Source organism: Streptomyces sp. NPDC043176 (assembly GCF_056436715.1).
This window is the reverse complement of sequence record NZ_JBWKCA010000004.1, coordinates 107,796-164,810: the sequence shown is the minus strand read 5'-3', so window position 1 is coordinate 164,810 and position 57,015 is coordinate 107,796. Positions and strand designations below refer to the sequence as shown.

The 57,015-nt window shown below is 73.6% G+C and carries 48 protein-coding genes and 4 pseudogenes (2 of these 52 running past the window's edge); 19 read left to right on the top strand and 33 right to left on the bottom strand.

The features are described from left to right. The 10 genes from AC067A_RS08005 to AC067A_RS07960 all read right to left on the bottom strand — a co-directional run. Positions 1–1,456, bottom strand: partial view of a putative baseplate assembly protein gene (locus AC067A_RS08005; protein WP_478616068.1) — the 5' portion only. Its footprint begins 530 nt before the window's first position; only the first 1,456 of its 1,986 coding nucleotides appear in the window; it begins with the start codon at positions 1,454–1,456; its stop codon lies off the left edge, out of view. A gap of 11 nt (positions 1,457–1,467) precedes the next feature. Next, on the bottom strand, positions 1,468–1,866 hold the full coding sequence (locus AC067A_RS08000) for a GPW/gp25 family protein (RefSeq protein ID WP_017242139.1): 399 nt from the start codon (positions 1,864–1,866) through the stop codon (positions 1,468–1,470). Positions 1,867–1,893: 27 nt separating this feature from the next. Further along, on the bottom strand, positions 1,894–3,708 hold the full coding sequence (locus AC067A_RS07995; protein WP_478616065.1) for a VgrG-related protein: 1,815 nt from the start codon (positions 3,706–3,708) through the stop codon (positions 1,894–1,896). After that, a complete protein-coding gene (locus tag AC067A_RS07990) occupies positions 3,705–4,445 on the bottom strand; it encodes a CIS tube protein (RefSeq protein ID WP_478616062.1) in 741 nt (246 codons plus the stop codon). The genes AC067A_RS07995 and AC067A_RS07990 overlap by 4 nt, the downstream gene beginning before the upstream one ends. 1 nt (position 4,446) lies before the next feature. Next, positions 4,447–4,884: a phage tail protein gene (locus AC067A_RS07985; protein ID WP_367826902.1), complete on the bottom strand. Its 438-nt coding sequence runs from the start codon at positions 4,882–4,884 to the stop codon at positions 4,447–4,449. Between the two features lie 67 nt (positions 4,885–4,951). Then, positions 4,952–5,632 (bottom strand): hypothetical protein, encoded by a 681-nt coding sequence (locus AC067A_RS07980; protein ID WP_478616059.1) that lies wholly within the window; start codon positions 5,630–5,632, stop codon positions 4,952–4,954. A 2,457-nt stretch (positions 5,633–8,089) separates the two neighbouring features. After that, on the bottom strand, positions 8,090–8,242 hold the full coding sequence (locus AC067A_RS07975) for a DUF6760 family protein (protein ID WP_017242135.1): 153 nt from the start codon (positions 8,240–8,242) through the stop codon (positions 8,090–8,092). Then, a complete protein-coding gene (locus AC067A_RS07970) occupies positions 8,239–8,658 on the bottom strand; it encodes a hypothetical protein (protein WP_478616056.1) in 420 nt (139 codons plus the stop codon). Before AC067A_RS07970 ends, AC067A_RS07975 begins: the two co-directional genes overlap by 4 nt. Further along, positions 8,658–9,101: a phage tail protein gene (locus tag AC067A_RS07965; RefSeq protein WP_017242133.1), complete on the bottom strand. Its 444-nt coding sequence runs from the start codon at positions 9,099–9,101 to the stop codon at positions 8,658–8,660. The genes AC067A_RS07970 and AC067A_RS07965 overlap by 1 nt, the downstream gene beginning before the upstream one ends. A gap of 61 nt (positions 9,102–9,162) precedes the next feature. Then, complete coding sequence (locus tag AC067A_RS07960; protein ID WP_478616052.1) at positions 9,163–10,740, bottom strand: phage tail sheath family protein; 1,578 nt, start codon at positions 10,738–10,740, stop codon at positions 9,163–9,165. 680 nt (positions 10,741–11,420) lie between these two features. Between AC067A_RS07960 and AC067A_RS07955 the strand changes: the two genes are divergently transcribed. Then, complete coding sequence (locus AC067A_RS07955; protein ID WP_478616049.1) at positions 11,421–13,028, top strand: peptidoglycan-binding protein; 1,608 nt, start codon at positions 11,421–11,423, stop codon at positions 13,026–13,028. An 85-nt stretch (positions 13,029–13,113) separates the two neighbouring features. Here AC067A_RS07955 and AC067A_RS07950 read toward each other — a convergent pair whose 3' ends face one another. The 7 genes from AC067A_RS07950 to AC067A_RS07920 all read right to left on the bottom strand — a co-directional run bounded on the left by AC067A_RS07950 (position 13,114) and on the right by AC067A_RS07920 (position 22,153). Beyond that, the gene (locus AC067A_RS07950; protein WP_478616047.1) at positions 13,114–15,159 is read right to left on the bottom strand and encodes an AAA family ATPase; all 2,046 of its coding nucleotides are present in this window, start codon (positions 15,157–15,159) and stop codon (positions 13,114–13,116) included. Beyond that, entirely contained in the window at positions 15,156–15,791 is a 636-nt protein-coding gene (locus tag AC067A_RS07945) for a Pvc16 family protein (protein WP_478616045.1), read from the bottom strand. Before AC067A_RS07945 ends, AC067A_RS07950 begins: the two co-directional genes overlap by 4 nt. After that, on the bottom strand, positions 15,791–16,441 hold the full coding sequence (locus tag AC067A_RS07940; RefSeq protein WP_478616042.1) for a helix-turn-helix transcriptional regulator: 651 nt from the start codon (positions 16,439–16,441) through the stop codon (positions 15,791–15,793). Before AC067A_RS07940 ends, AC067A_RS07945 begins: the two co-directional genes overlap by 1 nt. 274 nt (positions 16,442–16,715) lie before the next feature. Then, positions 16,716–17,093 (bottom strand): hypothetical protein, encoded by a 378-nt coding sequence (locus AC067A_RS07935; RefSeq protein ID WP_478616039.1) that lies wholly within the window; start codon positions 17,091–17,093, stop codon positions 16,716–16,718. A 205-nt stretch (positions 17,094–17,298) separates the two neighbouring features. Next, entirely contained in the window at positions 17,299–19,566 is a 2,268-nt protein-coding gene (locus AC067A_RS07930; protein ID WP_478616037.1) for an alpha-N-acetylglucosaminidase, read from the bottom strand. A gap of 151 nt (positions 19,567–19,717) precedes the next feature. Next, on the bottom strand, positions 19,718–20,938 hold the full coding sequence (locus AC067A_RS07925) for a GNAT family N-acetyltransferase (protein ID WP_478616034.1): 1,221 nt from the start codon (positions 20,936–20,938) through the stop codon (positions 19,718–19,720). A 189-nt stretch (positions 20,939–21,127) separates the two neighbouring features. Continuing rightward, complete coding sequence (locus tag AC067A_RS07920; RefSeq protein ID WP_478616031.1) at positions 21,128–22,153, bottom strand: ArsR/SmtB family transcription factor; 1,026 nt, start codon at positions 22,151–22,153, stop codon at positions 21,128–21,130. A gap of 121 nt (positions 22,154–22,274) precedes the next feature. Here AC067A_RS07920 and AC067A_RS07915 point away from each other — a divergent pair, with 121 nt between their 5' ends. Next, positions 22,275–23,237 carry an SMP-30/gluconolactonase/LRE family protein gene (locus AC067A_RS07915; protein ID WP_478616028.1) on the top strand — a complete coding sequence of 321 codons (963 nt, stop codon included), beginning with the start codon at positions 22,275–22,277 and terminating at the stop codon, positions 23,235–23,237. Positions 23,238–23,290: 53 nt separating this feature from the next. Here the strand turns inward: AC067A_RS07915 and AC067A_RS07910 are convergent, their stop codons facing one another. Then, positions 23,291–25,141 carry an ABC transporter ATP-binding protein gene (locus AC067A_RS07910; RefSeq protein WP_478616025.1) on the bottom strand — a complete coding sequence of 617 codons (1,851 nt, stop codon included), beginning with the start codon at positions 25,139–25,141 and terminating at the stop codon, positions 23,291–23,293. Between the two features lie 203 nt (positions 25,142–25,344). Here AC067A_RS07910 and AC067A_RS07905 point away from each other — a divergent pair, with 203 nt between their 5' ends. Then, positions 25,345–26,559 carry a glycosyltransferase gene (locus AC067A_RS07905; protein ID WP_478616022.1) on the top strand — a complete coding sequence of 405 codons (1,215 nt, stop codon included), beginning with the start codon at positions 25,345–25,347 and terminating at the stop codon, positions 26,557–26,559. Positions 26,560–26,576: 17 nt separating this feature from the next. On the opposite strand, the gene AC067A_RS07900 is transcribed toward AC067A_RS07905, so the two are convergent. Then, complete coding sequence (locus tag AC067A_RS07900; RefSeq protein WP_478616019.1) at positions 26,577–27,422, bottom strand: alpha/beta fold hydrolase; 846 nt, start codon at positions 27,420–27,422, stop codon at positions 26,577–26,579. 111 nt (positions 27,423–27,533) lie between these two features. Here AC067A_RS07900 and AC067A_RS07895 point away from each other — a divergent pair, with 111 nt between their 5' ends. Together AC067A_RS07895 and AC067A_RS07890 are read left to right on the top strand one after the other, a co-directional pair. Then, positions 27,534–28,022 (top strand): MarR family transcriptional regulator, encoded by a 489-nt coding sequence (locus tag AC067A_RS07895; RefSeq protein ID WP_478616016.1) that lies wholly within the window; start codon positions 27,534–27,536, stop codon positions 28,020–28,022. Positions 28,023–28,168: 146 nt separating this feature from the next. Continuing rightward, positions 28,169–28,372, top strand: a complete 204-nt coding sequence (locus AC067A_RS07890; RefSeq protein ID WP_030213732.1) for a cold-shock protein — start codon at positions 28,169–28,171, stop codon at positions 28,370–28,372. 74 nt (positions 28,373–28,446) lie between these two features. On the opposite strand, the gene AC067A_RS07885 is transcribed toward AC067A_RS07890, so the two are convergent. Further along, positions 28,447–29,700 (bottom strand): PP2C family protein-serine/threonine phosphatase, encoded by a 1,254-nt coding sequence (locus tag AC067A_RS07885; RefSeq protein WP_478616012.1) that lies wholly within the window; start codon positions 29,698–29,700, stop codon positions 28,447–28,449. Positions 29,701–30,101: 401 nt separating this feature from the next. On the opposite strand from AC067A_RS07885, the gene AC067A_RS07880 reads away from it, so the two are divergent. Beyond that, on the top strand, positions 30,102–32,345 hold the full coding sequence (locus AC067A_RS07880) for an ATP-binding protein (RefSeq protein WP_478616009.1): 2,244 nt from the start codon (positions 30,102–30,104) through the stop codon (positions 32,343–32,345). A 13-nt stretch (positions 32,346–32,358) separates the two neighbouring features. On the opposite strand, the gene AC067A_RS07875 is transcribed toward AC067A_RS07880, so the two are convergent. Next, positions 32,359–32,823 (bottom strand): hypothetical protein, encoded by a 465-nt coding sequence (locus tag AC067A_RS07875; protein WP_478616006.1) that lies wholly within the window; start codon positions 32,821–32,823, stop codon positions 32,359–32,361. 69 nt (positions 32,824–32,892) lie between these two features. Beyond that, entirely contained in the window at positions 32,893–33,210 is a 318-nt protein-coding gene (locus AC067A_RS07870) for a hypothetical protein (protein ID WP_478616003.1), read from the bottom strand. Between the two features lie 233 nt (positions 33,211–33,443). On the opposite strand from AC067A_RS07870, the gene AC067A_RS07865 reads away from it, so the two are divergent. Then, the gene (locus tag AC067A_RS07865; protein ID WP_478616000.1) at positions 33,444–35,330 is read left to right on the top strand and encodes an AMP-dependent synthetase/ligase; all 1,887 of its coding nucleotides are present in this window, start codon (positions 33,444–33,446) and stop codon (positions 35,328–35,330) included. Positions 35,331–35,436: 106 nt separating this feature from the next. On the opposite strand, the pseudogene AC067A_RS07860 reads toward AC067A_RS07865, so the two are convergent. After that, positions 35,437–35,622: pseudogene (locus AC067A_RS07860) on the bottom strand (response regulator transcription factor); the annotation flags it as partial. 431 nt (positions 35,623–36,053) lie between these two features. Here AC067A_RS07860 and AC067A_RS07855 point away from each other — a divergent pair. The 6 genes and pseudogenes from AC067A_RS07855 to AC067A_RS07830 all read left to right on the top strand — a co-directional run bounded on the left by AC067A_RS07855 (position 36,054) and on the right by AC067A_RS07830 (position 40,234). Further along, positions 36,054–36,503: a DUF6223 family protein gene (locus AC067A_RS07855; RefSeq protein WP_478615997.1), complete on the top strand. Its 450-nt coding sequence runs from the start codon at positions 36,054–36,056 to the stop codon at positions 36,501–36,503. A 92-nt stretch (positions 36,504–36,595) separates the two neighbouring features. After that, positions 36,596–37,303 carry a VanZ family protein gene (locus AC067A_RS07850; protein ID WP_478615994.1) on the top strand — a complete coding sequence of 236 codons (708 nt, stop codon included), beginning with the start codon at positions 36,596–36,598 and terminating at the stop codon, positions 37,301–37,303. 154 nt (positions 37,304–37,457) lie between these two features. Next, positions 37,458–38,111: pseudogene (locus AC067A_RS07845) on the top strand (response regulator transcription factor); the annotation flags it as partial. A 190-nt stretch (positions 38,112–38,301) separates the two neighbouring features. Further along, entirely contained in the window at positions 38,302–39,387 is a 1,086-nt protein-coding gene (locus AC067A_RS07840) for a sensor histidine kinase (protein WP_478615991.1), read from the top strand. Positions 39,388–39,470: 83 nt separating this feature from the next. Continuing rightward, entirely contained in the window at positions 39,471–39,680 is a 210-nt protein-coding gene (locus AC067A_RS07835; RefSeq protein WP_026058749.1) for a helix-turn-helix domain-containing protein, read from the top strand. Further along, positions 39,680–40,234: a Clp protease N-terminal domain-containing protein gene (locus tag AC067A_RS07830; RefSeq protein WP_478615988.1), complete on the top strand. Its 555-nt coding sequence runs from the start codon at positions 39,680–39,682 to the stop codon at positions 40,232–40,234. The genes AC067A_RS07835 and AC067A_RS07830 overlap by 1 nt, the downstream gene beginning before the upstream one ends. A 29-nt stretch (positions 40,235–40,263) precedes the next feature. Here the strand turns inward: AC067A_RS07830 and AC067A_RS07825 are convergent, their stop codons facing one another. From AC067A_RS07825 to AC067A_RS07800, 6 genes and pseudogenes are all read right to left on the bottom strand, one after another. After that, positions 40,264–41,181, bottom strand: coding sequence for an ABC transporter permease (locus AC067A_RS07825; protein ID WP_478615985.1), 918 nt, complete (start codon positions 41,179–41,181; stop codon positions 40,264–40,266). After that, entirely contained in the window at positions 41,178–42,293 is a 1,116-nt protein-coding gene (locus AC067A_RS07820; protein WP_478615982.1) for an ATP-binding cassette domain-containing protein, read from the bottom strand. Before AC067A_RS07820 ends, AC067A_RS07825 begins: the two co-directional genes overlap by 4 nt. Before the next feature lie 241 nt (positions 42,294–42,534). Then, a complete protein-coding gene (locus tag AC067A_RS07815; protein ID WP_167348131.1) occupies positions 42,535–42,690 on the bottom strand; it encodes a VenA family class IV lanthipeptide in 156 nt (51 codons plus the stop codon). A 229-nt stretch (positions 42,691–42,919) separates the two neighbouring features. Beyond that, on the bottom strand, positions 42,920–45,796 hold the full coding sequence (gene lanL / locus AC067A_RS07810) for a class IV lanthionine synthetase LanL (RefSeq protein WP_478615979.1): 2,877 nt from the start codon (positions 45,794–45,796) through the stop codon (positions 42,920–42,922). Positions 45,797–46,454: 658 nt separating this feature from the next. Further along, a pseudogene (locus AC067A_RS07805) lies at positions 46,455–46,542 on the bottom strand. Positions 46,543–46,579: 37 nt separating this feature from the next. After that, positions 46,580–47,314 (bottom strand): DUF7873 family protein, encoded by a 735-nt coding sequence (locus AC067A_RS07800; protein ID WP_478615976.1) that lies wholly within the window; start codon positions 47,312–47,314, stop codon positions 46,580–46,582. Positions 47,315–47,490: 176 nt separating this feature from the next. Here AC067A_RS07800 and AC067A_RS07795 point away from each other — a divergent pair, with 176 nt between their 5' ends. Next, a complete protein-coding gene (locus AC067A_RS07795) occupies positions 47,491–47,787 on the top strand; it encodes a hypothetical protein (RefSeq protein ID WP_478615973.1) in 297 nt (98 codons plus the stop codon). A gap of 144 nt (positions 47,788–47,931) precedes the next feature. Here AC067A_RS07795 and AC067A_RS07790 read toward each other — a convergent pair whose 3' ends face one another. After that, positions 47,932–49,683: a CAP domain-containing protein gene (locus tag AC067A_RS07790; RefSeq protein ID WP_478615970.1), complete on the bottom strand. Its 1,752-nt coding sequence runs from the start codon at positions 49,681–49,683 to the stop codon at positions 47,932–47,934. A 399-nt stretch (positions 49,684–50,082) separates the two neighbouring features. On the opposite strand from AC067A_RS07790, the gene fabV reads away from it, so the two are divergent. Beyond that, positions 50,083–51,291 carry an enoyl-[acyl-carrier-protein] reductase FabV gene (gene fabV, locus AC067A_RS07785; protein ID WP_478615967.1) on the top strand — a complete coding sequence of 403 codons (1,209 nt, stop codon included), beginning with the start codon at positions 50,083–50,085 and terminating at the stop codon, positions 51,289–51,291. A gap of 107 nt (positions 51,292–51,398) precedes the next feature. On the opposite strand, the gene AC067A_RS07780 is transcribed toward fabV, so the two are convergent. After that, the gene (locus AC067A_RS07780) at positions 51,399–52,079 is read right to left on the bottom strand and encodes a phosphoribosylanthranilate isomerase (protein ID WP_478615964.1); all 681 of its coding nucleotides are present in this window, start codon (positions 52,077–52,079) and stop codon (positions 51,399–51,401) included. Positions 52,080–52,199: 120 nt separating this feature from the next. On the opposite strand from AC067A_RS07780, the gene AC067A_RS07775 reads away from it, so the two are divergent. The 3 genes from AC067A_RS07775 (at position 52,200) to AC067A_RS07765 (ending at position 55,143) form a co-directional block, all read left to right on the top strand. Next, a complete protein-coding gene (locus AC067A_RS07775; RefSeq protein ID WP_478615961.1) occupies positions 52,200–53,978 on the top strand; it encodes a helix-turn-helix domain-containing protein in 1,779 nt (592 codons plus the stop codon). Next, entirely contained in the window at positions 53,978–54,577 is a 600-nt protein-coding gene (locus AC067A_RS07770; protein ID WP_478615959.1) for a hypothetical protein, read from the top strand. Before AC067A_RS07775 ends, AC067A_RS07770 begins: the two co-directional genes overlap by 1 nt. Positions 54,578–54,681: 104 nt before the next feature. Beyond that, positions 54,682–55,143 (top strand): hypothetical protein, encoded by a 462-nt coding sequence (locus AC067A_RS07765; RefSeq protein ID WP_478615956.1) that lies wholly within the window; start codon positions 54,682–54,684, stop codon positions 55,141–55,143. Positions 55,144–55,228: 85 nt separating this feature from the next. On the opposite strand, the pseudogene AC067A_RS07760 reads toward AC067A_RS07765, so the two are convergent. Then, positions 55,229–55,816, bottom strand: a pseudogene (locus AC067A_RS07760) (MmyB family transcriptional regulator); the annotation flags it as partial. Positions 55,817–56,031: 215 nt separating this feature from the next. Here AC067A_RS07760 and AC067A_RS07755 point away from each other — a divergent pair. Beyond that, entirely contained in the window at positions 56,032–56,811 is a 780-nt protein-coding gene (locus AC067A_RS07755; protein WP_478615953.1) for an NAD(P)H-dependent oxidoreductase, read from the top strand. 43 nt (positions 56,812–56,854) lie between these two features. Here the strand turns inward: AC067A_RS07755 and AC067A_RS07750 are convergent, their stop codons facing one another. Beyond that, positions 56,855–57,015 carry the 3' portion of a YdcF family protein gene (locus AC067A_RS07750; RefSeq protein WP_478615950.1) on the bottom strand. It continues 439 nt past the right edge of the window, so only the last 161 of its 600 coding nucleotides appear in the window; its start codon lies beyond the right edge, outside the window; the stop codon is at positions 56,855–56,857.

The following is a 57,015-nucleotide window of genomic DNA, read 5'->3' as shown; positions in this document are numbered from 1 at the left end:
GGCAGGAGATCCGCGCGGCCTCGGGCGCGGCCCGCCGCGCCAGCTCCTCGTAGTCGCGGGCGGTGACGGCCCGCTCCTGCGCCCGCAGGGTGATGGGTGCCCGCGCCTTGGCCTCCTCGACGGTCTCCCCGTCGACGCCGCCCCGCGCCGCCTCCCGGTTCTCCACCCGCGCGATGTACGGGATGGAGCTGCGCAGCACCGAGATCGTGGAGCGGGCCACGTTGCCCGCCCGGCCGCCTCCGGTGCCGTACCGGAGCGCGCGGATCGCCGCCCCCTTGGGCGGCACGGCCCCGAACTGCCTCAAGGTGCCGTCCGGTTGGCGTACCGACGGGCCGAAGGCGATCTCGCCGGTCGTCGCGTCCAGGGTGTAGTGCCGGTCGCCGGGGCGCGAGGACGCGAAGTCGCGGACGACCGTCCACTCCTGCCAGCCGGTCTCCGGGTCGTCCTCGTCCGCGCCGTCCGCCCGCTCGGCGACCTGGAGCAGCAGCGGCGGCCGGTCCACGACCGGGGCGTGCGCGAGGCGTACCCGCTGGCCCGGGACGCCCTCCGACTCGCCCAGCTGCTCGTTGCGCACCGCCTCCGCGTGCGCCGCCCGCACCGTACCGCCGATGGTGAAGGCGGTGGCCGCCCGCACGGTCGGCGACTCGCTGTACGACGGCAGCCCCTCGGCCGGCGCCACGACCCGGCAGCGCACCCAGCCGGCCTCGTGCCCGCCGAGCCGCGAGGCGATGTGCCCCGACGGCATGTGCAGGACCACCTCGCCCGGGCGGTTCAGCCCGCCGGTCGTGTCCTCGTCGACCTCGCACCCGACCCATCCCTCGGCCGCCGTCCAGGCCTCCCACACCAGCGGAGGCCGGCGCGGGTCCACGCCGACACCGTCCACGCGACTGTCCAGGTCCAGGACCAGCACGCAGTCCGGCACCGCCGCCGACAGGCCGAGGAGCAGCACGTCGCCGACCTGCGGCAGCGGGGAGAAGACGGAGACGTCCTCACCGGCCAGCACGTCCTGCGAGCGGTCCTCCGGCGCGCCCCCGGCCTCCTGGCGCAGCAGACGGGTCAACTCGCAGGGCACCACGGTCAGGTCGGCGGTGGTCGCGAAGACGACCGCCTCCTCCGTCTCCGTCCGCCCCGTGGAGACCTCCGTGCCCGTGGGCAGCACCACGGGCTCGGGCTGCGGCGCGGAGAGCCGGAACGTGATGTCCGCGCGGGCCGCGGCGGGCGGGAACAGCGTCACGCCCAGCAGGTCGAGAAAGGCCAGGTGGTTCTTCTCGGGGACCCGGTTGAGGCGGTAGACGAGCTGGTCCGCCATGTGCGCGACGGCCTCGACGAGGGTGACGCCCGGGTCCGAGACGTTGTGGTCGCTCCACTCGGGGCACGCCTGCTGGATGTAGCGCTTGGCGTCGTCGACGAACTGCTGGAAGCGGCGGTCGTCGAGATGGGGTGCGGGCAGGGCCATGGGTGGCTCTTTCAGTCCTCGGAGGGGATGACGTAGAAGGGGAAGACGAGGTTGCGCGGGTTGTTGGCACCGCGCACCCGGTAACGGACGTCGATGTAGAGCGTGGTCGGCTCCATGGGCGCCGGGGCGACCGTGACGTCCTCCACCTCGATGCGCGGCTCCCAGCGGTCGAGCGAGGCCATCACCTCGTGCCGCACCCGCCCCATCGTCGAGTCGTTGACCGGAGCGAACACCAACTCGTGCACGGCACAACCGAACTCGGGCCTCATCGGCCGCTCTCCCGGCGCCGTGGCGAGGACCAGCCGCATCGACTCCTCGATCTCGCGGTCGCGCCGCACGAGGGCGATGGCCCCGCCGGGCCCGGTGCGCAGGGGAAAAGCCCAGCCCGCGCCGACGAAGTGCTCACTCAACGGAAGGTCCTCCTCAGGGCAGACGTCTCAGAACGGCAGGTTCGCCACGACGGGGTTGGGCATCGGGATGGTCGCCGTGACGAACGACGGCGCGTTGACGACGGCCTGGGTCAGCGCCGTCACCTTGAACTTCGTCCCCGCCTTGATGTCCACGCCGAGCCCCGCGTTCATCCGGATCTTCCCCGCGGCGGACAGCGTCAGGTCCATCTCCGACTCCACCGTCACCCCCCGCGCGCCCGAGATGGTGACCGTGCCGTCGCTCTGCACCGTCAGGGTGGTCCGGGCCTCGTTCAGCTCGATGCTCAGCGCCCCCTGCGCGGTCCGCAGCCGGATGCCGTGCGACGCGCGCGTCCGGCCGCCCTCCTCGCGCAGCTCCACCGTGTGCCCGGTGCGGGACGTCAGCGCACGCCACTGCACGCGCCCACTCGTCGGATCGACCGGCGGCACCCGGTCGGTGGCCGGGGTGTGCCGGTCGACGCCGTTGTAGAGCCCCGCGAGCACGTACGGGTGCTCGAGCGAGCCCCGGTCGAAGGCGCACAGCACCTCGTCGTCCACTTCGGGGAGGACGAGACCGCCGCCCCCGCGCCCGCCGAACTGCGCGACCCGGCACCACCCGCTCTCGTACGTCGCCGACAGCCAGGGGAAACGCAGCCTGACCCGGCCGAGCGAGAGCGGGTCCTTCGTGTTGGTGACGAGCGCGACCGCGACACCCGGCATCGGCGGCGCCGGTTCACCGCCGCCCGACGCCGTCCCGTACAGCGAACGGAACTGACGGCCCGACACCGTCAGCCAACTGGTGAACTGCCGTCCCGACGCGAAGACGTGACGCACCCCGGTCGCCGTGTAGCGCCCTTCGAACGGGAAGCCCGCGCCCTTCACGGCGACCGGCTGGCCCGGCTTCAGCGCCGGATTGCCGGTGACGGCGACCTCCACCTCCGCGAACGATCCCGTGACGTCGTCGGCGAGCGAGGCCGCCGCCTGCGTCACCTCCGACTGGGTGGTGAACGGCGTTCCCGTCGCCGCCAGTTCGGCCGGACCGAACGGGGCCGAGAGCTGCGCCGGAGTGATGTCGGAGACGATGTCCCGGCTCGCGACGGCGGGCGTGGGCGCGGACAGCGCCTGCTTCGTCCGCGGGTCCCAGCCCCGCACGTCGATCTTCGAGACCTGCCCGGCCGCGGTGACGGACACCCGGCTGTGCAGGGTGTTGGACCCGAAGTCCAGGACGTACGGGCTCTGCGCCGCGGGCGTCGTGTCGGCGGGCGCGGACGAGGCCGGGGGCAGCGCCGCGAAGACCAGCCGGCCCGCCCCGTCCAGGGAGAGCCGGACGTCGTTCTCCCGCGCGAGCCGGGACAGGAAGTCCCAGTCGGTGATGTTGGGCTGGGTCGCCAGCTCGTACACGGTCGGCGTCGCGTCGACCTTGCCGAGCGGGATCCGGTTCAGACCGGCCAGCTTCCGCACGATGTCGGACGCCGTCATGTTGGGGTAGCCCTCGACGCGCCGGTTGCGCAGCAGGCGGTGGCCGGGGTCGTAGCCGCGCAGGATCAGGTACCGGCCGTGACCGGGCGTCGCGTCCACCTCGACGGCCGTGACCTCGCCGGTGAGCATGGGCTCGCCCAGCCGGCCGTCGGTGAACGGGGACAGCACCGCCATCGCGCCGACCTTCAGGTACGGGAACTTCTCGGTGAGGGTGCCGTCCTTGTCGCTGAACGTCAGCTGGAAGGCGGACGGGACGTTGACACTGGCGTCCACCCACCCCTCGGTGAGCCGGACCGCCAGGGGGTCCGGGAGAGGCGTGCCGTCGAGCTGCACGTGGAGGACGGTGGTGAAGGTCTTCTCGCTCATGAGGCGCCCCGGGTCTCCGGCGTATCGGTGGTGGACGGGAGCAGCAGTTCCGTGCCGGGACGGAGCCGCATCGGATCGTCGATGCCGTTCGCCTCGGCGATCACCCGCCAGCGGGTCGCGTCGCCGTACTCCCGCCACGCGAGGGAGGCGAGGGAGTCGCCGGCGACCGTGCGGTGCGCCCGGCGGGCCGACAGCGCGCCGGAGGTCGGGTTCTGCTTCTTGGTCGCGGTGGCGACCTCGGTCAGCGACAGCGAGCACGTGGCACGGATCGGAATGCCGCTGGGGCTGAAGAGGGTGTACGTCGCCGACACGGACGTCACGTACGCGACGAACTGCACGGTCGAGAACGAACCCCAGGAGAACTCCACCCACGGCGGCGACGGCGCCTTCGCGCCGATGCTCTGCTGGGTCACCTCGCAGCACGACAGCAGCAGCTCGACCTGCTGCTGCACGTCGTTGGACGACGGGTCGTCGGAGCGGTCGAGGAACACCTCCAGCTGCAGCTGGGCGGGCTCGCTGCCGGTGAACTTCGGCGGAGCGCCCCGGGTGTACGCCACGGCCGGCTCGGTGTGCCAGTTCGCGGACCGGCTGAGGTGCAACTGGTCCGGGTTGAACTGGAACTTCACCTCCCCGATCCGGCCGCCCTTCGAGCCGCCCAGATCCGTCGGCGGCTGATGGATGGCGAGCGACGCGCGCGACAGACCGCGGGCCGCCAACGCGCCCATGAGCGAAGCCATCTCACGCGCCTCCCGCGTCGGTGAACCCGTGGTGCGCGATCTCCAGCGACTCCGTCGCCACCGCCGGACTCGCCGGATCGAGCGTCGGCCCGGTCCACCGCACGGGCAGCACCTCCACCAGCCCCCACTGCGCCACCACCGACCCGTCGGCGCGCAGCGCCGCGATCTGCGCGGTGGGCCTCGTGATCCCCGTCGCGAGCGACGAGATCCACGCGGCGACCTTCGCGGTGTCGGGCGTCAGGGGCCGTGTCAGGCGGATCGTGGAGAACGTGACCCGCGTCGGCAGCTGCCAGACGAAGCCGTTGTTCCCGCCCTCCTGACGCTGCTCCACCTCCACCTCGGAGGACAGCCCGTCGCAGCCGTTGAACAGGCCGAGGTCCTGGCCGTCGATCGTCAGCTTGAAGAAGACGGTGGATGCGGGGTCCAGCTGCGTGGGCATGATGCGGGTCTCTCGGGTAGTCGGTGTCGGTCGGTTGCGGCCCCGTGCGGTCCGGGGCGGGTCGCACTCAGTGGCCGTGGTCTCTCAGGCGCCCCACCCGCTCGCGGTCCGCCCGGAGCTCCGCGCGCAGCAGGCGCGACAGCGGGGTGACGAGGCGACGGGCCAACTCGTCGAGCTGCGTGGGCGACTCCGCCTCGGGGGCGCTCGCCCCGGCGGCGGCGCGCTGCACGGGCGCCGCACCCGTCGCGGTGCGCGTCACCGCGGCCGTTCGCGGCGGCCTCGCGGCCGGCACCGGCGCAGCCGAGGTCCGTTGCAGGGGAGCGGGCGTCACCACGGGCACGGCGGTGCCGGAGGCCGGGGCCGTCACGGGCGCCGGGGCGGCTTCCGGAGCGCTCGGCCGCTGCACGACGACCGGACGGGCCACGGGTCGTACGGCGGAGGGCGCGGCGATCGGGACGACGGGACGCGCCTCGGCGGCGGTCCGCGCGGACGCGGGTGCGGCGGTGCTCCGCTGCACGGCCGGAGCGGACGCGGGACGGACGAGGGGCGCGGCGGAGGCGCTCGCGGTACGGGGGGCCACGGCGGCGCTCACCGTGTCCGGCAGGCTCGGCGCGAGCGGACGGGTGGTGGCGAGCGGCAGCGAGGCACGGCGCTGTACGAGCGGAGTGGCGGCCCGCGGAACGTCGATGACGGTGACGAGGGGCGTGGGTGCCCCGACGGCCGCCGGCGCCGGCGCGGAAGACCTCACGGGGGTGCTCGCGGCGGGCGTCGTCGAGGGCCGGGTGCTCGTCGGACCCGTCGGACCCGTCGGAGTCGTGGGCAGGGCGGGGGAGCCGGGCGACGGGGCGGAGCCGAGCGGGTCGGCAGCCCCCCGAGGCGCCGGCCCGGCCGAACCGCGCTGCACGACGGGCAGGGTCTCGACGGGGGCCGCGCCGGACGGAGACGCCACGGCGGCCCCGGGCGCGACCGATGCCTTCGCACGCGGGACGGCGGAACGCGACGGCGCCGACGGGCCGGCCGAGACCGGGGTCGTGCCGGTCGGCCGGGCGGCAGCGGTCGGCGAGGCGACCGGTCCGCTCGCGGTGGGTGCCGCCGCCCGTTGGACGGCGGGCGCCTGGGAGGGCGCGGTCGTCGGGACCGTCGAGGCGGTGGGGCCGGCAGGCGGAGCCGGAGGCGCGGTGGGGGTCGCGGGCCACGAGGCCGGCGTCGTGGGCGCGACGGCACCGCCGGGCTTGGCCGAGGGCGCCACGGGAAGCGCCCTCGGGGTCTGGGGCGCCGGCGTCCGGGTGGCGCGTGCGGTGTCCTGGGGCACCGACGGCGTGTCCGGACGGCCGGCTACGGCGCGCTGCACGGCGGAGTCTCGAGCAGCCGGGGTCCCCGTCGGGGTCGCCGCCGCACCGGGCTGCGGCGAGGGGACGACCGGAGACGCGGAGGCGGCACGCTGGACGGCCGGTGCCTCCGCCGCCGGAGTTCGCGGGGCCGCCGGGGTGCCGGGCCGGGCCGCGCGCGCGACGGGAAGCACGGCAGGGGCGGGATCCCGGGGCGTCGGTGTCGGTGTCGTATTCCGGGTCGCGGCCGCGGGGCCGGGCTCGCCCCCCGGAGTGAGCGGAGCCGAAGCGGCCGCGCGCTGCACGGCCGGTGCGTCGGGGCCGGCGGAGCGCTGCCCGGCCGGCGCGGCCGTCGGTCGCGTCGCGGCTGCCGGAGCGCCGTGCTCCGCCGAACGGGTCGAGAGGGGCGCCTGAGGAGCGTGCGGCGGGGACGCGGTGTGGCCCGAGGCGCGTGCGGCGGGTGTTCCGGGTGAGGCTTCCGCGGTCGACTTCGCCGCGCGCCGGACGGACGCGGGCTCCGCGCCACCGCCGTCGACGGGCACGGCCGTTCGCGCCTGCGGGGTCGCGGGGCGCGCGGGAACGGAGGCGTCCGTGGCCGACCGCGCGATCGGCGCACCGATCGGGGAGCGTCGCGGTGCCGGGTTCGTCCGAGCCGCAGGTGCCCGACCGGCGGCGGTGCCGTCGGCGGCGGCGCGCTGCACCGGGGCGCCGAGGCCGGGCCTGGCCGGCGGGTTCGCCCGGGTCGCCCGGGCGTTCGGGGACGTCGTCGGGGCGGACGGGAGTGCGGAACCGGGCGGAGTCGTCGCCTGCCGCGGCGGTCCGGCGGGCGCCGGACTCGCCTGTTCCCCAGGGGGAGAGGCGGGGGCGGCGGCCGGCGCGGGAGCCGTCGGAGGAGTGGACGCGGTCGCCGTCCAGTCGGCGCCCGGGGCGCGCCGGGACCGGCGTACGGGAGGACGGCGCTGCACCGGCGCGTCGAGCGTGCCGGTGGGAGTCCCGGGCCCGGCGGGGGAACCAGGGCCCGGGACGTTCTGGGGCCGCACGGAGCCGGAGGGCTCCGGTACGGCGGTGTCGGGCGAACCGGTGGGCACCGCCCCGGTCGCGGCGGCGTCGGACGTACCCGTCGCGGTGGCCGAGCGCTGGACCGTCCCCGCATCGGGGGCGGACGGGGAGGCGGGCCGTGCGGCACCGGCCGGCGCCAGGCGGCGCGACGGCTCGACCGGCCGCGCGGTGACGAGCGGAGAACGGCGTGCGGGCGCGGGCCGCACGGGGCCCGGGGACACGGCTCCCGCCGCCGGCGCCGCCGCGTCGCGGCTGCCGCCGGCCTCGGCCGCCGCCCCGGAGGGCCGTACCCCGGCCGCGCGCTGCACCGGCCGAGGCGCGGAGCCGGACGCGCCGGGCCCGCTGTCGGCCCGTACGGGACCAGCGGCGCTCGCGCGCCGCACGGCGGCGGGGGCGGCGGCGCCGGGAAGCGGAACCGAGTCGGCGGCCGCGCCGCCGGCGGGCCCCGCGCTCTTGGCCACCGGCAGCCGGAGCGCCGGCAGTTCGGCGCCGGAGGAGCCCGAACCGGCCCGTTGTACGGGGCGCACCGCGTCGAGCAGTACGCCGGCGGGCGCGTCCGGCAGCGCGCCATGGCCGAGGTCGCTCTGGAAGGACGGGTTCCAGTGGGTGGCGAGGGAGGTGGAGAAGCCGTGCTCCGCGATGGTGCGGGGAGCGTCGAGCACGCGCTGCACGGGGGGCAGCGCCGACCACGCGTCCCCGGGAGCCGCCGCGGGGGCCGCGCTCTCCACGGGGGCGCCGGCCTCCGCGCCCCGCTCCCTGCGACCCCGCAACCTCTCGAACATGCCCATCTTCTCCGACCTCCCTTCCCCGTACTGCCCTTATGCCTGCGACCGCTCCACCAGCGACGCCACCTGCGCCACGTACCTCCGCCGGTCCGCGTGTTCCAGATCGAGGATGTCGTCCATGCCCCAGTGGAAGTGGAAGGCGAGGTACGCGGTCTCCTCCTCGATCCGGTCGACCGCGTACGTCACGATTCCCCCAGGCGGCTCCCGGCCAGCTCGACCTCGAAGGACTGCTCGCAGTGCGGGCAGGCGACGGCGGCCCGCGTGTGGCCCTCCGCGTTGATCTGCCGGTAGAAGTCCTGGAGGAACGCCAGGTCGGAGGCGAACATGTTCTCCACCGTCCCGTCGTGGACCGACGGGAGCGTCCCGAGCCGGGTGATCACCCGGCCCAGGAGCACCACGGACAGGTACGCCGGGTTCTCGCGGACCCGGATGTCCCGGAGCGGGAGCAGCTCGTCCCTGGCCGTGGCCAGCCGCATCGCCCCGGTGCGGTGCACGGTGCCCGCCTCGTCGACGAAGCCCCGCGGCAGCTCGAACTCGAACTCCGTGCGCAGCGGCTCCTGTGGGCGGTCGTGCCGCGTTCCCGCCGATCCCTCGCGTCGCATCAGCCGAGCGTCAGCTCTTCGAAGGTGATGGTGACCTGCTCGGTCAGAGCGGCGGCGTCGCCGGCCTTCGTCGCGCTCAGCTCGACCTTGGTGCACCAGGCGTTGCGCAGGTTGTACCGCTTGACCTCGCTGAGCTGGTAGTCCAGGAAGATGATGGACGCGTCCTTGCGGGCCGAGCCCATGTCGCCGGCGATGGAGGACGAGATCCACTCGGTGAACGCGGCGGACTGCGTGGCGCCGCGGGTCACCGTGCACTCGCCGGCCTTCTTCACGCCGGGGAGCTTCTTGATGATCGGCTTGCCGTCCGCCGAGACCTGCTGGAACTCGATGACGTCCTGCTCCATCGAGAGGCCGCTGATCTCCTGCAGGGTCTCGACCATGACGCCGTCGATCTGGAGGCCGAAGTTGTGGGTAGTGAGGGCGTCACCGGTGTCGAGGGACATGCGGGTCACTCCTGTTCATGAGAGGGGTTCGGCTGGGGGAGGGCGGGGCGGGTGGGGAGGACTACTCCTCCAGTTCGCCGCCGCCGCCCTGGAACTGCGCGAGCCGGAAGACCACGAACTCGGCCGGCTTCACCGGAGCGATGCCGATCTCGCAGACCACGCGACCGAGGTCGACCGACTCCGGCGGGTTGGTCTCCGCGTCGCACTTCACGTAGAAGGCGTCCTCGGCGCGCTGTCCGAACAGGGCGCCCTGGCGCCACTCGTTGACGAGGAACGCCGAGATGTTGCGGCGGATACGGGCCCACAGCGACGGGTCGTTGGGCTCGAACACGACCCACTGCGTCCCGACGAGGATCGACTCCTCGAGGTAGTTGAAGTAGCGGCGCACGTTCAGGTAGCGCCAGGCCGGGTCGGAGGCCAGCGTCCGCGCGCCCCACACGCGGATGCCGCGGCCGGGGAACGCCCGGATGCAGTTCACGCCGATCGGGTTGAGCAGGTCCTGCTCACCGCGCGTGATCTGGAGCTCCAGGTCGATCGCGCCGCGCACGATCTCGTTCGCGGGGGCCTTGTGGACACCGCGCTCCGAGTCGTTGCGGGCCCAGACGCCGGCCATGTGACCGGACGGCGGAACCGTCCGCGTCTGGCCACTGGCCGGGTCGAACGCCTTGATCCACGGGTAGTACAGCGCCGCGTAACGCGAGTCGTAACCGGCGATCTCCTGGCGCCACTTGCGGATGTCCCGCGCGTTGAGCGCGGGCGGCGGGTCCAGGATCGCCATCCGGTCGCCCATCATCTCGCAGTGCGCGATCAGACCCAGCTGGACGGCCTTGACCTGCTCCAGGTCGATCAGCCCCTGCTGGTACGCGGCCATCAGGTCGGGCACGGCCACCATGTTGATCTCGTCGAACGCCTCCAGACCGCCGAAGCCGGTGCGGTCCGCCGAGTCGCCGATGAACTGGCCGGACTCCGGCGCGGCGGACCCGGCGACCTGCGCCGCCGCCGCGGGCACCTGGGCGGGCGGGGCGAGCGTCACGGACTGGGCGTCGGGTTTGGCGAGCTGGGCGCCGGCCGCGGCCTCCTCCAGCACGATGGTCCTGGAGCGCTGCTTGACCTGCGCGACCACGTAGTTGCGGGCGCTCTTCTTGGCGGAGGCGTCGAAGCTCTCGACGACCTTCTCGCCGTCCTTGACGACCAGCTTGAACCGCTCGGCCTCGCCCTCCACGTCCTGCACCTCGACGGTGAGCGCACCGCCGGCCTCGGACCCCGCCGCGATCGCCGCGACCCGGAACGTGCCCAGCGCGACGGCCTCGCCGGCCACGAGCTGCGGCACGGCCGCCTCGGCGGCCCCGACGGCGCGCGTGGCGCCCGCCGCGTCCCCGCCGCCGACCCGCACGACGTACGCCGCCGTGCCGCCGTTGTTGAAGAACCCGTACACGGAGTGGGCGAGGTAGTACCCGTCCGTGAAGTCCCCGAACGACGCGACGTACTGCGACCAGTTGGTGACCAGCACCGGCTCGTTCAGCGGCCCGGTCGGCGACAGCCCGACGAACGCCGCCACGGACGTCCCGACGCCCTCGATGGGACGCGAGCCGCTGGCGACTTCCTCGACGTAGACACCGGGGGACAGATAGGTGGGCACGGTCGGTTGCTCCTCGCTGGTGGGGTCGGTCGGCCGGTGCCCGCCGCGACGGAACGGTTCACGGCCGGTGCACGGGCGTCGGCGTCGTCGCGGCGCAGCGCTCCGACCCGGTCGACTCTCCCCCGGCGGCGGGTGCGGCAGGAGGAGTGAAGGGGCGGGGGCGGGGGCAGCGCGACCTGCCCGAAAGTCCCGCCCGAGACGACCGGCGCACCGCCCGGACGACGACGTCACCCGGCCCGCGACGGTCCGGCCGCACGGGACGTCGCAGCCCGGACTCGCCGCTCCGGCGGCCCGGGGAGTCCGCGCGGGACCCGCGGACCGAGGAGCCCGGAAGTCGAACCGGACCCGGGCGCGGTCTTGCGGGCCGGGCCGCACCCGTGCTGTGCTCGTGGCGACGCGGCGCTCCCGTGCTCCCGTGCCCGTCCTGTCCGCGACGGGAACGGGCCCTCCCTTGCGTACCGGCCCCGCAGACGAGGGGCGAGGTACCCGAGGGCAACGAGCGGGGGACGAACGGGCAGGGTCCGGTGCGTGCGCCGCCGCGCACCGCGGACCGCGGACACCCCGGCGGGCGTGCCTGCCCGTCCCGGAGGGCGGGCGCGGGCGCGGGGGCAGGCTGCACTGCCCCCGAGCGGGGACTTTCGGGCAGCCGTACGCCACCCCCGCCCCCCTAACCTGCGCTCATGACCATGTGGACCTCTCTGGACCCGGCCGATGTGACCGTCGAGCCAGGGGCCCGGACCTCCGCCCGCCTGCGGGTGCGCAATACCGGGGACACCGTCGAGGAGTACCGGCTCTCGCTCGTCGGGAAACCCTCGGGCTGGTCCCGGGTGGAGCCGGACGTCCTCCGCCTCTACCCGGGAAGCGAGGGGACCGCCGAGATCTCGTTCGCACCGCCGCGCTCCTCGGACGTGGAGGCCGGACCGCTCGCGTACGGGGTGCGCGTCGACCCGCGGGAGAACGCCGGCGCCCGTGACGTGCTGGAGGGCCGGCTGACCGTCACGCCCTTCACCGAGACACGCGCCGAGGTGCTGCCGCCCGCGTTGTTCGGACGCTTCCGCGGACGCGCCCGCATCGCGGTGGACAACCTGGGCAACACGCCGCTGACCGCCTCCCTCGTCGTGCGCGACGAGGCGAACCGGCTCACCTTCGACGTCCGGCCGAACGCCGTGCAGATCGCCCCCGGCCGCGCCGCCTTCGGCGAGCTCGTGGTGCGGCCGCAGGCCGTGCGGTGGACCGGGAGCGAGGAGTCGCACCGGTTCACCGTGGCCGTGCGGCGGGCGGGAGACGACACCGCGCTCGACCTCGACGCCACCTTCGACCAGCGCCCCGTCTTCGGGAACTGGCTGATGGTGGTCGGCGGACTCCTGCTGACGGCCGTGATCGCCTTCGTCGTGCTCTGGTTCAACTTCTCGCCGAAGATCGTCAGCGCGGCCAAGGAGATCCAGGCGAGCGGCGCACCCAGGCCCGCGCCGCAGGGCGACGGGGACGAACTGCCCCAGGCACCGCCGCCGCCCGGCGGGACCGGCCCCACCCCCGGCGGGCGGACGCCGGGCGGCCCCCCGCCCCTCGCGGACGGCGATCCGCCGCCGGCCGGCGGGGACGGCGGCCAGGGCGGCGGCTCGGCCGACGGCGGCCAGGGCGGTGGAGGCCAGGACCCGGGCACGCCGACCGAGGGGACGGACCCCGGCGACGCGAACCAGCCCGCGGTGCCGCCCGCCTCCACGAGGACCCTTCCTCCGTGGCGCCAGGGTGACGCGAGGGACCTCGTCGTCGAGTACGCCCAGGAGCGGCTCGCGTCCCTGAACAACAGCTGCGAACTCAGGCCGGGATGGACCCGCGGCGTGATCGACGCGCCGACCCGCGCCTCGCTCGCCTGCTACCAGAACGCCGTCGTGGACGACGGCAACGCCAACGGCCGGAACTCCGCCGCGATCTTCGACACGGACGAGGTGGGCACCCTCGGCCGGGCCACCCTCACCTCGCTCTGGGCCCAGGGCATCAGGACCGACCAGGTGAAGTACGGCACCAGCACCTGGCAGACCACCCAGCTGATGGCGGCCTTCTGGTGGGCGTACAACCGCGAGTTCGACGACCATGACTTCGACGTGGCCCGCGTCAACGCCCAGTACGGCATCGACCACTTCCGCAACAACACCTCGAAGACCAGCAAGTACGGCGACAACGTCGTCTCCCACATCAAGGAGTACCAGGCGGCCGTCGGACTGCCCGCGACCGGAACCGTCGACGGGGAGACCCTCAAGAAGATGGTCGGCGGCAGCGTGATGTGACCGGACGTCCACCGGTCCGTACGGCAGAGGGGGCCACCCGCACGGGTGGCCCCCTCCTCGGCTTCACACGCCGTCCCTCACCGGCTCACGGCGCCCACGGCGCCCCCGTGTCCGGCACCAGCCGCCCCGCCTTGCGGTACTCGCGCCGCGCGCCGGCCCGCACGTCCTCGCCGGTCACCGCCGAACCACGGGCCGCGGCCAGATAGCCGGCCGTCACCGCGGCGGACCGGATCGCGCCGCCCGCGAGCTCGAACTCCTCGGCGCAGCGCACGATCTCCTCCGCCACGCCTTCCGCCTTCGGCGTGCCGGCCAGGCAGGAGTTCCACAGGGAGACCCGCTGTCCGGGGTCCGGGAACGGGAAGTCCACGACCAGGTCGAGACGGCGGGTGAACGCCTCGTCGATGTTGGCCCGCAGGTTCGTGGTGAGCACCGCGATGCCGGCGAACGCCTCCAGGCGCTGGAGCAGGTACGCGCTCTCCAGGTTGGCGTACCGGTCGTGCGAGCTCTTCACCTCCGAGCGCTTCCCGAACACCGCGTCGGCCTCGTCGAAGAGCAGCACGCAGTCCGTGCGGTCGACCTCGGCGAAGATCCGCTCCAGGTTCTTCTCGGTCTCGCCGACGTACTTGTCGACCACCGACGACAGGTCCACCACGTACAGGTCCAGGCCCAGCTCTCCCGCGACCACCTCGGCCCCCAGCGTCTTGCCGGTGCCCGACTCCCCGGCGAACAGCGCGACGACCCCGCGTCCGCGTCCGCCACCGGTGCGCAGCCGCCACTCGCCGAGCACCCGGTCCCGGTGGCGGGCCCTGGCCGTCAGCTCGTGCAGCATGTCCAGAGGCTCCTCGGGCAGCACGAGGTCGGCGAAGCCGACGGCCGGCCGGATCCGCCGCGCGTGACTGTCGAGCAGCGGAGCCGAGACCAGCCGGGCACTGCGCTGCACCTGCGCGAGCGTCGGACCGTCGCCCTCGAACGCCGCGAGCGCCTTTGCCGCCCGCGCCGCCCGCCGGACCTGGTCGCCGTTGAGCCGGTACGGCGCGGTCGCCTCGTCCAGATCGAAGCCCCTTGCGAGACCGTCGAGTTCCCGGTGCCACACGTCACCCGGACCCGCCGTGTCGTCCGGCGCGTCGAGCGCCAGCAACTCGGCCTCCGGCGCCCACCGGGGGTCCGGGGCGTCGGTGCCGGCCAGGACGACCGTCGCACCGCGTGACGCCAGGGCGCGCACCAGCGGTCCCGGACGCGGTGGCAGCGGTTCGACGACCACGGCCGCTCCGCGCAGCCGTGCCTCCCGCACCAGCGCACGCCCCGCCACCGCGTCGGCCGCCTCGGGCCGGTACCGCAGCACGGGCCGTCCGGCACCACGCAGCGCGGTCACCACGGCGTCCGTGGCGGCGCCGGGGACGCGCTCCCGCAGATGCACGGTGACGGACCCGGCCGAGGCGACGCGCGCGCCGAGCACCGACAGGGCCCGGACCACCCCGACGCCGGACGCTCCCGTCGGTGCCAGCAACTCGACTCCAGCGTCCAGGAGTCCGGCGTCCAGGCGGCTGTCGTCACCCAGCAGGTGGGCCACCACCCGCTCCGGGACGCGCAGGGCCCGCCCCGGCAGCGGCCGGTCCTCGTCCTCGACGTCCAGGAGGCCCCCGGCACGCAAGGGCGCGGCCGGATGGAAACGGTCGCGGGCCGAAGCGTCGAAGGGCCCGGTGCCCGCGAGGTCGAGTGCCAGCGCCACGGTGGCGCGACGCCTCCCGACGTCGTCGTTGAGGTACCCGTACAGCGCCTCGAACCCGCGGTCCACGTCGGGGGCCAGGGCCGCCACCAGGATCCGCCGGTCGAGGGCGGAGAGTCCGAAGGTCCGGGACAGCGCGCCGAGTCGGCCGCCCTCCCCGCTCCCGTGGTCCTCCTCGCCGCGCCCCTCGGACGGGGACGGCGGTGCGAACGCGTCGGCTCCGACGCCCGGAGGCGGCTCCGACGCGATCCGGCGGGCCGCCTCCGCGGTGACGTAGAGGCCGCGGAGCGGGTCGCCTGCCGTGGGGTCGCCGGCGCTGCGGGCGTCCACCAGCGCGGCGACCCGCGCGCGCAGGGCGGCGATCGACTCGAGGACGCCGCCGGCGCCCTGGGAGAGGCCGGTCACGCCCCGCCCCCCTTCCCCGTGTCGGAGCCGACCGTCCGCCGCACGATCCGCGGCCGGGAGTCCCCGGGGACTCCGTCCGCTCCGCGCACCACGATCTCCGCCTCGGTGACCGGCGGCGCCACTTCGTACGCCGGAGTGACCGGGAACGGCGTGGTGATCACGACGTCGAGGGACGGCTTGAGTTCGCCGCCGAGCGCCGACCAGATGTCCGCGAGCGACCGCGACTCCGCCGGCGGGACGCCCACGGCGAGCGGCAGGGCGGTGCTGATCGGGCGGACCGACTCCGGCACGGCGTCGGCGGGCAGCACCTCGTGCGGCAACAGCAGGGCCAACACCCCCGAGAGGAGGCGGTGTTCGTCCTCCGGCCGCGAGGTCCAGGCGGTCACCAGGTAGGAGAGGCGGAACCAGCGCGGAGGCTGGCGTCTTCGCGTCACGATCCCCTGGGCGTCGCGTTCGGCACGGGCGCCGCGCTCCCGCCGGGCCACGTCCTCACGGATGTCGTACAGATAGGCGTTCAGGGTCGGGGCGTTGCGTCGGGCCGCCCAGTCCCGGGTCGGCGCGTCGAAGGCGATGTCGCCCGTGACGGCGGGCGCGAGCAGAGCGCGCAGCGCCTCGTCGATCTCATGGATCATCAGATGTAGCCTTCGCGGAGCGCGTACGCGACGGCATGCGCCCGGTTGGTGAGCTGGAGCCGGGTCATCAGCGCGTGCAGGATGTTCTTCACGGTGCGTTCGGAGTAGGCGAGCTTCTCGCTGATCTGGCGGGTGTCCAGGCCCTCGGCGAGCAGCCGCAGCACGTCGACCTCTCGCGGGGCCATCCCGAAGAGCGGCACCGCCCCGCCGGCGGCCGTGCCCCCGGCCGTCGCCCGCTGGAGGCGACCCACCTGGTTCAGGAGGCGGCTGACCAGGTCCGGCGGAAGCTCCCCGTCGCCGCGTGCCGCACTGTGCACCGCGTTCAACAGCCTCTGCTCGGTGGCCTGGTGGCGCCAGATGATGGCGCGCACCCCGTACTCGACGACCGACAGGAGGTCGGGCTCGCGCAGTTCGCGCGCGACGAGCACCACGCGCTGTTCCCTGCCCCGCAGCAGTCGCCGCAGTTCCGCCGTGGTCGGCTCGTCGATCCGGTCCGCGAGCATGACGGCCACGGCGGGGGTGTCGCGCTCGCCGTCGTTCTGTTCGGGGACGAAGTCGATGGTCGGCTGGTGCCGCAGATGACTGATGAGCCCGGCCCGGCTGAGCGGGTCGGAGGCGTGGACGGTCACCGCCACCCGTGTGGTGAGCACGTCGTCTACCCGCTCTTTCGCGCTCGTTCCGACCGGCCGGGTGCGGCCGTGTGTCCGGGTTTCGCCGGCGTCGCGGTGGCGCCGGCCCTTCTCGCTCGATGGTCGGCACGCATGGTGAAGCCCCCCGTGGTCGCTGGTGCGTGGCCGGCGGGCGCCGGCCACGGTGGTCCTTCCCAGCTTCCCGCCCGGCGCTGACGTCCCGCTGCCGTCGCGCTAACGCTCCACTGCCGCGATCCCGGCACCCGTCACCCGGTCACGCGCAACGTGGGCCGCGTCACGCGCGCGGCGCGGCGGCCACCACCTTCGCCGCGACCGACGGATGGAACAGTACGGCGGGGGAGGCCGTCATGGTGACCACCCGGACGAACCGCGACCATACCGCCGGATCCTTCGGTCCGCGTCCTCGGAGCACTGCCCGCGGGCAGCAGGAAGTCGATCCCCTCGCCGTAGTCGAAGACCGGGCGCCCGCCTCCCGGAGCTCCTCGCGGAGCCCCGGGAACAGCTTCTCCAGGACCTGCCCGCCCCGCGCGAGCACCGCGTGCGCGTGGTGGCCCTGCGGCGAACCCGGGTGGCTTCCGGTCCCCTCGTCGACGTGGTCCCGTTCCATGACGACGACCTCGTCGAAGAAGTCGGCCAGGACCCGGGCGGTCACCAGCCCCGCGTAACCGCCGCCACGACCACGGCCCTGCCCCAGGGAAGACGCCGCATCGTTCGCCTCTCGCTCCCATGCCGTGACCGGGGGCGCCGTCCGGCCGCTCCGCCCCGGCGCGGGCGGGGCCACGGGCGGCCTCGACGGCCCGCGCGCCGCGCCGACCCGCGCACGGGACCACTGCCGGCGCGCGTGCCCCGAGCACTCCTCACAGCCCGCCGGCACCGCCCCCCGCCCGGACGCCCTCGTGTCGCGTGGCCGTCGCCAGGGCGGCGTGCACCTCGCCCGCCAGCGCCACCGGGTCACCGGTCGGTTTCGTGGGGTACGGCCGGTGACCACGGGCCCAGGCGTCGTCCATGGCGAACCAGTCGACGGGCTCCGGCGCCGTGCCGGACACCAGCGCTCCGTCGAGACGCCCGAAGAACGCGGCCCAGCGCGGGGCGTAGACGTCCCGGAGCAGCCCGTCCCATTCGCGGTTCGCGTAGTCGTGCAGACCGGCCGTCTCGCTGGGGCCCCGTCCGCCCCAGGTGGTGAGGATCGAGCGGGCGTCGTACTCCAGCCGGTCGCGCTCGGCCGGGTCCGTTCCCCAGGAGCGCGCGGCGGCCAGCCACGGCCCCACCAGGAACCGCCGGTCCGCGCCGACCAGCCGCCCGAGGAGCTCCTCGTCGGCGCCCCACTCGCGTACCAGCGCGCGGAACGCCTCGACGTCGCGGGCCTCGTACGCGGCCCTGATCCGCGGCAGCAGCACGCGGGCACGGTTGGTGAGCGCCTGCCGCGCCACGTCCACGACGTCGAAGCGGTACGCGTCCGTGTTCCGCAGCCGCGGCGCCACCCGCAGCAGCTCCGACAGCGCCCGCTCCACCGTCTCCGCGTCGTAGCGCATGTCCGCCGGGCTCCACCGCGCCGCCTTGGCCGTCGTCAGACTCGGCCGCGCGGCGAACAGACTGTCCTGCGGCTCGCTCCACGTACCGGAACCCCCGCTGTACGGGCCGAGCCGCAGCTGCTCCCACGCGGCGGACGCGTGCGGGTCGGCGCCGCCGTACCGCCGCGCGGCGTACGCGGCGAACCAGGCCCGCCGGTCCACCGGGCCGGGCTGCCAGGCGAGTTCGGTGAACAGGTCGAACGCGGCCGGGTTCCCGCCGGTGCCCTCCGGAAGGTAGGCGATGCCGCGCAACGCGCTGTCGGGCTTCGCCAGCCACGCGTGGAAACGGCTCGTCCACACACCCGTGTTGGCCCCCAGACTGGTGTGCCCGCCGAAGTTGGCGATCGAGCCGAAGGCGTACGGCGTCCCGCCCCACTGCGTCTCGCGGTCGAGGTCGTCGTACCGGTCGGACAGCCCGTCGACGATCAGGAGCCGGCTGCGGTCGACGCCGCTCAGGAGCGCCGTGCCGGGGTTCCGCTGCCACCCCAGCATCACCCACGTGGCATCGGGATGCGCCGCTTCGAGCGCCCGCTGCACGGCAGCCGCGGCCCGGGCCACGTCGACCGGGCCCGCCCTCCCGCCCTCGTGCAGCAGGTCCATCTTGAACATGTCGCTGTCGCCGAACCGCCGCCGCTGCACCCGGTAGTAGGCCGCCGCCAGCCGCTCGAAGACCGGACCCGTCGGGTCAAGCCAGTCCGGCCGGTCGAACCCCACCCACCTGCCCTGCGGCACCGTGACCGCGCCCGGGTTCCGGTCGGCGAAACCCGGCGGCACCGTACCGAAGAACCCCGGCAGGACGGGCTTCATGCCCAGGGAACGAAGATGCCGCGCGATCCGGCTCCCCAGCGCCGCCCGGGCCTCGATCAGCTGCTCGGACACCGGCCCCCCGAACCCCGACAGGTTCTGCAGCAGCCACCAGCCCTGATGGGCGGGACCCGGGATCCAGGCGCGCAACTCCTCCGGGCCGTAACCGAACTCCTGAAGCGCCTGGTGGTACGGGTACTCGGCACCGGTCGGCACGAACACCTCGTTCACGCCCTGCAGCGCCATCACGTCGATGTCGCGCCGGTACGCGTCGAAGTCCCGGTAGGCGCCGGAGTACCCCTCGTCCGTGTCGTTCAGCGCGTACCGGTGGGGCACGGTCGCGGACCGGGTGAGGGTCCCGGACACCGCCGGCAGCGTGGTCGGGAGGCGGTCGAGGCTGTCGCCCGGCCATCCGACGTCGACCCCGGCGACCCGCTCCAGGTACCAGCCCACCCCGGCGAGCAAAGTGGCCGGCGAGGTGCCCCGCACCCGGATCGCCCCCGCCCTGCCGGACACCGAGAACGAGGCGCCGGAGGACGGCTCGGCGACCGGTACCAGCGTGAACTGCGCCGCCCGGGAGGGCAGCAGGCGCTCCAGGGCCTCCCGCGCGGGCGCCGTGTCGAACGCCGGCATGGCGGCGGACGCGGCCGTCCCCGGCGGGGACAGCGCGCCGGGCGCGGCCGCCGTCACGGCGGTCAGCGCCGCGACGGCGAGTGCTGTGCGGCATCGGAGGACCGGGCGCGTGGCCAATCTGGCTCCCTGCTCGAAGGGGACGAACGTCGTCCGCCCACTCTCCGACGCCCCGCACCCCCGGTGGCGCAAGCGCAACCGGGAACGGGCCGACCTCATCCTCGCGGGTGACGCCGCCCGTCCGGGGAAGCGGGCCGACGGGCGTGCGGGATCAGAACCAGTGCAGGCAGTGCGGGTCCCGGTCGGACCGGAAGAGCGCGTCGGCGAGAGCGGCCACGCCCGGCCGGTGGGCCCGGACGTGCCCGGCACGCACGAGCGTGCTGGGGGCCGTGCCGCCGAGGTACAGCGAGCCGAGGTCCCGCACGTCCAGGGACAGGTCGGGCTCCCGGTCCGTGGGGACGCAGACGGCCTCGCCGTCGCGGACGGTCAGCAGGTGGCGGCGGCGCTCGCCGAGGAACGGGTCGTCGACGTCGAGGACGAGCTCGCCGTCCGCGAACCAGCCGCGCGCGCTCAGCGCCCGCGGGACGTCCAGGAGCCGCACCCAGAGCCAGTCGGTGTCGCCGCTCACCTCGCCCGCGCGGAAGTCCGCCAGCTGCCAGCGCAGCGGATGCCCGGGCGGGACGTGCTTGAACTCGACCCGGGAGACCAGGTCGTGCCCCAGGACGAACCGGGCCAGTGTGGTGAACACCGCGTCCTCGGTGGCGATGACCTCGTCGACCTTCAGGGTGTCGGGCTCGGCGATCGTGTAGCTGGCGTACCCGTCCGGGACTCCGTCGGCGTCCCGGTGGACTGCGACGTGGCGCGGCGCCGGCGAGATCGGCGGCTGTCCCGCGCGCGACGCCCACCACCGGTGCGGCCGCGACAGCGCCCCGGGCTGCGCCCGCCGGTAGCGGTCGTAGACCTCCTCCAGCAACTTGCCGCACTCGGACCTGCGCAGCACCTCGACGGATCCGCCCGCCGGGACGTCTGCCTCGGCGGTGGCGCGCGGGCCGGAGAGGGCGGCCCGGTGGCGCGGGACCGTCAGCCGCGCCGTGTAGGTCGCCGGCCCGTAGCCGAACCTGCCGTAGATCGTGGCCTCGGAGGCCAGCAGCACGGAGAGGAACTCCCCGCTGCCCCGCAGTCCGGTGAGCTGATGCCGCATCATGGCGGTGAGCACGCCCTGACGCCGGTGCGACGGCAGGACGCCGACGCCGCTCACCCCGGCGGCCGGGGCCAGGGTCCCGCCGGGCAGCGTCAGCTCGAAGGGGTACGTGCCGGCGGTGCCGACGGGCCTCCCGTCCGCCGTCGTGGCGAGGAGACACCGCTCGGGTTCGAGCGCCGACCACCAGAGCCCGCCACCGTCGACCGGGCTCTCCGCGAAGCGCCCGAAGGCGGCATGGAGGGTGTCGACGAAGACCCCGAATTCCTCATCCGTGGTCGAACGAATCTCCATGGCGCCGGTGCCTCCTCGAACCGTCGGCACCACGCCCTGCGGTGCCCGGCCACAGTCCAGTCGCACACCCCGGCCCGGGCAAGCGAATTACGGCCGTTCACCGGTCGACGTATGACGGCCGTTCACCGGTCGACGTATGAAGACCGTTCACCAGAGTGCGCATGAAGGCTGTTCACCACCGGAGGGGCATCACGGCCGTTCACCGGCCAGGAGGGAGTGGCCGAGGGGAGTGAGGCTGTGCAGCACGGCCGTGCCGGTCCGCACGGTGTCGATCAGACCCGCGCCCCGCAGCACGCCCGCGTGCTGGCTGGCCGCCGCGAGCGAGACGGACGCGCGCTCCGCGAGCGCCGTGGTGGTGGCGGGGGAGCGCAGCAGCGCGAGCACCTGCGCCCGGGTCCGCCCCAGCAGCGCCGCCAGCGCCTCCGGCCGGTCGTCGGCTCCGTCCGCGCCGCCGGCGCCGTCGTGCATCGGGTACACGAGCACGGTCGACTCCTCAGGGCGGTACATCACCATCGGGCCGGTCGCGAACCAGGAGGGCACGAGCAGCAGCCCGCGTCCGCACAGCGGGATGTCGTACGACGACGCCGAGGGAAGGTGCAGCGTCGGCGCCTCCCACCGCCAGGTCGTTCCCAGGGTCGTCAGCAGGGCGTCGACGCCCCCGCGCAGCAGCATCTCGGCCCGCAGCGACCTGTCGGTCAGGGCGTCGGCGCGGATCCGCGGCCACAGCGGCTCCACCGACGCGTGGAAATAGCGCCGCGTGTCGTCGACCAGGGAGCGGGACGCGGCCGGCGACCCCTGGACGAGCTCGTGGGCCCACCGCCCGGGCCGGGACAGCCCGCCGTTCCGGCCCTCGGCCCGCGGTATGCCCAGGTCGAGCGCCAGCCGCTCCGGCGGCGTCGAGACCGCGGCCTCCAGCGCGTCGTCGAAGCCGTGCGCGGACGGCTGGAGCAGGAAGTCCGGTACGAATCCGTCCTCGGTGACCAGCTCGGCGAGCACACCGGGCCCGGCGCCGACGCCTCCGCGCAGCGACTGGTGCCACTGCCGCGCGGCGGGCCGCAGCCGGTGGAACCGCCCGTCGCCCCTGCCGGGCCTCTCCCACCCCCGGCCGAGGCGCACGGTCAGACGCAGACTCAGGACGGTCTCCGAGAGCGCGTCGGCCGCCGGTGCGAGGGTGATCTGCCGCAGATCGGCGGCCGTGAAGTGAAGGCGGATCATGCTGACCGATTATCGGCCCGGCGGACCCTTTCACCCAGGGATGAAAGGCAATGCGTTCCACGCGACGACCCAGCAGGCTCCGGGTGTCCACCTCACCGAGCCCCCGTCGGAGGCTTCCACCATGCGCCGCGTACCCGCCCGCACCGCCTGCCTCGCCGCAGCCGTCCTCCTCACCTCCCTCGCCGGCGCACCCGGCCCCGCCACCGCGCGGGACCTGCCCGACACCTATGTGGTCTCCCGGGCACCGGGCGTGCTGCCGGAGGGGATCGCCATCACCAGGGACGGCACCATGTACGTCTCCTCCGACGGCACCGGAGCCCTGTACCGGGGCCGCGTCGGCCGCCCCGACCTCACGCCCTTCCCCGCCGGCGGCCTGGAGGACCGCCCCAGCTCCCTGGGCGTCCACACCGACCGGCGCGGCCGGATCCTCTCGGTGGGCGGCGCCGCCCTGACCGTCCACGACCGCCGGGGCAGGCTCCTCGCCACCCGAACCGCCGCCGACGGACCGCTCGGCGCGCCCCACCTCAACGACCTGGCGGTGACGGACGACGCCGTGTACGTGACCGACTGGGCCAACCCCGTCGTCCACCGCGCCGCGATCAGGACCGACGGCACCCTGGGACCGCTCGAACCCTGGCTCGACGTCCGCAGCGCCTTCCCGCAGTTCCCCGCGCGGTACTGGCTGTTGAACGGCATCGTCGCCGACGCGGCCGGCACCACCCTCCTCGTCGCGTCCAACGGCACCGAGGCCGTCTGGCGGATCGACACGACCGACAAGGGGATCGCCCGGCTCGACCTGGGCGAGCAGTCCTTCGGCGCCGACGGCATGGTGCTGCACGGCCGCACCCTCTACGCGGTGCTCAACTACGGCGCCCCGCACGGCGTCTACATCGCCCGGCTGGACGAGGAGCTGCGGACGGGCACCGTCACCCATCGCCTCACGGACGGACCCTTCGCCCTCCCCACCACGCTCGCCCGGTACGGCTGCCGCCTGTACGTGGTCGACAGCCAGCTGAACGAGCCGCCGGGCCGGCCCCCGTACACCGTGAGCGCGGTCGCCGACCCGACGTGCGGGACCGCCTGACCGACGCCGGGTCCCCCTGACCCACGGGGGTGGCCAGGGGGCCCGGCGTCGGTTCACCGCAGGTCCGCCGGTGTGGCGGCGTCACCCGTCGGCGTGACACCGCCCGCCGTGTCGTCGAGGAAGCCGCCCGACTGGTGCTGCCACAGCTTCGCGTACGAGCCCCGCGCGTCGAGCAGCTCCTGGTGGCTGCCCTGTTCGACGATCCGTCCGCGCTCCAGGACGACGAGCCGGTCCATCGTGGCCACCGTGCTGAGCCGGTGCGCCACGACGAGCGCCGTCCGCCCCTCCATCAGCCGCCACAGGGCGTCCTGGACGAGGATCTCGCTCTCCGAGTCGAGGGCGCTGGTCGCCTCGTCGAGCAGCAGGATCGGCGCGTCACGCAGGATGGCCCTGGCGAGGGCCACCCGCTGGCGCTGGCCGCCGGAGAGCTTCACCCCCCGCTCGCCCACCATGGTGCCGAATCCCTCGGGCAGGTCGTCGGCGAACTCCGTGACGTGCGCCGCCTCGGCCGCGCGGCGGATCTCGGCGTCGGTGGCGTCCGGCCGGGCGAAGGCGATGTTGTCCCGCAGCGTGCGGTGGAACATCACCGGCTCCTGGGGCACGTAGGAGATCAGACCGCGCAGGTCCGCCTGGCGCAGCCTGCTGATGTCCTGCCCGCCGACCAGGATCCGGCCGCCGTCGATGTCCGTCATCCGGAGCAGCAGCCGGGTCAGGGTGGTCTTGCCCCCGCCGGACCGGCCGACGAGACCGATCCTCGTCCCGCTCGGCACGTCGAGGTCGAGGCCCTCGAAGAGCGGCTTCGCACCTCCGTGCGCGAAGTCGACCCGGTCGAAGCGCACGTCGGACGGCCGGCCGACGAGCGGCTCCGGGGTCTCGGGGTCGCACACGGTGGGCCGGTCGAGGAGGAGTTCCGTGAACTGGGCGGCCTCCGTCATCGAGCTCTCGAGCCGACGGTAGATCTGGTTGAACTCGAACATGATGCGCGTCGCGCTCGCGTAGTACGTGAAGGCCACGATGACCGCCTCCACCCCGTGCTCCGCCCCGCCGAGCCCCAGGGCGAGCACCAGACCCAGCACGTTGGTCAACACCGACATCGGCGCGACCAGCGTGTCGATCCGCAGGTTGCCGTAGTCCCAGGAGCGCAGCGTCAGCCGGCGCGACTCCGCCACGCGCGACCGGTGCTCGGCCGCCTCCCGGTCCTCGGCCGCGAACGCGCGGACCGTGTCCATGTTCATCAGACTGTCCGCGACGTGCCCCGACACCCGGGCGATCGCCTGCTCCCGCTCCGCGACGAGCACCTGGCGGCGACGGATCAGCGGGGCCGCGCACAGCCCCGTGACCGTGATCATCACCAGGAGCCCGGCCACGAGCAGCGGGTCGTACTGCCACAGCACCACCGACGCGAACAGCAACGGCAGGAAGCTGCCCATCACGGAGAACGTCAGCGTGTCGACGAACTCCTCGAAGCGCGAGGCGAAACTCAGGACCCGCTTCGTCAGCGAACCCGCGAAGTTGTCGTGGAAGAACGCCGCGTCCTTCGCGAACAGCTCGTCCATGCCGATCACGTACAGGTGCTCGATACCGCGTGCGTCGACGCGGTTGAGACAGTGCAGCCCGACGCGCCACAAGGTCTCGGCGAGCAGCAGCACGCCCGCGAACCCGATGACGTACGGCAGCATCGCCCCGAGATCGACGGTCTTCCCGCCGTCCCCCGCGATCCTCCCGACGAGCTTCGCCACGATCAGCGGCGCGATGTAGTTGATTCCGATGTTTCCGAGCGCCGGCAGCGCCATCGCCGGCAGCGTCAGCCGCCGCAGCCGGACCAGCTCCCGGCCGTAGTGGCGCAGCGCCAGGAGAACCGAACCCTTGCTCGGTAATCCTTCGTGCGATTCAGGTGATCCCATACCCAACCCTGTGTTGTCTTACCGAAAGGTGAGCAAACGGGATTCTCCCGTGCCGACACCCGCGCGGTCCAAGCGTTTTACGCCCGCCCCGCACCGCCCGGCTGACCGTCCGCCCCGCTCACCCCCCCCCGCCCCGCCGAAGACCGGGACGGGCAGAATCTCCGACCGGGACCGGAAGCAGCGGCGGAACGGGGAGTCACGAGATGCGTGTGGTGTTGTCGACGTACGGGTCGCGCGGGAGCGTCGAACCGATGGCGGCCCTCGCCGTCCGCCTGCGGGAACTCGGCGCGGAGGTACGGGTGTGCGCGCCGCCGGACGAGGAGTTTGCGGAGCGCCTCGCCGAACTCGCCGTGCCCATGGTGCCGACGGGAGCCCCGGTCCGCCCCCTCGTGACGACGGTGACGCCGGGCTCGGCGGCCGGCCTGGCGGAGCGTGCCGCCGAACTGATGGACGCGCAGTTCGGGACGGTCGCCGCGACGGCCGAGGAGTGCGACGTCCTGGTGGCCACCGGGCCGTTGCCCGTCGTCACCGGCGCGCGGTCGGTGGCCGAGAAGCTGGGCATCCGCTACGTCCACGCCGGCCACCAGCCCGTCAGCCTGCCGTCGCCGCACCGGCGGCCGCCAGGGCGGCGAGGGCAGCCGCTGCCCGGGGAGGTCACCGACAACAAGGCCCTCTGGGACCTGGACGCGCGGATCGCGAACGGCATGTTCGGCGACATGCTCGGCACCCGACGGGCGGCGCTCGGCCTGCCCCCGGTCGACGGCGTCCGCGACTACGCCTTCACCGACCACCCGTGGCTCGCCACGGACCCGGTCCTGTCCCCGTGGCGGCCCACCGGCCTCGGCGTGGTGCAGACCGGCGCGTGGCACGTCACCGACGAACGCCCCCTCCCGGCCGACCTGGTGGACTTCCTCGACGCCGGTGCGCCGCCCGTCTTCCTCGGCTTCGGCAGCATGCCGATGGGCGCCCTGGAACACGTCGCCCACCCCGCCGTCGAGGCGGTCCGCACCGAGGGACACCGCGTGGTCGTCTCCCGGGGCTGGGCCGACCTGGCGCCGGCCGACGTCCGGGACGACTGCTTCGTCGTCGGCGAGGTCAACCACCAGGCCCTCTTCCGCCGCTCCGCCGCCGTCGTCCACCACGGCAGCGCGGCCACCACGACGACCGCCACCCGGGCCGGCGTCCCCCAACTGGTCCTTCCCCGGGGGGCGGACCAGCCGTACTGGGCCGAGCGCGTCACCCACCTGGGCGTCGGAACCGCCCATCACGGTCCGGCGCCGACCGTCGCGTCCCTCGCGGCCGCCCTGCGGACGGCCCTCGCCCCGGAGACCCGCGCCCGTGCGGCCGCCGTGTCGCGCACGATCCGCACCGACGGCACCACGGTCGCCGCGAAGCTGCTGTTCGACGCCGCCGGCTGACGGACGCCGGCCGCTCCTCAGGTGAGCACGTCCTTCAGGACGCGCGCCGTCGCCCGGGGGAAGGCGGTGTTCCCGTTGTGGCCGCCGGGGAACTCGACCGGTCGCGTGCCCAGCCGGTCCGCCAGGGCCAGGGCGCAGCGGTAGGTGTGCACCCGGGGCGGGGTCGTCCGGCCGGTGGCGGGAATGATCCGCGTACCCGCCCGGGCGGCGGCGCGCAGCGACTCCTCCGGGCGGAGGGCGTCCGAGGTGACGGCGCCGAACTCGGCTCCGATGAAGTGGGCGAAGTTGGCCTGTCGCCGAGGCGTCAAGGGCTGGGGGGTGAGGCCCTCCTCGGTCTCCTCGTGCGCCGGGTCGATGCCGAGGTGCCGGGCGATCGCGGGGAACGCGGCCGGCAGGCCTCCCGTCGCGTAGGCGTCCCGGATGGCCGCGAGCTCGGCGACGTGGCGGTCGCGGTCGGCGTCCGGCAGCAGGCGCGGCATGACGGGCTCGTGGGCGAGGAGCGTGCGGAGCACACCCGGGTGACGGGCCACGACCTGGAGGCCGATCGCGGCGCCCATGCTGAAGCCGGCCATCAGGGCGGGTTCGTCGGTGACCTCGGCGAGCAGCCGGGCGACGTCGTCGGCGTGGTCGGCCATGGTGACGGGAGCGGCGGGGGAGTCGAGCGTGCTGCGTGAGAGACCGCGCCGGTCGTACGTGACGACGGTGTGGCGGTCCGTCAGGTGCGGTACGAGGTCGACCGTGCGGTCCGCGTCGCCTTCACCGCTCTGGGAGAGGAGGAGGACCGGGCCGCCGCCCTCGACGCGGTAGTGGAGCGTGGCGCCCGGGACGGTGAGCGTGCGGACGGTGGCGACGGTCGTGGTCATGGTGGTCCCCCTTGTCGGCTGTCGTCGGCGTCTCCGACCGACACCACGACAATAACCCATCGTTTTAGATGCATCAATCTTGATGCATCTATCGAGATGTACCCTGAGGGGATGAACGGAGTCGAACTGTTCCTCCTGGGACGCACCCTCATGAAGATCGGCGAACAGGCCATGCCCCAGGCCGAGTCCGGTTCACCCGGATCGGTCCGCTCGGTCCTCGTGGTCCTCGGCGACCTCGTCTCCCACCCCGGCACGACGGTCGGTGAGGTCGCCGCCCGCACCGGGCTGCCGCAGAGCCAGGTCTCCACGGCCGTCGCCCGGCTCCAGGAGGCCGGCTCGGTCGACACCCGTCCCGACCCCTCCGACCGCCGGCGCCGCCTCATCCACCCCGCCGCGAACCCCTCCGCCCGCGTGACCGAGGTCCGTGCCGCCACCGTCGACGACGCGCTCACCGCGGCCCTCGTCGGCCCCGACGGCGCCGCCCCGCACGCCGACGCCCTTCGCGAGGTCGTCGACGCCCTCGACGTCCTCTCCCGCCACCTCACCCCCGCGGTCGCCACCCGCGCCCGCGCCCGCAGGACCGGCACCGGGACCCGCTGACCGCGTGAAGGGAAAAATCTTCCATAAGAAGATCGGATTGATGGGTGTAGGGACGCGTGAGGAGGGGCAAGACGCGTGTGGGTGCCCGTGGAAGGGCGCTCCAGGGGCCGGTACGGTCCCCTGCTGAATTGACCAGAGGAACGAGCATGGCCAGCGGCACTGTGAAGTGGTTCAACTCCGAGAAGGGGTTCGGTTTCATCGCCCAGGACGGCGGCGGCCCGGACGTCTTCGCCCACTACTCCAACATCTCGGGCAACGGCTACCGCGAGCTGACGGAGGGTGAGGCGGTCACCTTCGACATCACGCAGGGCCAGAAGGGCCCGCAGGCGGAGAACATCGTCCGCGGCTGAGTTCCCGGTCACCCCGCTCTTCCGACGGCGCCCGCACCCCGTGCGGGCGCCGTCGGCATGCCGCGACGCGGCCCTCAGGGGGCGTACGGCCGTCCCGCCTCCCGCGGGGGCCGCAGACGGAGCACGACCAGCGCCGTGTCGTCGGTGCTGCCGGCCGGCGGCAGGAGGCTCTCGAGGAGGAGGTCGGCCAGCGCGTCGGGCGCGGCCGTGTGGTGCTCCGCCAGGGTCCGGGTGAGTCTCGCCAGACCGGTGTCGATGTCCTCGCGGCGGCGCTCGACGAGCCCGTCGGTGTAGAGGACGAGCACGGAGTCTTCGGCGAACTCGGTGTGTCCCTGCGGACGGGGCGCGTGGTCGAGGTGCGCGCCGAGCGGCGGGTCGGTGGCCCCGTCGAGGAGCACCACCGTGCCGTCGGGACGGCACAGCGCCGGCGGGGGATGCCCCGCGCTGCTGTACGCGAGGGTGCGGCTGCCCCAGTCGATGAAGACGGAGGCCGCGGTGGTCGACTCCGCGCCGTAGATGTCACGGGCGTACAGATCGAGCACGTCGAGCGCCTGCGCCGGCCCCACGGCGACGCGCGAGGCGGCCGACAGCGCGCTGCGGAGCTGCCCCATGACCCCGGCGGCGCGCAGCCCGTGGCCCACGACGTCCCCGACCGCGACGGCCGTGCGACCGGGCAGGTCGACCAGGTCGTACCAGTCGCCGCAGACGTTCAGCGCCCCGGTCGCCGGGCGGTAGCGCACGGCGGCCTGATGGCGGTCGAGCAGCCGCGGGGTGGGCAGCATCGCCTCCTGGAGGTGGAGGGCCACCTCGCGTTCGCGGGCGTGGGCCCGCCGCAGCCGCTCGTTGACCTCCTGCAGTTCCCTGGCCCGGCTGTACAGCTCGGACTCCATCATCTGGGCGCGGTCCCCGCCGCCGCGGGCGCGGATCAGCTCCGTGACCTCCTCCACCCGGTGCAGCAGCAGGACCACGGACCCGTCGGGCCCCAGAACCGGCGTGTTGACGGGACTCCAGTACCGCTCCCGCCACACGCCGGGCCGGTCGAGATCCTCGACGTCGTAGCGCTGCAGGGCCATGCTGTCGCGCTCCCCGGTGGCCGCGACACGCTCCAGCGAGGCACGCAGGTTGCGCATGCCGGTCGCCGACGAATCCTGGGGGTTGTCGGGAAAGACGTCGAACAGGTGGCGGCCGACGAGCTGCTCCCGCGTCCGCCCGGAGACCGACTCGAACGCCTGGTTCACATCCGCGTACACGAGCTCGGTCGTCAGCAGCGCCACCGCTCCCGGCAGCGCCTGGAAGACCGCCTGATAGTCGATCCCGGGTCCGCTCACCGTCCACCTGTCCCCGTGCCGCCGCTCCCGCCCCCACGTTATGCGTGAGCGCCCGCCGCGGCCCGCGTCATTGCGCCGTTCGGCCCCCTCGTCAGGGGCGTCCCCGTCCGTCACGCGCCTCTCCCGGAACGCGTCGGCCCGGCGTCCGTGCGTCCGTCTCCCGGCGCGCCGCAGCGGTCGCACGGCCCCTGTCGGTCGCGCGTTCGCCCGTTCGTCGGGGCGGGTGGTTCCTCGGGTGTCCGCGCCACCCACGAAGGGGGGAGCGCGTTGGGGTTGCCGTGACGCCCGTGCAGTGACGGTTCTGCAATCGGGACCTGCGGCTTTCTGCACCGATCCGCGCCCGTGCGGTCGGTGGCGTCCGGTGACCCGTACGACGACCTGGATGGTGGGCAGTGCCGGAGATGTGGACTGGCCGCGAGGAACACGACCCCTGGTTCGTCGACCGCCTGCGCGGCGGGCTCGACCTCGTCGGACGCGACGGCGAACTCTCGGCACTCCGTGCCGCCCTCACCGCGCACCGACTCGTCACCGTGACGGGAGCGGTCGGCACGGGCAAGAGCAGCCTGGCCCGGACGGCCCTCGCACCGACGCCGAACGGCCCCCGTCGGGCGACCGTCCGGGTGCGCTGGCACGACGGGGTTCCCGTGGGACGCCGCGCCCTCACCGCAAGGGTCGCCCGAGCCCTCGGCTCCTCCGCCCCGCCCCCGGACGCGACCGGCACGGACGTCACGGCGGTGATCCGCTCCTTCCCGCCCGGCGACCTCCTGCTCTTCCTCGACGACATCGACCCCGTACACACCGAATGCGTCGGCCTCGTCCAGACCCTGCTGATGACCCTGCCGAGGCTCCGCGCCCTGGTGACCGCCCGCAGGCCCCTCGGGCTCGGCGACGAGAAGGTCGTACACCTGGGGCCGCTGCCGGTCGACGCCGCCCCACCCCGCAGCACCGGGTGCGACCGCGCGGCCGAGCCGGCGCCCGCCCTCTCTCCCGCCGCGGAACTCCTCCTGTCCCGCGCACGGGAGCGGGACCGGGGCCGGGGCCGGGGCCGGGACGAGGAAGCCCCCGATCCGGCCCTGGTGGCCCACGTGTGCCGACTGCTCGAAGGAGTCCCGCTCGCCCTCGAACTGGCCGCGGCCCGACTCGGGGAAGGGACGATCGCCGAACTCGCCGCCTCCGTCGAGTCCGACCAGTGCCGCCTCACCGACCCCTCCCCGCTCCTACGGCGCCACCGCTCCCTGCGCACCGCCGTCGGCGCCGTACACGCGCTGTGCGAACCCGCGTCGCGCACGGTCTGGCGCCGCGTCAGTGTGTTCGCCGGGCCGTTCACCGAGGCCGCGGCGGTCTTCGTCTGCGCGGGCTCGGGCCTCGCACCGCACGACGTACCCCCCGCCCTGACGACGCTGACCGCCACGGGCGTGCTCCAGGTGCTCGGCGACCCGGGCGCCGTCCGCCGGCCCCGCTACCGCATGGCCCGCTCCGCCCGTGACTTCGGTACGGAACGACTCACCGCGGCGGGCGAACTGGCCGTCACACGCGACCGCCACGGCGTCCACTTCCGCGGCGTCGCCGCCATCGCCGAGACCCTCTGGAACACGGGTCTGCAGCGCCAGGCCCTCCAGGCCGTCCAGGACGACCACGACGACCTGACGGCCCTGATCCGCCGCGGCACATGCCCGACAGGCATGGACCTCTCAGACATGGAACCCGCCCGCGCCGACCACTCCGGAATGGAACCCGCCCGCGCCGACCACTCCGGAGTGGAACCCGCCCGCGCCGTCCCCATCGACGCCAACCCGGCCTGTGCCGACCTCTCGGCCGTGGACCCGACCCTTGCCGACCTCTCCGCCGCGGACCCGGCCCCCGCCGACCTCACCGGCCACGCCGAGACGGCCCTGGAGACCGCGCTCCACCTCTGGTTCTGGTGGGCGGTCCACGATCACGCCGCGGAAGGCGGTGCCCACCTGCGCGCGCTGTTGCCCCGGCTCCCGGCCGACAGCGCGCTCGTGGCGCACGGCCGGTGGCTCGCGGCCTGGCTGTGCGCGGTCCCGGACCCGCACCTGGCGCACCACCTGCTCGACCTCGCCTGGCCGGTCGCCGTCCTCAACGGCGACGACGCCCTCATCGGCCGCATCGCCCACGTCCACGGCGCGCTGGCCTGGGAGCGGAGGGACCCCGAGTCCGCGGCGGCGTACTACCGCGAGGCCGTCGGCACCGTGCCCGCCGGGTCTCCCGGAGGCCCGCCACCGATGGTCAGCCTCGCCGCCCTGGCCGTCGCCCAGGCGCACCTCGACCCCGTGGCCGCCGCCCGCACGGCCCGCCGTGCCCTCGCGCAGGAGACCGGCCGCAACGACGCCTGGGCCACCGCCCTCGCACACTACGCCCACGCCCTCGCCGACGACCGAGCCGGCCACGCCGGCCGTGCCCGCCATCGGGCTCTCCGGGCCCTCACCGACCTCGAATCACGGGTCGACGCCCCCCATGCCCGTGCCGCCCTGCGCCACCTGCTGGCCTCCCTGGGCCCGGTCACGTCACCCTGCCGCACCCCCGTGCCCCAGCACCGCCCGCCGCCGCGCCCCCACGCGGGCCTCCCGGCGCAAGCCGCGGTCAGGAGAACGGTCCCGACAGCGCTCGATCAGGTCGAGTAGCGCTCGGGACCGTTCAGGAAGGATTGAGGAGCCGGAAGACGATCACCGCGCGGGCGGGGTCCAACCGGAACTCGGCGGCCTCCGCCGACGCGCCCGACACCGCCGCCTCGAACGTCTCACTGGTCTGCCACCGCGTGCCCGCGACGGTGCCCGGAGGAGGTGTCGGCGGCGGTTCGGCCGCCTCGGTCCACGCGTACTGCTTCGTGAGCCGCCGCAGGTCGGCTTCCGCCAGTCGGGCGAAGCCCCGCAGCTCGCGGTCGGTGGGCCCGGGGACGCGGGGGTCGGCGACGCCCAGCGGCCCGTACGTCCACTCGACGCTCTCCACGTCACCGAGCTGCGGCAGCGACGAGGCGATGGGCCCCTCGTCGTGCCGCACCTCGGGGGCGGCCTTCTCCGGCTGCCTCTCCTGCGCGCACCCCGCAGCCGTCGTCACCGACAACGCCACCAGCACCGCGGTGCACATCCTCCCGGCACGCATGGCCGTTCCCCCCTGCTCGTGCCGTCCCACGGCCGACCGGCGCGGTGCCGTTCCGTACACGTACACGCCCTACTGGACGGTGACGGTTCCGACCAGGACGCGGTGGTCCGAGCAGGCCGGCAGACCCGCGCAGGCCGTGGACATGGCCAGGGAGTCCGCGCGGTACGGGCCGGCCAGGGTGCTCTCACGCACGAAGACGGGGTCGATCTTGGCGTTGATCCCGCACCTGTTGTCCGAGGCCGCCCCGGTGGTCGACTCCCCGTGCCCCGGGCAGTTGAAGGCGTCCGCGTCGTCGAGTTCGCGGTAGGTGCCGGTGTTGCCGTCGTTGTCGTCCGTGTTCGCGCTCGGCGCGTAGGAGGGGTTGAGCTTCGCGTGGTGCGGCCGCACGTTGAAGTCGCCCGCGATGATCGGTGTGGCGTACGTCGTCAGCCGCGAGGGCCGGCCTCCCCGCCCGTCATGGCACGTGCCGTCGACGACGGTGACGGCCTCGGCCGCCCGAGGGGCACCTTCCTCCCCGGATCCCCTTACACACAGGGGGTTTCCCCCTTAGCCTCACTCTGCGCGCAAGTTACCTGCCAGTTAACCGCTTTGTGATGGGCGCACCGGGCCCGGAGGTCGACATGAGTTCAGCGCAACACCTGCTGGAAAGCCGGCCGCATTCAGTGGCGCACCTCTTCCTCGCGAGGGTCGGGGCCACACCCGACCGGGAGGCGTACCGCTACCCCGTGGTCACCGACGCCGCCGCCGACGGAGCCGAGCGGTGGCACTCGCTGACGTGGTCCCAGACCGCGGACCGGGTGAAGGCGATCGCGGCCGGACTGCTCAGCATCGGACTGCGCCCCGAGGAGCGGGTGGCCATCTCGTCCTCGACGAGGATCGAGTGGATCCTCGCCGACATGGGCGTGATGTGCGCGGGAGCCGCCGCCACCGCCGTCTATCCGAGCACCGACGCCGACGAGACGGCGTACATCCTGGCCGACTCCGCCAGCCGCGCCGTTTTCGTCGAGGACGCCGGGCAACTGGCCAAGGTGGCCGCGCACAAGGACCGGCTCCCCGGGCTCGGCCACGCCGTCCTCTTCGACGCGGAGACGGAACCGCCCCGGATCGAGGGCCTGGAGGTACTGACCCTCGCCGACCTCGAAGAGCGCGGCGAGGCGCACCTCCGGGAGCACCCGGACGCGATCGAGAAGACGGTCGACTCCCTCGGCCCGGAACAGCTCGCCACCCTGATCTACACCTCCGGGACCACCGGCCGCCCGAAGGGCGTGCGCCTCGTGCACGACTGCTGGTCGTACCAGGGAGTGGCGCAGGAGGCCACCGGCCTCGTCGCGCCCGACGACGTGCAGTTCCTGTGGCTGCCGCTGTCCCACGTCTTCGGCAAGGCCCTGATATCAGGTCAGGTGAAGTCCGGACACGTGATGGCCGTGGACGGGCGCATCGACCGCATCGTCGGCAACCTGCCCCTCGTACGGCCCACCATCATGGCGTCCGCGCCGAGGGTCTTCGAGAAGGTCTACAACGGCATCGCCGCCAGGGCCCGCGCCGAGGGCGGCGTCAAGTACAAGATCTTCCTGTGGGCCGCCCGGGTCGCCCGCGACCACGCCAGGACCGGCCAGGAGCAGATGGTGGCGACCGGACACTGCAGGCTGCCCCTGTGGCTCTCCGTCCAGCACGCCCTCGCCGACAAGCTGGTCTACGGCAAGATCCGCGCGGCCTTCGGGGGACGGCTGCGCGGCAGCGCCTCCGGCAGCGCCGCCCTCGCCCCCGACATCGGCTACTTCTTCGCGGGCGCGGGCGTCCCCGTCCTGGAGGGCTACGGCCTGACGGAGACCAGCGCCGCCTGCACCGTCAACCCGGCCGACGACTACCGGGTCGGCACCGTCGGCAGGGCCCTGCCCGGCACCGAGGTCCGCATCGCCGAGGACGGGGAGATCCTCCTGCGCGGCCCCGGCATCATGCGCGGCTACCACAACCTCCCGGACAAGACGGCGGAGGTCCTGGAGAGCGACGGCTGGTTCCGCACCGGCGACATCGGCGACATCGACAAGGACGGCTTCGTCCGCATCACCGACCGCAAGAAGGACCTCTTCAAGACGTCGGGCGGCAAGTACGTGGCCCCCACGGAGATCGAGGGCCGCTTCAAGGCCGTCTGCCCGTACGTCAGCAACATCCTGGTCATCGGCAACGGCCGCAACTTCTGCACCGCCCTGATCGCGCTCGACGAGACCGCGATCATGCCCTGGGCGGCGTCCCACGGGCAGCAGGGCCGCACCTACACCGACGTCGTCTCCTCCCCTGAGGTGCACGCGCTCATCGACGACTTCGTCCAGCGCGTCAACGGCGACCTCCAGCGCTGGCAGACGATCAAGAAGTTCGCCCTCCTGCCGCGCGACCTCGACGTCGAGCACGGCGAACTCACCCCCAGCCTCAAGGTCAAGCGCCCCTTCGTGGAAGGCGAGTACGCCGACCTCGTCGAGGCCATGTACGAAGGCACCCGGGAGGCCTGACGCGGTCGGCCGCCCGGCCGGGACGACGGCCGGGCCGTCCGGGCCGGGACGGCCGGTCAGACCGTCCGGGCCAGGGCGACGGCCGGGCCGTCCGGTCGGGGCACACGGGGGCGACCAGGCCCGACTCGTGGGCGTGGATGACGAGTTGGTCCCGGCCGCGGGCTCGGAGCCCGGTCATCGCACGATTGACGTGGGTCTTCGCGGTCAGCGGGCCGCTGACCATGCGATCGGCGATCTCGTCGTTCGACAGGCCCTGGGCCACCAGGACGACGGCCTCGCGTTCGCGGCCCGTCGACCAGCAGGACACGGATCACGACGCCCGGTCCACGGGAAGTTCGGCCTCGTCCGCCCGCTGCTCGGCCTGCCGCAGCGCCTCTCCCACGGCCCCCGCCGCGACGAGCCAGGCGATCTCGAGGGCCCCCGGGCCCGCGTGAACGCCTCGCCCGTGTCGTGGGCGATGACTCCGTCGCCGTACCGGACCCACATCCGGGACGCTCCTGCACGCACGCGCGCACACCAACCGGCCACCGCCGTCCGCGAGTCCTCCTCGCAGACGACCGCCGACTACCGCACGCGCGGTAGATCCCCGCGGCCTGCGGCGTCCGCGGTACCGGTATCACGACGACCGCGGCAGCGCGAAGTGCCTGCGCCCGCCGGACGACGGGGAGCGGGCCCGGCCGGGATGCTCGGACCACCACCCGACGCACGAAGGAGCCACCGCTCATGTCCGCTCGACCGTCCGCCCGTCACCTCCTCGTCACCGTCACCGCCGCATGCGTCGCCGCGACGCTCGCGAGCATCGCGTTCGCCGCACCCGCGGCCGCGCACGTCGTCTCGGCGCAGCCGCTCGCAGCCGGCGCCTACGACTTCGGCCCCGGGCGCGCGGGGTCCTCCGCGGCCGCCCTGCTCGCACTGGCCGGCGTGGTCGTCGGGTGGCTGGCGGTGGCCCGCCCCACCGGCCGCTTCGGCGTCGCGAACGGACCTCTCGGCGCCAGGATCGCGGTGGTCGCCGGAGTGGTCGGCACGGCGGTCGGGGTGCTGGTCGCGGCCACGGCCGACGGAGGCCTCGGCACCGGCAACGGACTGGGCGGGGCCTTCGTGGCCATCCTGGTGGGAGTGGCGAGCACGGCCCTGGGGTGGCGGGCGACGCGCCGCGTCCGGCGCGCGGGCTGAGCGCCGGCGGAGGACGCCGGTCGAGGCGTGTATCGCGGGCGTATCGAAAACCGCATACACCCTCGCAACGGCCCCGCGTCTTCCATGGACCCATGAACCCCGACGCGTACTCCTCGGCACCGCCCGGCCGAGTGGGCAGGATCGTGCTCATCGGCCTGGCGGTCCTCGCCCTGGCGGGCGGTCTGTTCGTCGTGCGCAGACCTCTCACGATGTCCGCGCCGATGTGCCTGGCCGGGCGGTGGCACGGCTGCTACGACACGTTCAACGGCGTGGTGCTCATGACGCTGGTCACCGTGCCCGTGGCCCTGCTCGTGGCCTGGGGCCTGGCGCGCCGTCGGCGTTCCGCCGGCGCCGCGTCGCCGTGGGGGACGTCCCTGGCGGAGGTCGGCATGGTCCACGGCACGCTGCCGTTCCTGTGGCTGACCCTGATGCCGGGCGGCGGAGCGGGCACCGTACCCCCGCGGGTGAGTGCGGTCCCGCTGCGGGACCTCGTCACGATGGGGCCGCTGGGGATCGCGGGCAACCTGCTGGTCTTCGCGGCCCTGGGGTTCTTCGCCCCGATGCGGTTCGCGGCGCTGGCCTCCGTGCCACGGGTCCTGGCACTCGGGGCGGCCTGCTCGGTGCTCGTGGAGACGGCACAGTACGTCCTGCGCCTCGACCGCGTGTCCTCCGTGGACGACGTGCTGGTCAACGCCACCGGCGCCGCACTGGCCGCGCTGGCCTCGCGCCGCTGGTGGCACACCCGGGCGGCGCCACGGAACTTGCAGGGAAGCACCCGGGCAGCGCCATCGAGCTCATAGGGGAGCAACCCCGGCGGCGCCACGGAGCCGGTAGGGGAGCGCCCCGGCGGCGCCGCCATGGGGCCAGTGGGGGAGCCCCGGGGCAGGGAGACACGGCTCGGGAGACGCACCTCCGCATACGGTGGCGATATGCGCCCCTGCCTAGGCTTCGGGCATGCGTGTACTGATCGTGGAGGACGAGCCCTACCTGGCCGAAGCCGTCCGTGACGGCCTGCGGCTGGAGGCGATCGCCGCCGACATCGCGGGCGACGGCGACACCGCCCTGGAGCTTCTGAGCGTCAACTCCTACGACCTCGCGGTCCTCGACCGGGACATCCCCGGCCCCTCCGGCGACGAGGTCGCCCGGCGCATCGTCGCCTCCGGCAGCGGCATCCCGATCCTCATGCTCACCGCAGCCGACCGGATCGACGACAAGGCGTCCGGGTTCGAGCTCGGCGCCGACGACTACCTCACCAAACCCTTCGACCTGCGGGAACTCGTCCTGCGGCTGAGGGCGCTCGACCGCAGACGGGCGTACGCGCGACCGCCGGTCCGCGAGATCGCGGGCCTGAGGCTCGACCCCTTCCGGCGGGAGGTCTTCCGCGACGGACGCTACGTCGCGCTCACCCGCAAGCAGTTCGCCGTGCTCGACGTCCTCGTCGCCGCCGAGGGCGGAGTCGTCAGCGCCGAAGAGCTCCTCGAACGCGCCTGGGACGAGAACGCCGACCCCCTCACCAACGCCGTACGCATCACCGTCTCCGCCCTGCGCAAACGGCTCGGCGAACCCTGGATCATCGCCACGGTCCCCGGCGTCGGCTACCGCATCGACGCCCGCACGAACCCGTCCGCGGACACGGTGGCCGAGCCCCGCAGGGGAGCCGCCGCTCCCAAGGCCACGGCCCCCGCCGGCGACGCCCCCGCCGCCCTCGACGCCATGGAACCCGGAGGCGACGCCACCGCCGACCCCGACGCCACGGCCCCCGGCAGCGACGCGACCACCGATCCCGGCGGCGGCCCCCGTGCCTAGGCGCCCGGGGCTCAGCGCCCGACTGAAACTCACCCTCAGCTACGCCGGCTTCCTCGCCCTCGCCGGCACGCTCCTGCTGGTCGTGGTGTGGGCCTACCTGCTGCGTTACGTCCCCGACAACTCCCAGGGCCTGCTGGGGGTCTCGCCCAACCGCTACCTCCTCGTGCGCACCTTCGCCCCCGCCGCCGCGGTCGCGATGGCGTTCCTGCTCCTGTTCGGCCTCGTCGGCGGATGGATCCTCGCGGGGCGGATGCTCGCACCGCTCACGCGCATCACGGAGGCGGCGCGGAGCGCCGGGAACGGCTCGCTCTCCCACCGGATCCGCATGGAAGGCCGCCAGGACGAGTTCCGCGAACTCGCCGACGCGTTCGACACGATGCTGGAGCGGCTCGAGTCGCACGTCGCCGAGCAGCGCAGGTTCGCCGCGAACGCCTCCCACGAACTGCGCACCCCGCTGGCGATCTCGCGGACGCTTCTGGACGTCGCCGGCAAGGACCCCACACGCGACCGCGACGAGCTGATCACGCGCCTGCGGGCCGTCAACACGCGCGCGATCGACCTCACCGAGGCCCTTCTGCTGCTCAGCCGCAGCGACCGGGGCACCTTCACCCGCGAGCGAGTCGACCTGTCCCTCGTCGCCGAAGAGGCCGCCGAGACCCTGCTCCCCCTCGCGGAACAGCGCGGGATCGCACTGGACGTCACGGGCGGACCGACACGGACCACCGGATCCCCGGAACTCCTGCTGCGGATGGCGACCAACCTCGTCCAGAACGCCCTCGTCCACAACCTCCCCACCGGCGGCGCCGTCACGGTCCACACCGGCGAGGAGGGTGCCACGAGTGTGCTCCGGGTCGAGAACACCGGCCGGCGGCTCCCTCCGGAACTGGTGCCGACCCTCACCGAACCCTTCCAGCGAGGGGCGGAGCGCGCACGCACCGAGGAACACCCCGGCGTCGGTCTCGGCCTCGCCATCGTGCACAGCGTCGTCCGCGCCCACGACGGGACCCTCGACCTCGCCCCCCGCCCCGCCGGCGGCCTCCTCGTCACCGTCCGGCTTCCCGGTGCGGCCGCCGGATGACGGCCCGGCGGACCTCCTTCGCCGCAGTGCCGCCGCGTCAATCAAAGTTGACACCGCGGTGTTGTCAACGTAGGTTGACATCCATGACCGATGCGACCGATCTCGCCGCGCGAGCGGGCGACCGCGACCCCCGGGTCGGGCTGCGTGCCGTCTCCGCGCTGCGGCGACTGCTCGAACAGCTGGAAGCCGTCCAGGTGCGCAGCGCGCGCAACCAGGGCTGGTCGTGGCAGGAAATCGCGGCCGAACTGGGAGTCAGCCGACAGGCCGTTCACAAGAAGTACGGGAGGCAGTGATGTTCGAACGGTTCACCCAAGCCGCACGCGCCGTCGTGAAGGGCGCGGTCGGGCACGCGGAGCGGGGCGGCACGAAGGTCGTCGCCAAGGAACACCTGCTCCTGGCCCTCCTCGACCGGCAGGACACCCCTGCGGCGGCCGCACTGAACACGCTCTGCCCACCGGACCGACGCCCCTCCCTCGTCGCCGCGCTCGCCGCCGCCCGGCGCCGGGCCGGTCTCTCCCGTGCCGACACCCAGGCCCTCGCGGACCTCGGCATCGACGTCGGCGCGATCGTCGAACGGGTGGAGGAGACCCACGGGGCGGGCGCGCTCGCGGGCGACCGCAAGGACCCCGGCCGGCGGTCGGGCCGCCCGACCTTCTCGCGCGAGGCCAAGACCGTCCTGGAGAATTCCCTCCGCGCCGCGCTGGCCCGCAAGGACCGCGAGATAGGCGACGAACACATCCTCCTCGCGCTCACCATGACCGGAGGCGTCGTCGCCGAGGCCCTGGCCGACCACGGAGTGACGTACACCGCCGTCGACGCCCTCGTCACCGCCGCCAAGCTCCCCTGACCCGAGGGGGGACCTCGGCGCGTGACGTGTCATTCCCGGCGGCCGAACCGGCGGGCGGCCCACAGCAGGGCGAGGGCACCTCCGGCCAGGAGGAGCGCGGCTTCGAGGAGCAGCGGAGGCTGGTACCCGGCCCAGTCGAGGCCGGCGGTGGCCGCGTGGTCCGGCACGCGCAGGGAGATGCAGCGGCGGAGGAGGTCCACGGCGTAGGCGAGCGGATTGACGACGGCGAGGACGTGGACCCACTGGGGCAGGACCGCGAGGGGGAAGAAGCCACCGGAGAGGAACAGGAGCGGCATCATCACCACGCCCAGGAGCGTGTGGAACGCCTCCGCCCTCCGCAGGCTCACCGCCAGGGCCAGAGCGAGGGCGGTGATGGTGAACGAGGCCAGGACCATGGAGCCGAGCAGCAGCACGAGGAGCACCGGGTCGTACGGCAGGCCCGCCACGCCCGCCAGCGCGAGGAGCACGGCGCCCTGCGCCGTGGCGACCAGCGTGCCGCCCGCGCAGTTGCCCAGCAGAAGGGTGGAGCGGCGGACCGGGGCCATCAGGAGTTCCCGCAGGTAGCCGCTCTGCCGGTCGGTGATCAGACGGACACCGACCATGATGGCCGGGGTCTGTACCGTCATCATCAGCATGCCGGGGAACAGGTACGCCTGGTAGCCGACGCCCAGTTGGGACCGCGGGATGAGGGAGGCCAGCCCACCCCCGAGGATGAGCAGGTAGAGCGCCGGGTGGAGCAGCATCAGCGCGGTGTGGGTGCGCTGGCCGGCCAGACGGAGCAGATCGCGGTGGACCAGGGCGTGGACCGCGCGCATCTCGTGCCGCAGCCTCGTGAACCGTCCGTCACCGGCGGCGAAGGCGGAGCCGACGGCTCCCGCGGCACGGGAAGGCTCCGAGGGGCCGGCAGCGCGGGGACCGTCCGGGGCCTTCCAGCCGAGGGCGGTCATCGGCCGCCACCGGACTCCGCACCGGCGCGCGCAGGCGACGGGTCGACGGGCACGTGACCGCCCGGTCGTGCGGCCTCCAGGCTGCGGCCGGTGTGATGGAAGAAGACGTCGTCGAGGGTGGGCGGCGTCGCCGAAGCGGAGTGCACCGCGATGCCGTGCGCCGTCAGTGCCTCGCACAGGCGCGGGATCCAGGAGCTGCCGTCGGGCACCCGGAGGGAGACGCCGGCGGCATCGGCGGTGGCGGCGGAACCGGGCGGTGCGAGGGCGTCCACGATCCCGTGCGCACGCGCGTCGTCACCGGTGCGCAGAACCACCCGGTCGTCACCGATGGCGGCCTTCAGGGCGACGGGCGTGCCCTGGGCCACCAGGCGGCCACGGTCGATGATGGCGATGCGGTCGCAGTTCTCCGCCTCCTCCAGGTAGTGGGTGGTGACGAAGAGGGTGCTGCCCTGCCGCTCGCGCAGCGTCCGCAGGTGCTGCCAGACCTGGGCGCGGGCGTGGGGGTCGAGACCGGTGGTCGGCTCGTCCAGGAACAGCACGTCGGGGGCGTGCAGCAGCTGGCGGGCGATCTCCAGGCGCCGGCGCATGCCACCCGACAGGGTGCGTACCGGGGAGCGGCGCCGATCGCTCAGACTTGCCGTCTCCAGTACCTCGGCGGTGCGCCGACGGACCTGGTGGCGGGGCATGCCGTAGAGGCGGGCGTGGATGTACAGGTTCTGCTCGGCGGTCAGGTCCCCGTCCACGGCGCTGTGCTGGAAGAGCATGCCGACCCGACGGCGTACCTGGTGGGGCTGGGTGAGCACGTCGGCTCCGGCGACCGTGGCGCGGCCGGCACTGGGGCGCGCCAGGGCGCACAGCAAGGCGATGGTGGTGGACTTCCCCGCGCCGTTGGGCCCGAGGAACGCGAAGGTCTCGCCTGCCGCCACGTCCAGGTCCAGGCCCCGTACGGCGTGGGTGGCGGTGCCCTCGGGGCCCGGGTAACTCTTGCCCAGAGCCCGTGCGGTGATCGCGAACGGGGGCCCGGGCGGGTCGGTGGTGCCCCGCGGGCCCGCGTGAGCGGCCGTCAGGAGGGCCGCTGGAGGGAGTCCGTCGTCATCGACGTGTGGCTGCATGGGCTGCTCCTCGCCTGCTCGTCCTCGTCTGCGGGGCTCGTCCACGGATGCGCCGCCCACGGCCGCCGGTGCGCCCGGGAGGTCACGAAGGGCGCCCCGGCGCACCGCGGACGGCGTGCCCGAGGTCGGGCGGTGTGTGAAGAGGGGGCGCGGCCGCGAGACGGCCGCGCTGTGATCGGGTCGGGTGTCCGGCCGGCGGTCGTCCCGGGCTTTGGCCGCCGGCCGGATGGTGCTGCCGGTGCTACGCGCAGCTGATTCCGATGCAGACCGTGTTGAGGAGCGTCAGCAGGCCGACGCACTCACAGGTGGCGGCGAACGGCGCTCCGTCGACGCCGACCGGGTCGGTCTCGGGAAGGGCGTGGAGGCGGGCCAGCAGGTCGATGTCGTGGTTCTCCATGGCTTTCTCCTTCTCTGGTGGGGGTGGCGACAGGACGTGCTGCCGCGCACACCGGCATCTGGCCGATCCAGTGCCGGGGGTCTGTGTGACGCGTCCGCGGGGCGAAGGCCGACCTCCAGGTGCGGACGCGTCCTTCCCTCGGGCGGGACGTCGTCCCGGTGCCCGTGGGGGAGGAACTCGCAGGTGGCCGTGCGGGCCGGCGAGGGCGCTGCCGACGCCGGCCGCGGGATCAGGCCGGTGGCCGGACCGTCCAGTGCCGGGGTGCGCCGGCGTGCCGCGTCCGCAGGAGGAAGGCGAGGATTCCGGCGGACCCGTCGCTCCATCCGGTCGAGACGTCCCCGTACTCGTTCGGGAACACCACATGGCCGCGGCGGTCGGTCTTCTCGCAGACGATGAGACGGGCCAGCTCCCCGGCCATGGAGCGGTACGCGGCGTCACCGGTGGCGTCGGCCATGTCGAGGAGGAAGTCACCGTTGCCCGCGAGGCCGTGGCACTGGGTGAGGGGAGCGCGGGAGGCGCGCTCGGCGACGGCACGCGTACTGCGACGGGCGAGGTCACCGAACCTGTCGTCCCCGGTGGCCTGCCACAGTTGGACGAGGAAGCCGCCGATGCCCGCTGAGCCGTGGCACCAGTACGGAGCCGTGGGCACGTCCCCGGCCTGCGCCGGCCACTGCGCCGCCTCGCCCGACAGGACGGCGCTCGCCACCAGACCCTCACCGACCCGCACGGCCAGCTCCCTGTGCGCCGGGCGCCGGGAGACCGCCGACGCCGCGAGCAGGAAGCTGCCGATGCCGGCCGTGCCGTGGGCGAAGCCCAGGTAGCGCTTGCCGCCCTCCGCCGAAGCGCCCTCTGAAGGACCCCCGTCCGGATCGACGGCTTCCGCGGGGACCGCCCACCCCACACCGTCCGGCCCCCGCCGTGCGGCGGCGGTCAGCCGATCCGCCGCCTCGACGGCGAACTCCGCCCAGCGCGCGTCACCGGTGCGCTCCCACAGGTGGAGCGCGGCGAGCCCGCTGCCGGCCGAACCGTGGGTGATGTCGTGATGGGGCGTCGCCTGTTGCGGCGCCCGCGCCAGAGCCAGCGCCCGGTCGGTCAGCGCCCGGTCGTCGACCGCACGCCCGGCGTCGTACAGCGCCCAGGCCGTCCCGAGCCCCCCGAAATGCAGGCCGGGGCGTGGGGAGCGCGTATCGACACGGCTCGCGACCCACCGGCCGGCCGTGGCGATCACCTCGGGCAGGCGCGCGTCGCCGGTGAGCTCGAAGTACCGCGTCAGGACGGCCAGGACTCCGGCCGCACCCTGCTGCACGGTGCACGGGTCGCTCTCCCCGGCCATCGTGGACACGGGCCACAACCGCCGGTCGTCGCCCGGAGTCATCGACCCGATCAGATGCTCCACAAGGCCGGTCACCACGGACCCGACATCGGGTTCGACGCCCTGAGCCGCCACCGCGCCGGACCCGGTTCCCGCGGGCATGACCGCCGTGGACCCCGCGGTCTCGGGCCCGACAGCCTCCGGCCTCACCGCCTTGAGCCCCGCGGTCCCGGGCCTGACCGCGGTGGGTCCTGCGTCCTCGGGCCCTGCGTCCTCGGTTCTTGCGTCCTCGGTTCCTGCCGCTCGCGGCACCACGACCGCGGCTCCCGTGGCCGGACGGGTCGCGCGCCGCAGAGCCTCACGAGCCCTGGTCGGATCCCATCGCTCGCCGGGTTCGTCCCTCATCAGCCCGAGCACCATCTCCACCACACCGTCCGGCAGATCGAGCGGCCCGGCGCAGGCCGCGAGCCAGGCGGCGAGCCGCTGCTCGGCAGCCGGACCAGCGGGTTCCTCCGGCAACAGGTGGGGAACCTTCCCGGCCAGGACGAAGCACGCGGTGGCGCCGAGGCTGTAGTAGTCGGCCGTCGGATGGACGGGCGCGTCGGCGAGGCGCTCGGGAGCGCTGAAACCGGGAGTCCCGACGCGGGTCGGCAGCGCGGCCTCGTCCGTGTGGACGGCGAGTTCCAGGTCGATGAGGCGCAGTTCACCGTCGGGCCGGACCATGACGTTGGCCGGAGTGAAGTCCCTGAGCACGCAGCCACGGGCGTGCGCCGCCTCGACCAGGTCCACCAGCCGCGCCACCTGGAGCAGCGCGTCGGCGCGGTACCGCGCTCCTCCCACGTCGCGGAAGTGCTCGGCCACCCAGGTGCGCAGCGTCACCCCGGGCACCTCGTCCTGGGCCAGGAACAGGTGCCCGCCGTGCTCGAACAGTGCCAGCGGTTCCGGAGCGAGCCCCCAGCCCTTCAGCCGGTCCAGCATCCGGGCCTCGGCACGCAGCCAGTCCCGTACGTCGCACCCGGAGGCGTCGGCCTCCACGTGCGGCCTGGCCTCCTTGATGACCACGCGGGCTCCCGTACCGACCTCGCTGCCACGGTAGACACCGCCCTTGTTGGTGTGCCGGATGGCCTCCCGTACCGCGAACCGGCCTCCGAGCACCACTCCGCCCTCGTCGCCCTTCTGGGTGCGCGGCGGAGCGGGCGCCACGGCGGGGAACGGCGAGACCGCCCACGGAGGGGGTGCGTACCGGCCCGTCCGCTTGTCCTCCACGGGATTGCCGTCGGGGTCCTCGATGAACCACACGAGCAGGCCGTCGTCCGACAGCCGCCGCCGGCCGACGAACGCCCCGTAGCGGTAGTGGACCAGGCTGCCTACGGCGTAGGGCTGGTCGGACAGGATCCGGGGCCCGGCCATCCCCGCCGTCGCCGCGTGCAACCGCTCGGCGAGCGTCGCCGCCTCGGTGTCGGAACACGGGTAGACGGTGATGAACTTCCCCGAGCTTCCCCGGGGCGTGGCACGCGAGTTGAGTACACTCACCTGCTCCAGTGACCGGGCGAACTTGAACCCGGACTCGCCCCGCAGCAAGACTCCGAGGGCCCTGTCGAGAACCTCCGGCGCGGATGCGACCGTCGCCGACACGTGCAGCTTCCACCCCTGCTCGCGTCGCACCCCCGACCGGGGCGCGACCCGGCACCACATCTCGTCCGCCTCCGCCGCCCAGCGCGTCCCCGTGCCCGTGGCCCGCAGTGCTCGGCGCAGAACGTCTTCCAGCTCGACTCCGGTCGTGTGGACCGCCATTGCGTCTCCTTCTCACCGCTGAGACCCGCTGGCGAGAAGGTTCCCGGTGGCATAACCGCATCAACACACTCCCTGTCATATTCACCGGATTCAGCGAGCGCACAGCGCTTTCACCCCACCCACCACCGCGCCCGGCGCATCACAAGGCGCCCGCGCATACGCCCCGTGGCCGGGCTCCGGGCCCCGTCACCTGCGCCGTCACGGTGTGGGGCGCGGTCCAGCCGGTGAGGAGGCGCAAGACCTCGGTGGGCCTGGTCGGTGTCGTCGGGGACCGGGAGGACTCGGGGGAGTGGAGTTCGCCCGACGAGAGGGTGTGGTGGTGCTCGGCGCCGTGGGTGCGGCGTCATCGGCGTGCGCCGCACCGCCGGGACGGGGAAAAGGAGCGGGTCCGAGGGCGTAGCCTGCCCCCGGACCCTGTCGATGCCGCTCCCATCACACGCCGGCACGCTTGAGGACCCGGGTCATTCGTCATTGCGTCGCGTCCTGCCTTTGGACCACCGCCGATCGAGCTCGGCGGACCAGATTCGAACTGGCATTTCGACGCACCAGGGCCCGGGCCCGGTCGATCCGGCGATGAGCGGCGCATGCTGAGTCTGGAGCAATAGTCTGAGATTGACCGCGGTCTGCCTCTGCCTGGTTGGGCCACCCCGGCACGGAGTGCCGGGGGGAGGACTCGAACCTCCACTGGAACCGCGGATGTCACGACAAGGCTCAGCTTCAGCTTTGCGCTCCTCGCGCACCCCGGCCGTCTTCTGTGGCCGGGGAGTCTGTGGGGTGTCTTGGCTACCCGAAGAGGTAGCCGAAGACGGCGTCGCCGACCCGCTGGTCGGTGACCTCGGCGCCGTTCGCCTCCTCACGGGCGAACTTCACCGCCTGCTGCAGCTTCTCCACCCGCGTCAGCAGCTCGTTGACCCGGCGTGCGGGCAGCGCGCCCGAGAACTTCACCGTCGTCCAGTAACCGACCGGCACGTCTTCGTAGTACACCTCGACCTGCGCCGGGTGCTTGTCCGTCGCCTCCGCCTTGACGTGGTTGCGCGGCACCTTCTTCGTGCGGACCGTACGCACGACCTCGGTCTTCCACGCGTCGGTCGACGGGTCCTGCGTCCACGACTCGGCGGCGTCCAGCACCGGAAGCTTGCGGACGAACGTGCTGATGTCCGTCAACTGCTTCTCCAGGAACAGCAGATACGCCACGGGCACCTGCGCCACGAGCACACGCCCGTCGACCACGACGTCGGCGCGCGCGTCGCAGTTCGCCCAGTCCTTGGTGGCCGTCACATCGAACAGCCGGGTGAGGGCCCGGGCCGTGTCACGCAGCACGTCCTCGGCCTTCACCTGCACCAGCGTCGACTCGGGCGGCAGTTGTTCGCCCTCCTCGTCCTTCGGCTGGTACGTGCGGGAGATGCCGGCGAGCAACGCGGGCTTCTGCAGGCCGTGGTGAGCCGCCGTCAGGTCCTGGTGCGCCCGGGACTTGACGCCCTTCTCCACTGCGATGATCTGATTGAGTTTCGTTGCCACGTCGCCGACCTTAGAACGACGGGCCCCGCCGGATCGAACGGTTTTCCGCCCGCCGGTCGAGACCCCCTCGGCCTGCCTCCCAGCGGCCCCACGGACGGCCCCGCCCTGCCCGCCGTCACCGCCGCTGCCCGCCGTCACCGCACCGCGTTGTCAGTGGTGGCTGGAAGGCTGGAGGTATGAACGGCGATGAGCAGCTCCTGCGCGGCCGGGTCTACGGCCACGACCACGACGACCCCGACCCGGGCCCGATCCCCGGCCGGAGTTACGCGGCACTCGTGGGCGGGCCACTGGACGGACTGCTCCTGGACGTCACGGACTGGCGGCCCGAGGAGGTCGACGACGGTGCCGCACTGGCCACCGAACTGGGTCAGTGGCCAGGCGGACGCTCCCTGTACGATCCCCGCCCCGGCGAAGCCCGTAGACCCGGCCCCGGCGTCGTGGCCCGCTTCCACCACTCCGGCGACACACCCTGACCTGCCCTGACGTGCCCTGACCCGTCCCACGGCCCCGCTCGCGGGTGCCGGGGACCCGGGAGCGGGGCCGTGGGACGGGAAGAGGGGTGGAGCGGGCGGAGGGCCGAGGACAGCGGGGCGGGGAGAAGCGGGGGCCTACGGGGGTCAGCGCGCGCCGAAGACCTGCGTCCAGTAGGGGCCGCCGGAGCTGTGGATGCCGATGCCGATCTCCTTGAAGTCGCAGTTGAGGATGTTCGCCCGGTGACCGGGGCTGTTCATCCAGGCCTCCATGACCTGCTCCGGGGTCTTCTGCCCCATCGCGATGTTCTCGCCGTACGTCGACCACGGGTAGCCCGCGGCCGTGACCCGCTGCCCCGGACCGTCGCCGTCAGGGTTCGTGTGGTCGAAGAAGTCCCGGGCGGCCATGTCGTCGGAGTGGCCCTGGGCGGCACGGGTCAGCGCGGCGTTGGCGCTGAGCGGGCCGCAGCCCGCCTTCGCCCGCTCCGCGTTCACCAGCGCGATCACCTGGTCCGCCGCCGACTGCTGCCCCGTGTCCTGCCCCGAACCGCCTCCCGGACCGGTGTCCGTGCCGCCCGTGGGCGTGGCGCTCCTCGTCGGCGCCGCCGTCGTGGCGGCCGGGGTCGTCGGGCGCTTGGACGCCGGCGTCGCCGTGCTCGGCCGGGGACTCTTCGTGGGCGTGGGCGTGGCCGTGGCCTTCGTCGGAGCGCTGCTCGGCGTCGCGCCGGTCGAGGCGGACGCGGAGGGGGACGCGGCGGTTGTGGACGGGGAGGCGGTCAGCGTGCCCGGTTCGTTCCCCAGGGGAAGGTCGAGCCCCGGCGCGGCGGCCCGGTTCGCCTCCAGCCGGTCGTCCCCGTCGCGCCCGGACTGCAGCGAGAAGGCCCCCGCGGTCACCGCCGCGACGGCGATCCCGGCCGCGACCGTGGCGCGGCGACGCGTGCGCTCGTCGGCCTGACGGCGTCGCCTCCGGACCGCACGGCTGCTGCGCGAACCGACCACCGCGGCCGCGGAGACATGACCGGACGGACCGGATGAATCCGCCGTATCGGGCAGGAGGGCATAGGTCTCGGTCGTGTCGAAGGCTTCGGAGGCATGGAAAGCGGTGCGACCGGCCGACTCCGCCGGCATCTCCCCACCTGCACCTGCACCTGCACCTGCACCTGCTCCTGCCCCTGTTCCTGCCCCTGTGGCGCGGCCGGCAGCCGCCGTGGCCGTGGTCGACGCGTGGAAGGGCACGGCCGCCACGCTTCCGGTGGTGCAGTGGGCGCACCGAACGGTGTGACCGGCCAGCTCGTCACGCCAGGCGGCGCTCGGCCGACCGTCCCAGGTGGCGATCTGCCGGGCCAGACCGGGGCAGCGGGGTTCGCGGCCGAGAGCGGCGGTCACGGACCCGGCCGCGTCCAGGCGTAGGCGTACCGCTTCCATCCGCATCGCGGTGTCGTGAGTGGACCAGCTCAGCGCGGCGGCCGTCTCGTGCCGGCTCAGCCACCCCTCCTGCTCCAGCGACCACAGCGCGGTCATCAGGGCGTCCTCGACGTCCAGCCAGAGCAGGACCTCCGCGGGATGGGCACCCGATCCGGCGCGTACGGCCGGCTGTGCCCGGAGGCCGGCCGCGTACGAGAGCGTGCTCGCCACGGCGACCGAGACGATCCAGGGGCGTACCGCCTCCACCTGCGGCAGAGTCCCCAGGGTGAACTCCGCGCGTCCCAGGGTGTCCTGCACGACGGCCCGCACGACCTCGTCGGCACCCGGCCGGCCGTCGAGGGCCCGGGCCGCCAGTGCCTGGACGAGCGGCTGGTAGACGGCCACGAGGTGCTGACGCACCCAAGGCGCCCCCCACTGCGCCGCCCGTATCAGCTCCGCATCCGTCAGCTGCTCAAAACCCATGGTCCGCTGCACGCTGTCCGTCCTTCACTTACCTCTTGTGGAGTTCCTTGCACAGGGGAGAGCCTCGGCCCGGGACACCGATAACGGAAAGACGAAATCCGATTCCGTGACGTGGGTCACAAGAGCCGACTGGTGATCGACGACGGTCACGGCCGCTGATTCCGCGTCGCCGGAATCCTCATCCGGTCCACCAGGTGATCCGACGCCGCATGCCACCGCGCGAAGCGCCGTGAAGGTCAGAGCGATGCGGGCCTCGCCAAGTCACCCCCTGGTGGAAAACCTCCAAACCCGGCAGACCATCCTTGTACCGGTCAAGATTACCGAGCCCGTCCGCCCGGCAGCAGACTGGCAGGACGAGGCGACCCAGGAGGCCGCCCGTCCTGTACGTGACGACAGCTGGGACACCACACCGTGAGCGAACGCGTCATTGCGCCCAAGAGCCGGGGCTTCCTCTTCCTCGACTCCCACCCGGGTGGCTGCCGACAGGTGGTGGACGACATGTGGCGGGCCGTCCCCGCACCGGCCGCGACCGGAGGCGAAGGGCCGGTCGCGCTGGTCATCGGTTCGTCCGCCGGGTACGGCCTGGCCGCCACCATCGCGGGTCTGGCCCGCATCGGCATACGGGGCATCGGCGTGTGCTTCGAGAAGGCGCCCGCGCGGCGCACCGGAACGGCCGGCTGGTACCGGACGGCCGCCACCGCCCGGCTCGCCCGGCAGCACGGGCGGGACATGGTCTTCCTCAACGGCGACGCCTTCGGCGACGCGATGAAGGAGGAGGTCGCCGACCTCCTCGCCGAGCGGTTCGGCGGACGTCTCGACTACCTCGTCTACTCCGTGGCCGCGCCTCGCCGCACCGACCCGGACACCGGCGAGGTGTACGCCTCCGTCCTCAAGCCCGTCGGCTCGCCGCACACCACCAAGACCCTCGTCTTCGACCAGGACGGCACACCGGAGGTGAAGGAGGTCACCACCGCACCGGCCGAGGGGGACGACATCGAGCAGACCGTGGCCGTGATGGGCGGCACCGACTGGGAACGGTGGGTCACCTTCCTGGCCGACCGCTCCCTCCTCGCCGAAGGCTTCACCACCGCGGCCCTGTCCTACATCGGCTCGCCCCTCACCGCGGCGATCTACCGCCAGGGCACCATCGGCCTGGCGAAGTCCCACCTGGAAGCCACCGCGCGCACCTTGGACGAGCGCCTCGGCAAGGCCCTGGGCGGCAGGGCCGTCACCTCGGTCAACGCCGCCGCCGTCACCCAGTCCTCCACCGCCATCCCCGGCATCGCCCTGTACGTCGGACTGCTGCGCGGCGTCCTCGGCGACGACATGGTCGCCCCGATCGGCCAGCTCGTACGGCTGTGGGACCAGCTGACCGGCGCCGAACCCCTCGACCTCGACGACGAAGGCCGCGTCCGCCTCGACACCTGGGAACTCGCCCCCGCCGTCCAGAACGCCGTCGCCGAACGCTGGTCCACCGCCACCAGCGACTCCATCACCGACCTCGCCGACCTCGACTGGTTCAGCGACGAGGTCCGCCGTCTCTACGGCTTCTCCGTCCCCGGCGTCGACTACGCGGCCGCCGTCGAAACCGACGTCGCCTGGCCGGCCCCGACCACCTGACGCGCCCGCCGAAGCCGAGCCACGACCTCGTACCCCGAGCGCGTCGAACGGGCCGCGACTCCGTACCCCGATCACGTCGGTCGGGGTACGGCGGCTGCCGCCCGAGGTCAGGACCCCTGCGGGGAGAACCCCTCCGAGGCGACCTGCTTCACCACGGCCTGCTCCACGGCGGACTCCTTCGCGGCGGACTCCTTCGCGGCGGCGACGAACGCGCGAATCCGCTCGTGGTCCTTGACGCCCCGGGAGGACTCGACGCCGCTGGAGACGTCGACCCCCCAGGGGCAGGCCCTGCCGATGGCCTCGGCGACGTTGTCCGGCGTCAGGCCGCCGGCGAGGAGCCAGGTGCCCTGGGGGCGACCCGACTCGAGGAGCGTCAGGTCCCACGGCTCGCCGGAACCCGCGTGCGGGGAGTCGAGGAGAAGGACCTCCTCGCCGTAGGCACCGACCCGCGTGTCGGGCCGGTCGCCGAGCGACGTGGCCCTCCACAACCGCGGAAAGATCCCGGCCGCGACGGCGAAGTCCTCCTCCTGGTACGCCGTTCCGTGCAACTGCAGTGCACCGAAACCGAGCTCACCGGCGATACGGGCGGCATCGGCGGCCGGCGTGTCGTTCACCACCAGAACGGACAGGACGCCCTGCGGAACGTGGGCCGCGAGCCGCGCCGCCCGATCCCGTTCGAGCCCGCGCACGCTGGTCCGGCTGATCACCAGCCCGACGGCGTCCGCGCCCGCCGCGACCGCCACGTCGATGTCGTCGGTCGTCCCGAGCCCGCACACCTTGACGAACACTTCTCTCTCCTCTGCTGAACCCGGCGCTGCACCCCGACCCTACTCATCCCGCCGCCGCTCCTCGATGTGATCCCCGCATGCCGTATGCGCTATCAGCATGCGAGTTGCTAGGTTGGCAGCATGATGGGTACGGAGGAGCTCCTCAGGCTCACGGTGTCCGCCTTGATGTCACGGACCGGCGAGCGCCAGCAGGACCTGGCGGCAGGGCTCGGCCAGTCCCAGGCACAGGTATCGCGCAAGCAGCGTGGCCAGCAGCACTGGTCACTGGAGGACATCGACCTCCTCGCCGCGCACTACGGCCTGCCCGTCCTCGACCTCCTCGCCGGTCCGACCCACGCGGTGGGCGTCCTGCACGGAGCGGTGACCAGCCTGCAGCCGTCGAGCGAGCCGACCGTCGGCCTGCCCGCGCAGTCACCGCCCACGGCGGTGCCACCTCCGCCCGCACCGCCCGCGGAGGATCTCCTCAGCCCTGCCCCGCCGGAGTCCCCGGGCGAGGCGGAGCCGGCCCGGCCCGATCCGCAGCCGTCGACGGACCATGCCCCGCAGCCGCAGCCGCAGCCGCAGCCGCAGCCGCAGCCGCAGCCGCAGCCGTGCGTCCTGTGCGGCCAGCCGGCCCTGGACGATGTCGACGGCTACCCGCAGCACCTCGACCCAGCCGAGTGCGCGGCAGCGATCGCGGCGGCGAGCGTGCCGCAGCCCGCCGTGGCCCCGCAGCTCACCTCACCCACGCGGCTCACCTCGCCCCCACAGTCCGGCGCGCCCCCACAGTCCGGCGCGACCCCGCAGCCCGGCCCGACGCCCTTGCCCGCCGCGAACCCGCAGCGCAGCACGCTCCCACAGCCCGCCCCGACGCCCCGACCGTCGACAGCAGCAGATTCCGAGCAGCCAGAGGCGCCGCCCGCCACAGGAGCGGGGCGGGCACCGCGTCGCGGCACCATCCCGGGTTACGCCTCCGAAACCCTCGTCGAGCAGATCACGGATCGGGTGCACGAGGTCCTCGACGCGTGCGACGGCGATGTGGACGCCGCGCAGGCGGCACTGATCAAGTCCGCGATCCCGGACGTGATGGCTCTCCTGAAGGTCTCCCGGGTCGGTGGCCGCTATGAGCATTCCGAATTCCCTCCCACCCAGGAAATCCTCAGGAAGAAGTCCCAGAAGGGGGCGGACGAGATCTGGGAGGGCCGTCCGAAATGGCGTAACCGCGAGTTGCTCGCGGCGGCGAAGCGGGGAGAGCGGATCGAGGTGACCGCGCTCGACATGAACGCGGCTTACCTGTCCGCGCTCAAGTCGTGGTTGCCGATCGGTCAGCTCCGTGAGGACACCAGCGGTGTCCACGACCCGAAGAAGGCCGGAGTCCACCTCGTCACGCCGTCCCCGTGGGACCACGCGGACCTCCCCGATCCGCTGGGGAACCGTATGGAACCGGGTGAGTTGTGGGTGAGCGAGTCCACGCTCCGACTTCTGCTCGACTGCGCCCGCCAGGGCTTGGCTGACCCTCCTGTGATCCATCGTTCCCTCGTGTCCGGCGCCTCCGAGGCACTGCTCGAAAAGCTCCGCCGCGCCCTGGCGGAAACGCGGAAGGACGCTCTCGTCAAGGGCGACGAACTGACCGTGGCCTATGTCAAGGCCATGTACTCCAAATTCGTGTCGACCATCGGCGAGTCCAGCGCGAACCGTGAGATCCGCCGCCCGGACTGGATGCACATCATCCGCGCCAAGGCGTTCGCGAACCTGTGGATGAAGGCCAACAAGGCACGCAGGGCCGGACTCCAGATCGTGGAGATCTCGGGCACGGACGAACTGCACGTCGTGGGGGACTGGCGCACGGTGTTTCCGGAGGGCCGGGACCTGAACGAGGTCAAGGAGAAGTCGACGTACATGCTCGGAGGTAAGCGCTGATGACCGGATCCCCGGACCTGTGGTCCCGCTGGGGCGAGTGGCAGAAGGCCGACGCCCGAGGACTGAAGGGCGGTGAGGCCCTGATCCTGGAGCTCAACAGGGTCGTCCACGCCTCCGGCATCGTCTCGCCCGTCACCTCCAGGCGCGGCCTCGCCGCCCGCCTCCGCTACCTCGACAGCCCCGCCGGTCGCTCCGCACTGGCCGAGCAGGGCGTCACCTCCCGTACGCTCCGCTCCTGGAGCCGGGGCAAGGCCACCCCCTCGGCCGCGAGCCGCGAGCGTATCGACGCCGCCTACTGGGCCCGCCGCCGCGAGAACCTGATCAAGTCCGGCTGGCTCACGCGCCACCTGGACAACGACGGCCGGGGCAGCCGCATGGAGATCTACCCCGTCGACCAGAGCCACGTCGAAGCCAAGTACCAGCGCCCCAACATCAGCCAACGCTCCATCACCGTCCGCTACATCTGGAGCGACCTCGTCGACGCCTGGGCCGCCCGCGACCGGAACCTCATCGACGAGATCTGGGACGACGTCATCTCCGACCTCGACTCCGACTACGCCGCCTACGCCTACGTCTCCGCCATCGGCATCAACGCCTGACCGCCGGCACGACCTCCGGCCGGCCCCGACTGCCCGTCCGGGGTGTCGGGGGGGCGTCGGAGATCCGTGGGAGAGCTGTCGTCGGCGGCTGCGAGGGCCTGCCCATGAACAAGTTCAAGAGAGCGGTCCTCACCCTCACCTCCGCGTTCGCGCTGACCGTGGGCGCCGCCACCGCGGCTCACGCCGGCGGGAACGTGACCTGGCGAAGCGCCTGCACCGACCTGTGCCTCGCCTCCATCGACGACGACTGGGGCAACTCGAGAGACGTCGCCATGCGAGGCTGCGGGAACGCCGGGGCCACGTGGTACGAGCAGGCCCTCGGCGACGGAACGTGGCTGATGAGGACCACGTCCGACAACGGCTACTGCCTGACGGCCTGCAGCGACCACGACGTGTACATGGAGCACTGCTCCGGCAACATCCGGCAGCGCTGGTCCGAGGAACGGGACGGTGACCGCGGCGTCTGGCGCCTCAAGCACGCGGCGACGCAGTGGTACATCACGGACTACGACCGTGGCCTGCAGATCGGCGTCGACCCGCTGAACCACTGGGACAGCCGACCGTGATGGCACTGACGTCGTCCGGGACGCACCCAAGGTGATCGCCCCCGGATGAGCGAGCGTGAACACCGCGGCCTCGGGGGAGCGGTGTTCACGTCGTGTGCCTGACTCGGGTCGCGGCCGCGACGGGCAGCGCGGCGTCACCGTCGGCGTCCAGGCGTGCGAGGAGACGCAGACCGTCCTCGGCAGGGCTGCCGGGCCGGGCGGAGAGCACGAGGAGTTCCAGACCGGCGTCGTCGGGCAGGGCGAAGTTCTCGTGGTGGAGTTCGAGGAGCCCGACGAGAGGATGACGGTAGGTCTTGCGTCCGTGGGTCCGGGCACGTACGTCCGCGCGGGCCCAGAGCCGCCGGAAGCGCTCGCTGCCCATGGCGAGTTCGCCGACCAGGGACGCGAGGCGGGGGTCGCCGGGGTACTTGCCGGCAGCGAGGCGGAGGTGGCCGACCACGTCGAGGGTGCACGTCTCCCAGTTCGCGTAGAGGCCGCGCTCCGTTTCCTCGAGGAAGACGTGCCGGGCGATGTTCAGGCCGGGCAGGGGACGCCCGTAGAGGAGGGCGGCGAGGCGGTCCCCGGCGAGCACGTCCAGCCGGTGGTCCATGATCTGTGCGGGTGCGTCGACGACCAGGTCGAGGACCCGTCTCATCTCGGGCCGGACGCGCCCGGCCGGCGTCTTGGCACGGCGACCGCCGGGTCGACACGGGAACGCCGGGTACGCAGGAACCCCGCAAGATCGTCCATGGTCCCAGTATCGCCCGCGAAGTACCGGTGAACCTGGCCCTGCCAGTACCAGGAAGACCCGTCCTGCGGAAGCGGCGCCCCTGAACGACGGGCGGCCCGGCACCCAGGATCGAACGCGGCCGACACGCCACCGAGAGCATCCGATCCCAAGGAGATCCCATGAAGACGCTCATCGTCCACGCCCACCCTGAGCCCCATTCCCTCAACGGCTCCCTGAAGGACCTCGCGGTGTCGACACTGGCCGGCGCCGGGCACGACGTACAGGTCAGCGATCTGTACGCCATGAACTGGAAGGCGGTCGTGGACGCCGCCGACTACGGCCCCGACGCGTCGAGCCCCCTGAAGGTCGCCCTCGACTCGGGCCGGGCCTTCGACGCCGGCACGCTCACCCCGGACGTCCGCGCCGAGCAGGAGAAACTGCTGTGGGCCGACACCGTCATCCTCCAGTTCCCCCTGTGGTGGTACACGATGCCCGCCATCCTCAAGGGCTGGGTGGACCGGGTGTTCACCTACCGCTTCGCGTACGGCGTCGGCGAGCACAGCGACACCAGGTACGGCGACCGCTTCGGTGAAGGCACCCTCGCGGGCCGGAGGGCGCTGCTGTCCGTCACCGCCGGCGGCCCCCGGTCGCACTACGCCGCCCGTGGGATCAACGGCCCCATCGACGACCTGCTGTTCCCGATCCACCACGGCATCCTCTACTACCCCGGCCTCGACGTACTGCCCCCGTTCGTCCTGTACGGCACCGACCGCATGTCCGCCGAGGACTACGCCGCCGCCGCCAAGGCCTGGGAACAGAGCCTGCTCACCTTCGAGTCGACCGAACCGATCGCCTTCCGCCGCCAGAACTTCGGCGACTACGAGATCCCCTCCCTCCACCTCAAGCAAGGACTGGAACCCACCGGCCGCACGGGCTTCGACCTCCACGTGCGCGGCTGACCCCCCGACCGCCGGGTGCCGCCGCCCCCGCGACGACGGCCGACTACAACGAGACCCTCCGCTCCTTTGGCGTGACCCCCCGAAGCGCCCAGAGGCCGTACAGCGCGAGCAGCGGCTTCACGGCGATCCACTCACCGGGACGGTAGTCATCCGCCCGTACGAGCCTCTCGGCGAGATCAGGACGCTGCCTTCGCAAGTACGCGC

Excerpts from the sequence above, each read along its gene's own strand:
- AC067A_RS07995 (WP_478616065.1), bottom strand. The coding sequence starts at position 3,708 with ATGAGCGAGAAGACCTTCACCACCGTCCTCCACGTGCAGCTCGACGGC.
- AC067A_RS07990 (WP_478616062.1), bottom strand. The coding sequence starts at position 4,445 with ATGGCTTCGCTCATGGGCGCGTTGGCGGCCCGCGGTCTGTCGCGCGCG.
- AC067A_RS07985 (WP_367826902.1), bottom strand. The coding sequence starts at position 4,884 with ATGCCCACGCAGCTGGACCCCGCATCCACCGTCTTCTTCAAGCTGACG.
- AC067A_RS07970 (WP_478616056.1), bottom strand. The coding sequence starts at position 8,658 with ATGCGACGCGAGGGATCGGCGGGAACGCGGCACGACCGCCCACAGGAG.
- AC067A_RS07965 (WP_017242133.1), bottom strand. The coding sequence starts at position 9,101 with ATGTCCCTCGACACCGGTGACGCCCTCACTACCCACAACTTCGGCCTC.
- AC067A_RS07955 (WP_478616049.1), top strand. The coding sequence starts at position 11,421 with ATGACCATGTGGACCTCTCTGGACCCGGCCGATGTGACCGTCGAGCCA.
- AC067A_RS07945 (WP_478616045.1), bottom strand. The coding sequence starts at position 15,791 with ATGATCCATGAGATCGACGAGGCGCTGCGCGCTCTGCTCGCGCCCGCC.
- AC067A_RS07925 (WP_478616034.1), bottom strand. The coding sequence starts at position 20,938 with ATGGAGATTCGTTCGACCACGGATGAGGAATTCGGGGTCTTCGTCGAC.
- AC067A_RS07920 (WP_478616031.1), bottom strand. The coding sequence starts at position 22,153 with ATGATCCGCCTTCACTTCACGGCCGCCGATCTGCGGCAGATCACCCTC.
- AC067A_RS07915 (WP_478616028.1), top strand. The coding sequence starts at position 22,275 with ATGCGCCGCGTACCCGCCCGCACCGCCTGCCTCGCCGCAGCCGTCCTC.
- AC067A_RS07910 (WP_478616025.1), bottom strand. The coding sequence starts at position 25,141 with ATGGGATCACCTGAATCGCACGAAGGATTACCGAGCAAGGGTTCGGTT.
- AC067A_RS07905 (WP_478616022.1), top strand. The coding sequence starts at position 25,345 with ATGCGTGTGGTGTTGTCGACGTACGGGTCGCGCGGGAGCGTCGAACCG.
- AC067A_RS07900 (WP_478616019.1), bottom strand. The coding sequence starts at position 27,422 with ATGACCACGACCGTCGCCACCGTCCGCACGCTCACCGTCCCGGGCGCC.
- AC067A_RS07895 (WP_478616016.1), top strand. The coding sequence starts at position 27,534 with ATGAACGGAGTCGAACTGTTCCTCCTGGGACGCACCCTCATGAAGATC.
- AC067A_RS07890 (WP_030213732.1), top strand. The coding sequence starts at position 28,169 with ATGGCCAGCGGCACTGTGAAGTGGTTCAACTCCGAGAAGGGGTTCGGT.
- AC067A_RS07880 (WP_478616009.1), top strand. The coding sequence starts at position 30,102 with ATGTGGACTGGCCGCGAGGAACACGACCCCTGGTTCGTCGACCGCCTG.
- AC067A_RS07875 (WP_478616006.1), bottom strand. The coding sequence starts at position 32,823 with ATGCGTGCCGGGAGGATGTGCACCGCGGTGCTGGTGGCGTTGTCGGTG.
- AC067A_RS07865 (WP_478616000.1), top strand. The coding sequence starts at position 33,444 with ATGAGTTCAGCGCAACACCTGCTGGAAAGCCGGCCGCATTCAGTGGCG.
- AC067A_RS07855 (WP_478615997.1), top strand. The coding sequence starts at position 36,054 with ATGTCCGCTCGACCGTCCGCCCGTCACCTCCTCGTCACCGTCACCGCC.
- AC067A_RS07850 (WP_478615994.1), top strand. The coding sequence starts at position 36,596 with ATGAACCCCGACGCGTACTCCTCGGCACCGCCCGGCCGAGTGGGCAGG.
- AC067A_RS07835 (WP_026058749.1), top strand. The coding sequence starts at position 39,471 with ATGACCGATGCGACCGATCTCGCCGCGCGAGCGGGCGACCGCGACCCC.
- AC067A_RS07830 (WP_478615988.1), top strand. The coding sequence starts at position 39,680 with ATGTTCGAACGGTTCACCCAAGCCGCACGCGCCGTCGTGAAGGGCGCG.
- AC067A_RS07825 (WP_478615985.1), bottom strand. The coding sequence starts at position 41,181 with ATGACCGCCCTCGGCTGGAAGGCCCCGGACGGTCCCCGCGCTGCCGGC.
- AC067A_RS07820 (WP_478615982.1), bottom strand. The coding sequence starts at position 42,293 with ATGCAGCCACACGTCGATGACGACGGACTCCCTCCAGCGGCCCTCCTG.
- AC067A_RS07815 (WP_167348131.1), bottom strand. The coding sequence starts at position 42,690 with ATGGAGAACCACGACATCGACCTGCTGGCCCGCCTCCACGCCCTTCCC.
- lanL (WP_478615979.1), bottom strand. The coding sequence starts at position 45,796 with ATGGCGGTCCACACGACCGGAGTCGAGCTGGAAGACGTTCTGCGCCGA.
- AC067A_RS07795 (WP_478615973.1), top strand. The coding sequence starts at position 47,491 with ATGAACGGCGATGAGCAGCTCCTGCGCGGCCGGGTCTACGGCCACGAC.
- AC067A_RS07775 (WP_478615961.1), top strand. The coding sequence starts at position 52,200 with ATGATGGGTACGGAGGAGCTCCTCAGGCTCACGGTGTCCGCCTTGATG.
- AC067A_RS07770 (WP_478615959.1), top strand. The coding sequence starts at position 53,978 with ATGACCGGATCCCCGGACCTGTGGTCCCGCTGGGGCGAGTGGCAGAAG.
- AC067A_RS07765 (WP_478615956.1), top strand. The coding sequence starts at position 54,682 with ATGAACAAGTTCAAGAGAGCGGTCCTCACCCTCACCTCCGCGTTCGCG.
- AC067A_RS07755 (WP_478615953.1), top strand. The coding sequence starts at position 56,032 with ATGAAGACGCTCATCGTCCACGCCCACCCTGAGCCCCATTCCCTCAAC.